Annotated in this window: 47 protein-coding genes; 24 read left to right on the top strand and 23 right to left on the bottom strand. The window is 44.9% G+C overall.

The genetic code is table 11. The features are described from left to right. Positions 1-282 precede the first annotated feature (282 nt). Complete coding sequence (locus L4C44_RS04530; RefSeq protein WP_146490125.1) at positions 283-663, top strand: NADH:ubiquinone oxidoreductase; 381 nt, start codon at positions 283-285, stop codon at positions 661-663. 136 nt (positions 664-799) lie between these two features. Here the strand turns inward: L4C44_RS04530 and L4C44_RS04525 are convergent, their stop codons facing one another. Further along, positions 800-1,144, bottom strand: coding sequence for a YajD family HNH nuclease (locus L4C44_RS04525; protein WP_017060876.1), 345 nt, complete (start codon positions 1,142-1,144; stop codon positions 800-802). Positions 1,145-1,428: 284 nt separating this feature from the next. On the opposite strand from L4C44_RS04525, the gene yghU reads away from it, so the two are divergent. From yghU to L4C44_RS04475, 10 genes are all read left to right on the top strand, one after another. Continuing rightward, a complete protein-coding gene (yghU, locus tag L4C44_RS04520) occupies positions 1,429-2,286 on the top strand; it encodes a glutathione-dependent disulfide-bond oxidoreductase (protein WP_428804477.1) in 858 nt (285 codons plus the stop codon). 225 nt (positions 2,287-2,511) lie between these two features. Further along, a complete protein-coding gene (locus L4C44_RS04515; RefSeq protein WP_428804476.1) occupies positions 2,512-3,738 on the top strand; it encodes an NAD(P)/FAD-dependent oxidoreductase in 1,227 nt (408 codons plus the stop codon). Between the two features lie 270 nt (positions 3,739-4,008). Continuing rightward, on the top strand, positions 4,009-5,145 hold the full coding sequence (locus tag L4C44_RS04510) for a hypothetical protein (protein ID WP_428804475.1): 1,137 nt from the start codon (positions 4,009-4,011) through the stop codon (positions 5,143-5,145). A gap of 16 nt (positions 5,146-5,161) precedes the next feature. After that, positions 5,162-6,067 (top strand): metal ABC transporter solute-binding protein, Zn/Mn family, encoded by a 906-nt coding sequence (locus L4C44_RS04505; protein WP_428804580.1) that lies wholly within the window; start codon positions 5,162-5,164, stop codon positions 6,065-6,067. Beyond that, complete coding sequence (locus L4C44_RS04500; protein ID WP_428804474.1) at positions 6,067-6,873, top strand: metal ABC transporter permease; 807 nt, start codon at positions 6,067-6,069, stop codon at positions 6,871-6,873. Before L4C44_RS04505 ends, L4C44_RS04500 begins: the two co-directional genes overlap by 1 nt. Positions 6,874-7,092: 219 nt before the next feature. Further along, a complete protein-coding gene (locus tag L4C44_RS04495) occupies positions 7,093-7,416 on the top strand; it encodes a DOPA 4,5-dioxygenase family protein (protein WP_017079771.1) in 324 nt (107 codons plus the stop codon). Between the two features lie 293 nt (positions 7,417-7,709). Continuing rightward, positions 7,710-8,597 carry an ABC transporter six-transmembrane domain-containing protein gene (locus tag L4C44_RS04490; RefSeq protein ID WP_428804473.1) on the top strand — a complete coding sequence of 296 codons (888 nt, stop codon included), beginning with the start codon at positions 7,710-7,712 and terminating at the stop codon, positions 8,595-8,597. Then, positions 8,587-9,762 (top strand): efflux RND transporter periplasmic adaptor subunit, encoded by a 1,176-nt coding sequence (locus tag L4C44_RS04485; RefSeq protein ID WP_428804472.1) that lies wholly within the window; start codon positions 8,587-8,589, stop codon positions 9,760-9,762. The genes L4C44_RS04490 and L4C44_RS04485 overlap by 11 nt, the downstream gene beginning before the upstream one ends. Further along, positions 9,759-12,932 (top strand): efflux RND transporter permease subunit, encoded by a 3,174-nt coding sequence (locus L4C44_RS04480; protein WP_428804471.1) that lies wholly within the window; start codon positions 9,759-9,761, stop codon positions 12,930-12,932. Before L4C44_RS04485 ends, L4C44_RS04480 begins: the two co-directional genes overlap by 4 nt. After that, positions 12,929-13,963 carry a helix-turn-helix transcriptional regulator gene (locus tag L4C44_RS04475; RefSeq protein WP_428804470.1) on the top strand — a complete coding sequence of 345 codons (1,035 nt, stop codon included), beginning with the start codon at positions 12,929-12,931 and terminating at the stop codon, positions 13,961-13,963. The genes L4C44_RS04480 and L4C44_RS04475 overlap by 4 nt, the downstream gene beginning before the upstream one ends. Positions 13,964-14,040: 77 nt before the next feature. Here L4C44_RS04475 and fruA read toward each other — a convergent pair whose 3' ends face one another. The 3 genes from fruA to fruB are packed head-to-tail and all read right to left on the bottom strand — an operon-like array spanning position 14,041 to position 17,922. Then, positions 14,041-15,786: a PTS fructose transporter subunit IIBC gene (gene fruA, locus L4C44_RS04470; RefSeq protein ID WP_128163939.1), complete on the bottom strand. Its 1,746-nt coding sequence runs from the start codon at positions 15,784-15,786 to the stop codon at positions 14,041-14,043. A gap of 15 nt (positions 15,787-15,801) precedes the next feature. Next, a complete protein-coding gene (gene pfkB / locus L4C44_RS04465) occupies positions 15,802-16,779 on the bottom strand; it encodes a 1-phosphofructokinase (protein WP_428804469.1) in 978 nt (325 codons plus the stop codon). 9 nt (positions 16,780-16,788) lie between these two features. Continuing rightward, the gene (fruB, locus tag L4C44_RS04460; RefSeq protein ID WP_136996423.1) at positions 16,789-17,922 is read right to left on the bottom strand and encodes a fused PTS fructose transporter subunit IIA/HPr protein; all 1,134 of its coding nucleotides are present in this window, start codon (positions 17,920-17,922) and stop codon (positions 16,789-16,791) included. A 384-nt stretch (positions 17,923-18,306) separates the two neighbouring features. Here fruB and cra point away from each other — a divergent pair, with 384 nt between their 5' ends. Continuing rightward, positions 18,307-19,311: a catabolite repressor/activator gene (gene cra / locus L4C44_RS04455; RefSeq protein WP_428804468.1), complete on the top strand. Its 1,005-nt coding sequence runs from the start codon at positions 18,307-18,309 to the stop codon at positions 19,309-19,311. A 50-nt stretch (positions 19,312-19,361) separates the two neighbouring features. Here cra and L4C44_RS04450 read toward each other — a convergent pair whose 3' ends face one another. The 4 genes from L4C44_RS04450 to nirB all read right to left on the bottom strand — a co-directional run bounded on the left by L4C44_RS04450 (position 19,362) and on the right by nirB (position 25,994). Continuing rightward, the gene (locus tag L4C44_RS04450) at positions 19,362-21,152 is read right to left on the bottom strand and encodes a bifunctional protein-serine/threonine kinase/phosphatase (RefSeq protein WP_428804467.1); all 1,791 of its coding nucleotides are present in this window, start codon (positions 21,150-21,152) and stop codon (positions 19,362-19,364) included. Between the two features lie 162 nt (positions 21,153-21,314). Then, entirely contained in the window at positions 21,315-22,784 is a 1,470-nt protein-coding gene (locus tag L4C44_RS04445; protein WP_428804466.1) for a NarK family nitrate/nitrite MFS transporter, read from the bottom strand. 142 nt (positions 22,785-22,926) lie between these two features. Then, the gene (nirD, locus tag L4C44_RS04440) at positions 22,927-23,271 is read right to left on the bottom strand and encodes a nitrite reductase small subunit NirD (protein WP_372385164.1); all 345 of its coding nucleotides are present in this window, start codon (positions 23,269-23,271) and stop codon (positions 22,927-22,929) included. Between the two features lie 140 nt (positions 23,272-23,411). Continuing rightward, a complete protein-coding gene (nirB, locus tag L4C44_RS04435; protein WP_428804465.1) occupies positions 23,412-25,994 on the bottom strand; it encodes a nitrite reductase large subunit NirB in 2,583 nt (860 codons plus the stop codon). A 472-nt stretch (positions 25,995-26,466) separates the two neighbouring features. Here nirB and L4C44_RS04430 point away from each other — a divergent pair, with 472 nt between their 5' ends. The 5 genes from L4C44_RS04430 (at position 26,467) to L4C44_RS04410 (ending at position 32,287) form a co-directional block, all read left to right on the top strand. Continuing rightward, a complete protein-coding gene (locus tag L4C44_RS04430) occupies positions 26,467-29,049 on the top strand; it encodes a molybdopterin oxidoreductase family protein (RefSeq protein WP_146490138.1) in 2,583 nt (860 codons plus the stop codon). 338 nt (positions 29,050-29,387) lie between these two features. Continuing rightward, a complete protein-coding gene (locus L4C44_RS04425; protein WP_428804464.1) occupies positions 29,388-30,086 on the top strand; it encodes a hypothetical protein in 699 nt (232 codons plus the stop codon). 163 nt (positions 30,087-30,249) lie between these two features. Next, on the top strand, positions 30,250-30,603 hold the full coding sequence (locus tag L4C44_RS04420; protein ID WP_146490142.1) for a DUF6404 family protein: 354 nt from the start codon (positions 30,250-30,252) through the stop codon (positions 30,601-30,603). 161 nt (positions 30,604-30,764) lie between these two features. Further along, the gene (locus L4C44_RS04415) at positions 30,765-31,253 is read left to right on the top strand and encodes a GNAT family N-acetyltransferase (protein WP_146490143.1); all 489 of its coding nucleotides are present in this window, start codon (positions 30,765-30,767) and stop codon (positions 31,251-31,253) included. Between the two features lie 152 nt (positions 31,254-31,405). Next, positions 31,406-32,287 (top strand): NAD-dependent epimerase/dehydratase family protein, encoded by an 882-nt coding sequence (locus L4C44_RS04410; protein ID WP_372385156.1) that lies wholly within the window; start codon positions 31,406-31,408, stop codon positions 32,285-32,287. Positions 32,288-32,359: 72 nt separating this feature from the next. On the opposite strand, the gene L4C44_RS04405 is transcribed toward L4C44_RS04410, so the two are convergent. Then, on the bottom strand, positions 32,360-32,644 hold the full coding sequence (locus L4C44_RS04405) for a type II toxin-antitoxin system TacA family antitoxin (RefSeq protein ID WP_372385155.1): 285 nt from the start codon (positions 32,642-32,644) through the stop codon (positions 32,360-32,362). A gap of 148 nt (positions 32,645-32,792) precedes the next feature. After that, positions 32,793-33,191 carry a hypothetical protein gene (locus L4C44_RS04400; protein WP_428804463.1) on the bottom strand — a complete coding sequence of 133 codons (399 nt, stop codon included), beginning with the start codon at positions 33,189-33,191 and terminating at the stop codon, positions 32,793-32,795. A gap of 194 nt (positions 33,192-33,385) precedes the next feature. On the opposite strand from L4C44_RS04400, the gene L4C44_RS04395 reads away from it, so the two are divergent. Further along, the gene (locus L4C44_RS04395; protein WP_428804462.1) at positions 33,386-33,865 is read left to right on the top strand and encodes an Sbal_3080 family lipoprotein; all 480 of its coding nucleotides are present in this window, start codon (positions 33,386-33,388) and stop codon (positions 33,863-33,865) included. A 180-nt stretch (positions 33,866-34,045) separates the two neighbouring features. On the opposite strand, the gene L4C44_RS04390 is transcribed toward L4C44_RS04395, so the two are convergent. Further along, entirely contained in the window at positions 34,046-34,894 is an 849-nt protein-coding gene (locus tag L4C44_RS04390; RefSeq protein ID WP_146490146.1) for a DMT family transporter, read from the bottom strand. 139 nt (positions 34,895-35,033) lie between these two features. Between L4C44_RS04390 and L4C44_RS04385 the strand changes: the two genes are divergently transcribed. Then, on the top strand, positions 35,034-35,933 hold the full coding sequence (locus L4C44_RS04385; RefSeq protein WP_146490147.1) for a LysR substrate-binding domain-containing protein: 900 nt from the start codon (positions 35,034-35,036) through the stop codon (positions 35,931-35,933). Between the two features lie 108 nt (positions 35,934-36,041). Here the strand turns inward: L4C44_RS04385 and L4C44_RS04380 are convergent, their stop codons facing one another. The 9 genes from L4C44_RS04380 to L4C44_RS04340 all read right to left on the bottom strand — a co-directional run bounded on the left by L4C44_RS04380 (position 36,042) and on the right by L4C44_RS04340 (position 47,451). Continuing rightward, the gene (locus L4C44_RS04380) at positions 36,042-37,610 is read right to left on the bottom strand and encodes an EAL domain-containing protein (protein WP_428804461.1); all 1,569 of its coding nucleotides are present in this window, start codon (positions 37,608-37,610) and stop codon (positions 36,042-36,044) included. A gap of 337 nt (positions 37,611-37,947) precedes the next feature. Next, positions 37,948-40,407 (bottom strand): CHASE3 domain-containing protein, encoded by a 2,460-nt coding sequence (locus L4C44_RS04375; RefSeq protein ID WP_428804460.1) that lies wholly within the window; start codon positions 40,405-40,407, stop codon positions 37,948-37,950. 233 nt (positions 40,408-40,640) lie between these two features. Continuing rightward, positions 40,641-41,642, bottom strand: a complete 1,002-nt coding sequence (locus L4C44_RS04370) for a substrate-binding domain-containing protein (protein ID WP_146490151.1) — start codon at positions 41,640-41,642, stop codon at positions 40,641-40,643. 95 nt (positions 41,643-41,737) lie between these two features. After that, positions 41,738-42,682, bottom strand: coding sequence for a ribokinase (gene rbsK, locus L4C44_RS04365; protein WP_428804459.1), 945 nt, complete (start codon positions 42,680-42,682; stop codon positions 41,738-41,740). A gap of 239 nt (positions 42,683-42,921) precedes the next feature. Beyond that, positions 42,922-43,800, bottom strand: a complete 879-nt coding sequence (rbsB, locus tag L4C44_RS04360) for a ribose ABC transporter substrate-binding protein RbsB (protein WP_428804458.1) — start codon at positions 43,798-43,800, stop codon at positions 42,922-42,924. Positions 43,801-43,927: 127 nt separating this feature from the next. Next, the gene (gene rbsC, locus L4C44_RS04355; protein WP_017082395.1) at positions 43,928-44,914 is read right to left on the bottom strand and encodes a ribose ABC transporter permease; all 987 of its coding nucleotides are present in this window, start codon (positions 44,912-44,914) and stop codon (positions 43,928-43,930) included. Next, complete coding sequence (rbsA, locus tag L4C44_RS04350) at positions 44,911-46,416, bottom strand: ribose ABC transporter ATP-binding protein RbsA (protein ID WP_086713745.1); 1,506 nt, start codon at positions 46,414-46,416, stop codon at positions 44,911-44,913. Before rbsA ends, rbsC begins: the two co-directional genes overlap by 4 nt. A 99-nt stretch (positions 46,417-46,515) precedes the next feature. Further along, positions 46,516-46,935, bottom strand: coding sequence for a D-ribose pyranase (gene rbsD / locus L4C44_RS04345; protein WP_146490154.1), 420 nt, complete (start codon positions 46,933-46,935; stop codon positions 46,516-46,518). A gap of 201 nt (positions 46,936-47,136) precedes the next feature. Then, entirely contained in the window at positions 47,137-47,451 is a 315-nt protein-coding gene (locus L4C44_RS04340) for a winged helix-turn-helix domain-containing protein (RefSeq protein WP_285954605.1), read from the bottom strand. Between the two features lie 405 nt (positions 47,452-47,856). On the opposite strand from L4C44_RS04340, the gene L4C44_RS04335 reads away from it, so the two are divergent. Beyond that, positions 47,857-48,453, top strand: coding sequence for a porin family protein (locus L4C44_RS04335; protein ID WP_428804457.1), 597 nt, complete (start codon positions 47,857-47,859; stop codon positions 48,451-48,453). Between the two features lie 115 nt (positions 48,454-48,568). On the opposite strand, the gene L4C44_RS04330 is transcribed toward L4C44_RS04335, so the two are convergent. Next, positions 48,569-49,612, bottom strand: a complete 1,044-nt coding sequence (locus tag L4C44_RS04330; RefSeq protein ID WP_428804456.1) for an endonuclease/exonuclease/phosphatase family protein — start codon at positions 49,610-49,612, stop codon at positions 48,569-48,571. Between the two features lie 394 nt (positions 49,613-50,006). On the opposite strand from L4C44_RS04330, the gene L4C44_RS04325 reads away from it, so the two are divergent. The 4 genes from L4C44_RS04325 to yejF are packed head-to-tail and all read left to right on the top strand — an operon-like array spanning position 50,007 to position 55,686. Then, entirely contained in the window at positions 50,007-51,902 is a 1,896-nt protein-coding gene (locus L4C44_RS04325) for an extracellular solute-binding protein (protein WP_428804455.1), read from the top strand. A 12-nt stretch (positions 51,903-51,914) separates the two neighbouring features. Beyond that, entirely contained in the window at positions 51,915-53,003 is a 1,089-nt protein-coding gene (locus L4C44_RS04320; protein ID WP_248366992.1) for a microcin C ABC transporter permease YejB, read from the top strand. Between the two features lie 31 nt (positions 53,004-53,034). After that, complete coding sequence (locus L4C44_RS04315) at positions 53,035-54,057, top strand: ABC transporter permease (protein ID WP_428804454.1); 1,023 nt, start codon at positions 53,035-53,037, stop codon at positions 54,055-54,057. 9 nt (positions 54,058-54,066) lie between these two features. Next, a complete protein-coding gene (gene yejF / locus L4C44_RS04310; protein WP_428804453.1) occupies positions 54,067-55,686 on the top strand; it encodes a microcin C ABC transporter ATP-binding protein YejF in 1,620 nt (539 codons plus the stop codon). Positions 55,687-55,782: 96 nt separating this feature from the next. Here yejF and L4C44_RS04305 read toward each other — a convergent pair whose 3' ends face one another. Beyond that, positions 55,783-56,976: a carbohydrate porin gene (locus L4C44_RS04305; protein WP_428804452.1), complete on the bottom strand. Its 1,194-nt coding sequence runs from the start codon at positions 56,974-56,976 to the stop codon at positions 55,783-55,785. A 31-nt stretch (positions 56,977-57,007) separates the two neighbouring features. Beyond that, entirely contained in the window at positions 57,008-57,547 is a 540-nt protein-coding gene (locus tag L4C44_RS04300; protein ID WP_428804451.1) for a hypothetical protein, read from the bottom strand. Between the last annotated feature and the right edge of the window lie 124 nt (positions 57,548-57,671).

Below are 57,671 nucleotides of genomic sequence, written 5' to 3'. Positions count from 1 at the left end.
GGATATCACAGAGTTGCAAATAATTTTAATTAATTTCTAAGGTTAAATTTGTGTAACAAAATAAATCGAATTAGTGCTTTTTTCATATGAGACAAGGAGTAACGGAGTTCTATTAGAAATGGGATGTTAACCAGTTGTTAATGGTGGTTTTTGTGGGTGCTTTTGCTTACATTTTGTTCGATCTGAGGGGTTGTGTTGTTGTGAAAAAGTGGGAAAATAGTACGTAAACTGAGATTCCAAAAATGAAAGGATGCGTTTCTAGTCTATTACGAGGCGAGTATTATGAAACTATTTTTAATTCTATTGATGTCGATTACTGGTGGTGTAGCAGCTGCTGATCATATTCATTCTTTCTTGTTCGGCTTCTACGTTGCGGCATTGGCTGTAGGCAGTTGTTACTGGCTTGCATTCCGCAGCACGCGTTTCCCACAGTTGGCATTAGTGCTATTGATGTGTGGCTTTTTTGCGAAGATTGCAGTGACGGTTATCGGTGTTTCTTGGGGTATCTCGAACGATATCATTCAATCGCCGTTCATTTTCTCATTGTCATACCTGTTCTTCTTAGTGGTTGTGTCTTATGTTTGGTTTGCATACCGCGATAAACTGACGATGAAAAAGCGCGCTAAACAGGTAGAAGAGTCTCGCAAACAAGCGGCAGCATAATTCGATTTGATTCTTAAAAAGCCTTCTTCGGAAGGCTTTTTTGATCCAGAGATAGTCTATATGGCTGCAGATAAAAGAAACCCCAGTATGGTGACATACTGGGGTTTCTTGTTTATTAATCCTTGATGAAGAACGTTTACTTCTTCATCATCTTAGCGAGATCGGCGAACGGGTTGTGTGTTGCTGACTGATGATCATCTAAACTCGCTTTTGCATCCACACCATAACGCTCATGATCGGTGTATTTTGAATGCTCATGATCGTGACAGTATAGGCACAGTAGCTCCCAGTTACTGCCATCTTCAGGGTTGTTTGTATGGTCGTGATCCACGTGGTGAACGGTAAGCTCTCGGAGGTTTGAGTAAACAAATTCACGCGCACATTTACCACAAACCCAAGGGTACAGTTTTAGTGCTTTTTCGCGGTAGCCTTTCTCTTGGCGAGCATACGCTGCACTCGAACCTGTGAAATCAGAAGACATTGCCAAATCCTTATCAATTGTAATATCCCGATTTTATCACAGCTTTCTTGAAGCTGTTGGTATGTCGTTCGTAAAATCATGGCTAAATGATGCGGTGGATTTATCGATATTAGATTGAAGTTTGAATACAGACTTACCTTCTACACACTAACGCTTAAGCGGGTTATGTCTTTCTGGAATAAGCCATGCTTAACAGTTTGAAAATAAATCGTATTCAGGGGTTTTAACCACAGGCATGTGACCTAATATCAGTTTGTGAGACCCTATATTAATAAGGAAATATCATGTCAGAACAATACACTCCGCCAAAAGTTTGGGTTAACGATACCGATGGTGGAAACAAATGGGCAAACATCAATAGTCCTGAATCTGGAGCTCGCTTTGATAAAGAGCTTCCTGTTGGTGACCATGCTTTCCAATTGTATTCTCTTGGCACACCTAACGGTCAGAAAGTCACTATCTTGCTTGAAGAGTTGTTAGCGGCGGGTGTTAAAGAAGCTGAATATGATGCGTACTTGATCAACATCGGTGAGGCTGATCAGTTCTCATCCGGCTTTGTTGGAGTGAATCCAAATTCTAAAATACCAGCGCTTGTCGACAAGTCGGGTGATGAAGACGTTAATGTTTTCGAATCGGCATCTATCTTGATGCATTTAGCTGAAAAATTTGGTCACTTCTTACCAAAAGAAGGGGCAGCAAGAACACAAACCATTAACTGGTTGTTCTGGGCACAAGGTTCAGCCCCATTCCTAGGTGGAGGCTTTGGCCATTTCTATGCTTACGCTGATGAAAAGCAAGAGTACCCAATTAACCGCTTTGCGATGGAAGCTAAGCGTCAGCTAGACGTGTTAGATAAACAACTCGCTAATAACACATTTGTGGCAGGTGAAGAGCTAAGCATCGCTGATATCGCGATTTGGCCATGGTATGGCAACCTTGTGCTTGGCAAAATCTACGATGCTGCTGAGTTCCTACAGGTTGAGTCTTACACCAACGTTGTGCGCTGGGCGAAGCAACTAGAAGCGCGTGAAGGCTTCCAACGAGGTCGAGTGGTTAACCGTTCATTTGGCGAAGAGTGGGAGCAAGTACCAGAGCGCCATTCTGCGGAAGACATTGATAAAGTTTTGAAACTAAAGCCGTAATATCGATATAGTTAGTTCTATATATCGTTAGATAGGAAGCGCCATGTATCGTTTTGTATATGGCGCTTTTTTTATCCTGCTACTTGGCAAATTGATTCAAATTTAAAGTTATTATTACAAATTAGTAAAAGTGATTTTATTTAAATTGGGATTATCATTAATTCTGTTATAAATATAATGCGCTCCATCAGAAAGATTTTGCCTTTTGGCATGGTGGGTAAGCGAATGTTGAAACAGAAAGAAAAAATTGTTGTGGTTGGTGGAGGTGCTGCTGGCCTTGAATTGGTTACGCGTTTAGGTCGTGACAAACGTTATGATGTGACACTCGTTGAGCCGTCGTCACATCACTACTGGAAACCGCGCTTGCACGAAATCGCAGCAGGAACATTCGACGAAGAGCTCGACGCTGTTAGCTACTTCCAGCATGCATCTTGTAATGGCTACACTTACGTTCAAGCTTCAATGAGTGGCTTAGAGCGTGCTAACAAAGTCATCCAGTTGAACCACTTTAGCGGTATGACTCAAGAGCTCGAATACGACTATCTCGTAATCGCTGTAGGTGCCATCAGCAATGACTTTAAAACAGAAGGCGTCAGTGAACACTGTTTATTCCTCGATTCAGCAGGGCAAGCACAGAAAGCTTGGCAGGAAATCAACCCTCTACTGAGATCAAGCAGTCAGCGTAAAATTTCAATTGTTGGCGCAGGTGCAACTGGTGTTGAGCTGGCGGCAGAGCTGGCAAAAGTAAGCGCCAAGCTACAGCGTTACCGTCAGGAAGGTAGCCTTGAAATCACCTTAATTGAAGCGGCAGAACGCGTGTTACCTGGTGGGCCAGAATGTATGTCGAAACGAGTTCATGAAGCTCTGGTAAAACAAGGCATTAACGTTAGAACTGGGACTCGAATTCAAAGAGCAGAAGAGGCGAAATTAGTCACTTCAGAAGAAGAGGTTATTTCAGCAGATCTGCAAGTATGGGCTGCTGGTATTAAATGTGCGGATTGGCTAAGTGAATTAGACGGTTTAGAAACGAATCGAATCAATCAATTAATCGTTGAGCAGACACTAAGAACGACCAACGATAGCGATATTTTTGTGATTGGTGATAGTGCAGAGTGTCCGCAACCGGATGGTTCTTTTGTTCCACCAAGAGCTCAAGCTGCGAATCAAGCCGCAGGTCACTTGGCTAAGCAGTTAAAGCGTTTAGCGAAAGGCAAGGCGTTACAACCATTTGTTTTCCACGATGGAGGCATGTTGGTAGCGGTTGGGCATGACTATGCAGTCGGTGCTCTCATGAATGACAAAGTGCTTTTGCGTGGCAGATTAGTGCGAAACCTTTACGACACAATTTTCCGTTTACATCAGCGAGTCTTGTTTAGTTGGGGTAGGGTGACAGCATTGGTTGTTCTGAAAAGGTTGAAATGCGCGTTGAATCCATACAGTAAAAAGATTTAGTCATAGCGTATTTGTTCTAGGAAGCAATACTCCTACTATTCACCCCTATAAAACGCCACGCTCAGAATTGAGTGTGGCGTTTTTTTTAGAGGTCGCTCTAGTTGCTCAATCGTGGCGAGTTTACTTTTCTATAGATATTGATTCTAAAGCACCCCCTAAAACAACAATTTAACTTCTCGTTAATGATCAAAATTTGTTTCTCAAGAATTAATTGTTATGTTATAACGTACCAACTAAATTCTTGGTGAGTATTATAAAAGGAAAAATACAGTGAATAAAAAATTGGTTTCTCTAGCGATTGGTAGCATTCTTTCTGCCCCTGTTTTTGCTGATACGCTGTCAAACCCGCAAATTGGCGTTGTACTTGATGGTTACTATCAGGACGGACAGCGTAATAATTCGGAACGTGATGAAGGGTTTGGCCTTGGTCATACCGAATTAAACATGTCGGCCAATATCGACGATAAGTTCTATGGCTCTTTAACGACCGTCATTGAAAGTCATGATGATGAAACGGAGTTGTTGCTTGAAGAAGCGTTCATTGAAACCTTAACAATGCCTTACGGCTTGAGTATCCGAGGTGGTCGTTTCCTATCAGATTTTGGTTACCTAAATAACCAACATATGCATACTGATAGTTTTGTTGAGCGTCCTGCGGCTTACCGCACATTCTTAGGCTCTCATTATTACGATGATGGTGTTCGTGCGAACATCGTTCTTCCTACAGATCTGTATGTGAAGTTTGGTGTTGAAGCGCTAAGTGGTAGCAAGATGTCTTCTGTTGATGATGGCTCTGACGTTGGTGTTTACACTACAACTCTTAAGCTGGGTGACGACTTTTCAGAGTCATCAAGCTGGCAGTTTGGTCTGAGCTACTTACGAAATGAAAACGGTAAAGTTCGTGAGTTTGGAGACCATGATCACGGGCATGACCATGACCACGATCATAGCCACGGCGCAGCGGTAACGGGCTCAAACTTATACGGTGCTGATTTTGTATGGAAGTGGGCTCCAAACGGTAACTACAAATACCAAAACTTCACGCTTGCAGCTGAGTACATGCTGTTGGATGGCATCGTTGATGACAAATACAAAAATGATGCGGAATCACCAGATACGCTAGCAGGCTATTATGTATCGGGTGTTTACCGATTCAGCCCAAGCTGGTCTGCTGGCCTGCGCTATGGTGAAGCGGAAAGCTATGATGGACACGCACATGGTGACCACATGCACTTTACTGCAATGAACGACAAAGAAGCGGATGCAATGATCGCTTGGGACTCATCTCATTTTGGTACAGTTAGAGCGCAATACTCTCGTGTTGAAAACCAAAGTAAAGAGACAGATAACGTATTTACCCTTCAGTATGTGATGACCTTTGGGGCGCACGGTGCTCATGCATTCTAGGAAATCTCTACTTACAATGGCAACAGGTGTTGCCATTGTATCCTCATCTATAATTGTATCTTCGCCTGCAATGGCGTTGAATATTTTCGTTTGTGAGCCTGAATGGCAAGCACTTGTTCACAGTCACGCTCCTGATGCCAACATCTACTCGGCGACTACGGCTAAACAAGACCCGCACTATGTACAAGCAAGACCGTCACTTATTGCCAAAATGCGTCAAGCAGATATGGCGATGTGCTCGGGGTCTGAATTAGAAGTAGGCTGGTTGCCAATGTTGCAAGTACGCAGTGGTAATCCTGCGGTTCAAGATAGCGCGCCAACCATGTTATACGCGAGCGATATGGTTGGTATGCTTGATACCCATGACCATGTCGATCGAAGCATGGGAGACATCCATGCTCATGGAAATCCACATGTTCAGTTTGCTGCTGAGTATATGATTCCTATCTCCAGAGAAGTCACCAAACGTTTACAACTGGTTGATCCTGACAATGCACATATCTACATGCGAAATGGCATGAAGTTTCGTGCCAACTGGCGTAATAAATTGGCAGAGTGGGAAACCAAAGCTGAGCCGTTACAAGGTAAAAAAGTAGTCGGTTATCATGCCACGTATCGCTACCTCTTTGACTGGCTAGATATGGCGCAAATTGCTGATTTAGAACCAAAGCCTGGGATATCACCGACTACGTCGCATTTGCAGTCATTGACCAAGTTGGATCCTGCTTCGTTTGATGCGATTGTGTATTCATCACATCAAGATAAGCGTCCTGCTAATTGGCTCAATCAACAAACCGGTAAACCTATGGTTCAGTTACCACTTTCAGTTTCAGAAGGACAGAGCTTAGACGAGATGTACGATCAAGTGATTGATGATCTGTTGGATACATTGGTCGATTCAGAAACACCTAAGAGCTCGTGATGTGGATGGAATATAGCTGGCTGGCACCTGCCGTATTGTGTGGTTTGATTGCATTAGTCGGTAACATCGTGCTTGGAGAGCAAGTCCTCAAACGCCAGATCATCTTTATTGATCTCGCTGTCGCGCAAGTGGCTGCCCTTGGCGCTGCTTTGAGTCAATATTGGTTGAGCCGATATGCACTGTTTAGCGGCTCTTGGTTTGCAGAGATGATTGGCCCGTGGGTCATGTCATTGTTGCTATGCGGATTAATTGCGTTAATGGAAAAGCGTTACAAACAACACTTAGAACCAATGATAGGAAGTTTGTTTGTGGTATCGGCTTCATTAGCGATATTACTGGTAAGCAAAGATCCTCATGGTGCCGATTTTATTCAAGGCATTCTCAACGGGCAGCTGTTGTGGTCTACCTGGGATGACGTTTGGCCATTGGCAATAATCACGGCCGCGATGTTGGTGTTAATTAGCGTAAAGCCTGAATTTATGCAGGGTAGTGGCTTTTATCTTATCTTTGCTATTTTGATGCCGATCACCGTAAAGCTGACTGGGATATATTTGGAGTTTGCGTTACTGGTGATTCCCGCGTCGTGTGCAGCTGCGTATAAAGGTGTTCAGTTCTTTATCGCGAGTATTGGGATTGGCACTGTCGGTATTTTATCGGGCTTAGCGGTGTCGGCTTATTATGACTTACCGAGTGGCGCCAGCATTGTCATTACGTTGTTTCTTGCAGGGGTAATATTTAATACGGTGTCATTATTTCTTCGATACCTGCGAATTAACCGAACTGAACATATATGTCGAACTGACTAGGCTACTCTTCTGATGACTGATGACTGATGACTGATGACATTGAGCTTGATAGCTCAAGGTATATAGTTTGTAAGCATATCGAAGGTAGAGCGAAAGACCGTGGGCATGAAACCGTTCATTTCTATAGAACAGGTGGTACTGGCATATTATATTTAGATTTAGCTATTGGAGGCTATTTAGGTATAAAATCGCGTCATCATAATTCTAAAGGATGGTGCCATGTACCACGGTCATATCTATTTCCCTCTGCGATTTGCAGAGCAAGCAGAAACACTGCGTCAAAAGATTCTATCTGAGCGTAAAGATGTATTAGAGACTTTCCCATTAATACAGCGCTTGGTTGGCCCGCATAAGATGCCGATGTTTGAGATTCATTTTGCGAACAAAGAGTCGGGCATTGTTGAGTGGTTGGAGCAAGAACGCGGTGATATGTCGGTGCTTATTCACCCGGTAACCGGTGGCGAAGAAACTTTGGATCACACAGTACGCGCGATTTGGCTTGGTCGTGAGCTGGGTGTCTTTGAAGAAACGCTGACTAGCTAATTTAATTCGCGCCCGACAGTACGTACCTAATCAACGTACTTAGTAAATATCGCTGCTGTCGGGCGTAGCTCTCAGATTCTTCTCCAAATAAAATATCCTCCTTCAATTATAAATCTTTCCTGCTGATCCTCAATTATGCTCTGCGATTCCTCAGTTAGCTAATACATCAAACACTCCATTTACTGGAGCCATTTCCCTTTGGGTTGCGTGTTATTTCTAATACAGCAATTTGGGACACTTTTTTCTATGTCGGATTGGTAATACTGACGCCATATTCATTTATGGGCTCAATAATGCTATTCAAACATCCCATCTCTCTGCTAACGATTATTCGGCTTAACCCATTAAAGGTCGCCGCGACTTGGTTAATGGTTCTGGCTGAAAACGTGATGCTTATTCTGCTTCCACTGTTTATTGGTTACGCCATCGACGGCGTCTTAAACCAAAGCTTCCAGCCTTTGATGATGCTGGCACTGATTCTCTTTGTACTGGTCATTCTAAGCGTGGTTCGTCGCTTCTACGACACCCGTTTGTATGGTGCTATTCGTGTAAAACTGGCAAATATCGTGGAGCGAAACCTGCGTGGCTTATCTGTATCAACCAAAGACGCTCGTCTCACCATGTCGCGTGAGCTGGTTGATTTCTTAGAAGACGATTTGCCTGCTTTGATGACGGCTGTGGTTCAGCTTGTTGCGACTGTGGTGATTCTCTCTACGTTTCATTTCTCATTGGCGCTTTGCATGTTGTTTTCTGGGCTGTCGATGCTTGCGATTTATGGTGTGTTTCACCGAACCTTTACTCGGCTAAACGGCCAATTTAACGACCAAGTTGAACAGCAGGTTCAACTGTTGAGCGGCGTTCGCTTATCTGCGCTTCGTTGGCACTTTGAGCGACTTAAACAGTGTGAAATCAAGCTTTCAGACACCGAGGCGATTGTTTACGGGCTGATCTTTACCGTGCTGTTTGGCGCAGTCGTGGGCAATTTGTGGATGGTGAGCCAGCTAATTCAGCCTACTGCAGGGCAAGTGTTCTCAATCGTTACCTATTCATTGGAGTTTGTTGAAACCGCAGTGATGTTGCCAATTACTCTGCAAACCCTTTCTCGTCTTACTGAGATCAGTCAGCGACTCAATCATACCTCTGTCCAACAGGCTACCAAGGAGATGCCTTATGAAGTTTAAAAAGCCACTTTCGGTATTAGTCGGTTGTGCGGCTATCTTTGCTGCCTTGATTGTTGTCGACGAATTGGAACCTGAGGCAGCGGAACCTGTGAAGAAACAAGCAGTACTGGCACCGGTTTCTGTATTGGAGGTGACACCTTCGCAGCACGAATCGACGTTAAGGGTACTTGGTTTAACCGCTGCTCGTTGGCCAATTCAACTTAAAGCGTCGAGTAGTGCGCAACTTAAGTGGCTGAATGAAAATATTGAACCGGGACAACTAGTGACTAAGGGCGATGTGTTGGCGAGGTTAGATACCAGCGCCGTTGATGCGAACTTGGCGCAAGCGTTAAGTGTGTTAAAGCAAGCTGAGTTGGAATTGAAACAGGCTAAACATGAACAAACTGTCGCTCTTAAAATGCTTAACCCAAAAACAAGTTCGTCCTTTGCGCGCAGGGAGCCTCAAGTGCTTGCCGCGAAAGCCAACCTGCAACAAGCCCAACAAGCTTATGTCAGTGCGAAGAAGCTCGTGGAAGAGTCAGTGATCACCGCGCCTTTTGATGCGGTCGTCATGAAGCGCCACATTAGCCCAAGAGAGTGGGTAGAGGTGGGGCAAGTGACCTTTGAGTTAGCCGCCAGTGATTCGATTGATATCGAGCTTCCGATTTCTGAAATGCATTGGCAACAAGTTCAAGCAGCCCTTACTGAGCCGAGTATCACAGTGGTGAACCGCTCTGGGGATCAGTGGTCTGCAAAGGTGCGCTATGTGTCGCCGCAAGTTGACTCGGTCACTCGCCAAAGACAAGTCGTGTTGTCGGTTGAGGCGCCTTATCAAAGCAAGCCAAGATTGTTTCCAAATCAACAGGTTCAGGCCGTGGTTAACCTCGGTCTACAAGATGACGTCTTAAGCGTACCTTTGAGTGCGATGACGCGAGACGGGTATGTGTGGACGTTGGACACAGAAGATCGCTTACGAAAAGAGTCGGTAACGCTTATTGGGCAAGGCAGCCAAGAGCTTGATATTCGCTTCAATGATCAAAGTGATAAGGCTCGCCGTGTGGTGCAATATCCGCTTTCTTCCATGCTTATCGGTAAACAAGTCGCGCCTAAATTCGATGAAGGTCGCTCTGAAGCCATGCTCGCTGGTAAATCTGATGCAGCACAGATGAAGGAATCAAACCAATGAGTTGGATGACAAAATGGTTCATTAATAACCCAGTCGCTGCCAATCTGTTGATGATGGCGATTGTTATTAGTGGTGTGTTGGCGTTTGGGCACCTGCGAGTGGAGTCGTTTCCACAAATCGCACCGTTATCAATCAGCATTACTGTGGCTTATCCTGGCGGTACTGCACAACAGATTGATGAGAGCGTGACGCAACGAATCGAAGAGTCGATCAGTGGCATTGCAGGTATCAAACAGATCACCAGTCAGTCGAGTGCTGGTGTGTCTCGGGTCGTGGTGCGTAAAACCAGCAGTACAGATTTAGACAAGCTGTTGGATGACATTCGTAACCAAGTAAACGCCATCAACGGCTTTCCCGTGCAAGCAGAAAGGCCGCAAGTGGTGCGTAACGAATTTACCAATTTAGCAGCCTTTGTGGTGGTGTCAGGTCCAAGAACCGATGACGAATTACAACCTATTGCCAAGCAACTTGAACAAGCGCTGAAGAAGAACCCTCAAATTTCAAAGGTTTCAAACTGGGGAACACGAACGCCTCAGTTGGTTATCGAGCCAGACCCTGACCAACTGAAAGCGTTAGGGCTTAGCTTGGAAGATCTCGCAAGTTTAGTTGAGCAGCGTTCGCTTGAGTCTCGTAGCGGCGAGCTTATCAGTAACAAAGGCCGAATGGTGATTCGTGGTGACGGTTATGCCGATGATTTGCAGAAGCTCAATCAGCTAGTCGTGATTTCGGGAAGTAACGGAAAAATACACTTGGGAGACATCGCCAAGCTAACTCGTGGCTACCAATACAGTGGTTCTATCGTGCGTAACAACGGCTCCAACGCTATTGCTTTATTGGTCAGTACTAGCCAAACCGATAACCTGCTTAAAGTCAGTGAAGCGATCAGCGAAACACTGGATGCGCAACGTGCGATTTTGCCGTCGGATATAGAGCTGAATACCATGGCTGATATGGCACCTTATATTGAAGAGCAGCTGTTTCGTTTGAGCGAAAATGCATGGCAAGGCCTGATAATTGTGCTGATCTTACTTGGGATATTTCTAGAGATTAGGCTCGCGTTTTGGGTCGCAATGGGGATTCCGATAGCACTCACTGGAACACTCGCCGCAATGCAGTGGTTTAACTACAGTATCAACGACATCACCTTGTTTGGCTTTATCTTGGTACTCGGTGTGTTGGTGGATGATGCTGTGGTTGTAGGTGAAGCGATACATGAAAAACGGACGGGAAATCCTAGTCATTCCGGCACTTCAAAGCTAAACGGCTCCTCTAATATAAACGGAAAGACAGCCGCTTGGCAGGGCGTGCATTCCGTGTCGGTGGCAACTGTATTTGGTGTGCTAACGACCATTGCTGCATTTTCTCCAATGCTATGGATTAACAATGAACTGGCTAAGGTGCTTGCTGGGTTTTCGGCCGTGGTGATCTTCGCTTTGATCTTCTCGCTGATTGAAAGCAAATTCATTCTACCTTCACACTTGGCTCAGCTCTCTGTGAAAAAGCCATCTACCAGTATTTTCGCCAAGGTTCAGAATGCGGCTCAAGGTGGCTTGCAGTGGTTCAATCTCAACATCTATAAGCCAGTATTGGAGTTTGCACTTGGCTACAAAGTGGCGTCTTTGCTTGGGTTTGTTGCGGTTATCTCATTGGCTTATGGCATGTGGTCGAATGGTGCTATTCGAAGTGCGCTGTTCCCTGAAATTCCAGGCCGTTACATCACAGCAGTGATTGAGTTAGAAGACGGTGCGCCGTTGCCACTGCAGCGCCAAGCTTTGCTGCAAGTAAAGCAAGCAATGACTCAGGTAGAAAATGGCTTGATGGAGGACTATCCATTACAAGAGAAGCCCGTGGTGAACCTGCTTGCATGGTCTGATGGCTATGGCGAAATAGAAGTCACTGCCGAACTTACCAATGAATCTTTAAGCTTATTGCCGGGTAACTTACTGCTGAAGCGATGGCGAGAAAGCACTGGGCAAATTGAAGGGGCTTACTCGACCAAATTCAGCGCAGCAGAGGAGCCTGCTGGTGGTACATTCTTAACGATCTCTTCCAACGATCGTGAATTGGCGTCTCGTGTCAGTGAACAACTAGCAGATACTTTAGCGTCCTTAAAAGGTGTTTCGGATGTTTACGATGATGGTCAGGATGGTTTACCACAAGTTCGCTTAGTGCTGAATCAATATGGTCAGCAGCTTGGCTTAACGCAAGCCACGCTAGCTCAACTTGCAGGCGAAGCATTTGGCGAAAGGGAAGTTCATCGTCTTTTAGAAAACGGACAAGAGACCAAAGTATTGCTGCAATACCCAAGGGATGAGCGCAGAACCTTAGCTCAGCTACAGCAAGCCATTATCATGTTGCCGAACGGTGGTAGCGTGATGATGGGTGATATTGCTGAGTTCCGTCACGAGCAAGAACCGCAAGCGGTTTATCGTCGAGACCGAGAGCAAGTGATTAACCTCTATTGGAAGCAAAACCGCGACCTACAATCACCAGAAAAAACACGTGAGCAACTTGAAGATACGATTGAGTCTCTGCACCTTCAATATCCAAGTGTAACCATTAAAGCGGGTGGTGAATTTGAAGAAATCGGGGAAGTGTCGGATGGCTTTAAATCCGCAATGATTCTGACTCTGCTGATGATCTACATCTTGTTGGCGGTGCCTTTGAAGTCTTACTGGCAACCAATGATTATCATGGCTGTCATCCCGTTTGGATTCGCAGGTGCGATTTTTGGTCACTACTTGATGGACTTGCCGATCAGCATTCTTTCAATGTTCGGTATGATGGCCATGACGGGGATCGTGATTAACGATTCGTTGGTGCTGATCACGCGTTTTAATGCTGAATATCGCCAAGGTGTGCCACTACAGAAGGCGTTAATAATTGCAGGCACCAGCCGGTTGAGAGCGATCTTCTTAACTACGATAACCACTGTGTGTGGCTTGCTGCCTTTACTAAGTGAAACGGCAGAACAAGCACAATACCTAAAGCCTGCAGCGGTATCCTTGGTATTTGGCGAACTGTTTGCCACTGCGGTAACGCTGATTCTGATACCTGTGTTGCTTGGTTTGTTTTGCCGCAAACCGCCTCAAGTTGAAGATCTAATCGAAAATGGAGCGGTCGAACAAGAACCACAGGTACAGACACAGCTCACTTTGGAGCGCTCGTGATTGATTTTATAAAGGACAAAGACGATAGTGAAGCCAAGCGATCGAATTCAATCAAGTCGACAGAGACGAGAGCTTCTATGCCTGAAAACAAAGACCGTATGACGCAACGGAGTAAACCTGACTATCACTCAGTGCCCGGTTTTAAATTGGTGCCTGAGATTGCGTTAGTGGAATCTTTACCTGAGCACCTTCAAAAACGCTTTAGCCATGCGCTTAACTTAATGCATGAAGAGTGGGGGGAGCGTCGCACTTGGGAAGAGATCGCGACCGAGAGCGCAATCTCGCCATACCATTTTCATCGCCAGTTTACTGAGCTGTTTAATGAAACGCCGGGGCAATACCTAAGCCGAGTACGTCTACAGATTGCCGTTAGTTTGTTGATCAATGACGAGCCATGGAGCGTGATTGAGATTGCTCAGTATTGTGGGTTCTCGTCGTCACAATCGTTAGGCAAGGCGCTCAAGCGTGAGCTGGGCGTGACGGCAAAGCACATTAGAGAAATGGGTTACAACGCGACCCCAAAAGAGACGGCCGATTTTATCCAAAGGTTGGCGCATCCAGGTGTGCAGTCTTCCATCGAAAAAGAGTTGGTTAAGTCGATGCCGACAGAGTTGGTTTGGTATCCAGAGCGCGGTATGCAGAAGCTCAAACTAGACGATCCAGACTGGGATACTGCGTTTGAAATGTATGGTCTGAAATCAACACAACTCATGGGCACAACACCAATTAAGCAGATGAGAAACAAGTGGGACGACATAGACGCTGAAATCGGTAACTGGCAAGTGGCTAAAGAGCGTTACGATATGACCATTCCAGAAGGATACTACTTGTGCAGCGATGTTTATCTGGTTTCCGATGTCGCCTACAGTACGGCTTTAGAAGCGCTGTTTAACGCGGTTAAGCAACAAGGCTTGCAGTTAGACGTAAATGGCTATTTGGTGGAGATGATTCGCCATATAGATAATGACGATGTGGAAGGGGTGACTTTCTCTTTTCAGTTGCCCATCTTAACGACCCAAGACAGCGAATAACAAAAAGGCTCCTCATATGAGGAGCCTTTGTTTAATGATAAGCCGCTTTATAGAAGGAGCTTAACAGAGTAGGGGGATTAAGCCTCTGCCGTTACTTTAGAGCTGCTCATCTTTTTAAGTGCTGCGTAGCCAAAGCCTGTTACTAGCGTACCTGCTGCAATCGCCACTAGGTACATAAGTACTGGAGAGATAGCGCCAGGAATCAGTAGTACGAATAGACCGCCGTGTGGAGCCATCAGTTGTGCACCAAACATCATTGATAGAGCGCCCGTTAGTGCACCACCTGCCATACATGCTGGGATAACACGCATTGGGTCTTTCGCTGCGAATGGAATCGCACCTTCAGAGATGAAACATAGGCCAAGAACGAATGATGCTTTACCTGCTTCACGCTCGCCTGCTTCAAACTTGTCTTTCACTAGGAAAGTCGCAAGGCCCATACCTAGAGCAGGAACCATACCTGCTGCCATGATAGCTGCCATTGGTGCGTAAGTTTGTGAAGCCAATAGACCAACACCGAATGTGTAAGCGGCTTTGTTTACTGGGCCACCAAGGTCGAAACACATCATTGCACCTAGAATCACACCTAGAAGAATCGCGTTAGACGTACCCATGTTGTTTAGGAAGTCTGTCATTGCGCTCATTACGCCAGAAACAGGACCACCTACGATGTAAACCATCACAAGGCCAGTGAACAAACTCGCGATAAACGGAATGATCAGGATTGGTTTAAGCGCTTCCATCGATTGTGGAAGTTGAACTTTGTCGGCAATGAACTTCGCAGAGTAACCCGCAATGAAACCAGCCGCGATACCACCTAGGAAGCCTGCGCCTGTTGAGCTAGCCAGCATACCGCCGATTAGACCAGGAGCTAGACCCGGACGGTCAGCAATCGAGAATGCAATAAAACCAGCAAGAACAGGAATCATCAGTGCGAATGCAGAACCACCACCGATAGTCATCAGTGCAGCTGCTAGTGTGCCTTCTTCTTTAAACGCTTCGATACCGAATACGAAAGAAAGAGCGATGATCAAACCACCCGCAACAACCACTGGAAGCATGTGAGATACACCTGTCATAAGGTGCTTGTACACGCCTTTTTTCTCATCAGCTGGTGCAGCTTGTGAAGAAGAAGCTGTGTGTTGGTATGGCTTAGCTTCAGCGAACGCTTTCTCAACTTCTTGTTGAGTCTTCTTAAGAGCTGGACCCGTTGTTGTTTTGTAAAGAGGCTTACCGTTGAAACGATCCAGTGGAACGTCGATGTCAGCTGCGATGATAACTAGGTCAGCGTCTGCGATTTCTTGGTCTGTTAGTTGGTTCTTAGCACCTACAGAGCCGCGAGTTTCCACTTTGATTTGGTGACCTAGGCGTTTGCCTTCTGCTTCAAGCGCCTCTGCTGCCATAAAGGTATGTGCAACACCCGTTGGACAAGCAGTAATCGCAACGATCTTTTTGCTACCTGTAGCTGGTGACGTACCCGTCACTTCAACAGTGCTCTCAACTTGAGAAGCGTCTAATACCGTTGCTTCTGCTACCGCTTTCTCTAGAAATGCTTTTGCATCTGCAGTGCACTCAGAGATAGCAGCTTGGTAAACCTTTTTGCCTACGAAACGTGTTTTATCTACGTTTGTGTTAGCTGCAATAACCACAACGTCGCTGCTGTCGATAGCGTCTTGTGATACTGGAGATTCAGGTAGTACGCTTGATTGGCATTCAATAGCGGCGTTCCAACCCAGTGCTTTTGTTGCTTGCTCTAACAAGCCTGCTGCGATGATGCTGTTTGCTACGCCACTTGGGCAAGCTGTGATAATGGTAATATTCATAATAAACCTTTTGTCCTATTTGCTTGTGTCTAACTGGCTAGTTGGAGCACTAAGCGCCTGTAATTGGATATTTTGTAGTACTGAATCCAGCTCTTGTTGGCTGGTGATGCCCACGCCTACCTGTGAAACTGCTAGAGCAGATAGGGCGGTTGCGAATTTAATAAGTTCTGGTTTTTGCATCTGTTGCATGTGACCCCAACACAGGCCCGCAACTAAGGTGTCGCCTGCGCCTACTGTGCTTACCACTTGCATACGCGGCGGTTGAGCATGTAACCATTCACCTTGGTTTAGCCACATCACGCCTTCAGCGCCAAGTGATACCACGATGTTATCGATGCCTTTTTCACTCAGGGCTTGGCCTGCGTGTTGGCATTGGTCACGTGTGGTCAGTTCTGCATTGAACAGCTGAGACAGCTCTTCGTCGTTTGGTTTAATCAACCAAGGCTGAGCATTGATACCGGCTTTTAGTGCGTCACGGCTGCTGTCGAACAAAACCTTTTTACCTAGGTCTCGTAAGCGTTGTACCCAAGAAGCGCAAAGCTCTGGCGATACGCCTTGTGGCAAACTGCCTGCAATCACGAAGTATTCGTGGTCTTTAGCCAGCTCTAGCAAGGTTTCTTCAAACGCTTTAACAGCGTCAGCATCAACAGGAACACCTGGGAAGTTGATGTCGCTAACTTGGCCAGAGTTCTCTACCAGTTTTACGTTGATGCGAGTTGCGCCATCAACACGGATAAAGCGGTCAGTTGCGCCCATCTGTTCAAACAGTTGGCAGAAGGCTTCTTCGTTATTGCGACCAAGGAAGCCAGTCACGGTTACTTTAGCGCCAAGCTCTGAAAGTACTTTTGCTACGTTTACGCCTTTGCCTGCTGCATGCAGTGAGCCTTTGTTCACTAGGCTAACTGAACCTACATTTAGTGCGTCGATAGCACCTGTCAGGTCTAGGGCAGGGTTAAGCGTAACGGTAACGGCTTTGATTTGTTTATCAGACATATCGATTCCTTAACCTTCGCCAAGGCCTGAAGCGATAGCTTTGCCAATCGATTCAAGTGCTTGTGCTGCATCATCACCTTCAGCAACAAACTGAAGCTGGTGACCGTGTTTAACGCCAAGTGCGATGACTTTCATCAAGCTCTTCGCGTTCACTTCTTTTCCGTCGCCATCTAGGTTTGAAACGCGGATAGTTGATTCGAATTTCTTCGCTTCAGCAACCAACATTGCACCCGGGCGAGCGTGTAGGCCGTGTGCATTCTTGATTTTGAATACTGCGCAGTTGTCATCGTCTTGAGACGCTGTAGAAACCGCTTCACCTTTTAGAAGGCCAATTACTTGTGCAATATCAGCCGTTAACAGTTGTTGCTGTTTACCTTCGAAAACCATCTTGCTTAGGTTTGCCAGAATAGATTGGTGCGCGCTGTTACAAGCGGCGAAAGCGACTAATGCTTTCACTGGTGTGCCTTCGTACTCACAGTGGTTTGCTGTTGAAACAAACGATACACCAGTGCGAGTTACGCCTTTATCGCTGCCCAACAACCACAGGCCTTGGCCTAGGTGAGTCGGTGTTTTTGTTACTAGGTCAGCAACGAATGCGTTGTCTGTGCAACCTGTGTTCTTAAGTAGGCCGCCCGCAACTGCAGACATTTGAACCATGTCGCTTGCAGGGAATAGTAGCTGAACTAAAGAAGCGTCTAGGTCGGCTTCTAGCTGAACTTCGCCATTAAGTAGGGCGATGATTTCGTCTTCTGATTTCGCTTGCTTTAATTTCTCTTCAACGCCGTCTGCCGCTAGAACCTTTGTTAGTTGCTTAAGGATGCCTAAGTGCTCGTCAGATTTCGCTGCAATACCAATTGCTACGTAAACACGGTTGCCGTCTGCCCAATCAATGCCTTCTGGGAAGTGGTGAACGGCTACGCCTGTCTCTTTTACTAGGCCACGCGTGTCAGTGGTACCGTGAGGAATCGCGATGCCGTTACCTAGGAACGTTGAGTTCTGGTTTTCACGGTTCAGCATTCCTTCAACGTAGCCAGAGTCAACTAAGCCTTTCGCGGTTAGGTCGCCAGCAATGTTCTGGATAGCTTTGAATTTGTCATCGGCCGTTTGACCAAGAGTGATGTCAGATTTTGATAATTTAAGCATGGTGCCTCTTTAGCGTATCGCTTGAGAATTTGTGTATCGCTACGATTCAGTCTAGAGCAAATGTTAGTGAGCTTTACTCGTTGCTTGCTCTTTGTTTTATCCTAGCTGAATCGGTTCAGCATTCAGTGTAAAAAAATTCAGCAAAGCCGATTTTGGTTTTCAAAATAGTTTTGCTGCTTGTCGTAATTTCAGTTTCGTTAATAACGAGAAGTTGAATCACGGCAAATGACGCTCAATCCATTCAAAAGGATGATTGAAGTCACTTTTCAGATTTTGCTGAATCCTTTCAGCTTTTATACTGAATCGATTCAGCATATAATTCAACTAATCCAAGGATCAGAAGATTGGTTATATGATCCTACGCACAAAATACAGGTCACCCATATGACACTAGATGAGATTGCCAAACTAGCCGGTGTGTCGAAAACCACAGCCAGTTATGTGATTAATGGCAAGGCGCAGAAATACAGAATCAGTGAGAAGACTCAGCAGAAAGTCATGGCAGTTGTCGAAGAGTATAACTACCGTCCAGACCATGCTGCTTCGTCGCTGCGTGCTGGTAATAGCCGTTCATTTGGTTTGATTATTCCTGATCTGGAAAACAGCAGTTACGCGCGTTTAGCAAAATTGATAGAGCAGAACTCACGTAAAGTGGGTTATCAAATCCTGATCGGTTGCTCTGATGACGATGCAGAAACCGAACGTAAAGTAGCAGAAGCGTTGGTGAGCCGTCGTATTGATGCCTTGCTGGTGGCAAGCTCAATGCCAGACGCCAACGAGTTCTACTTGAAGCTGCAAAGCTCGGGCACGCCAGTGATTGCAATTGACCGTCCGTTAGACGATGAACACTTTGCCTGCGTGATCAGTGAAGATTTCGAAGCCGCGTTTGAACTGACGCATTCGATTCTTGATGACAGCATTCATAGTGTTGGTTTGATAGGTGCACTGCCTGATTTAAATATCTCACGCGAACGTCAGTTAGGTTTTGAAGCCGCAAATAAAGCGCATACTCAACAAACAAGGCTGACAGAAAACAAGCCGATGGTTGTGGGTTATGGTGAGCACTTTGATCGTGAATCCGGTCGAGAAGTGTTTGAAGAGTGGATTGCTAAAGGCACAGTGCCCGATGCGATTGTGACTATGTCTTACACCTTGTTAGAAGGTGTACTGGATGTGATGGTTGAAAAGCCAGAGCTGATCAATCAAGTGAAACTAGCAACCTTTGGTGATAACCGATTATTGGATTTTTTGCCTTTCAAAGTCCATTCACTTCCGCAGCAATTCGAAGTGATTGCCGATAGTGCTTTTGCTTTGGCATTAAATGCGTCGGCTAAGCGTTACCAAGCTGGTATTGAGCTAGTGCCGAGAAGCTTAGTTAGACGAGGCTAACTCGAGCTTTACAGTTAGCTAGAAGCCTCGCGTTTAGCTCGAACTTGGATTTAACTCGTACTCAGTAATAAGCCCATTTCTACAATGGCAACAATGCCGAGCAACAAGGCCAACACTTTCCAAAACTGGATTGGGTTTCGGTTTATTAAAGGTTGCTTGGCTTTGCTTTTTACCAAGCTTTGGTTCGGTGTGTAAAGGTCAGCGACAAAATCCCCCAACACTTGATGACGTTCGCTTGGCGATTCCGCACTGGCTTTTTGTAACACCAAATCCACCCAACTTGGTAAGTCAGACCGCTTTTGTGTGATGGGCTGATATTCCCATCGATGGTGACGAGATTGATTAAGCGATTGTGCCGTCATCTCAGAGTAGGGCAATGTACCCGTGAGCATCTCATAGCCGATCACTGCGATAGAGAACAAATCTGAACTTGTGGTCGCCGTATTGTGCTTGATGGTTTCTGGAGCAATATAATTGACCGCGCCTAATGGCGTGTCGTCCTTGTCGGTGAGCTCTCCCTCTTCAAGGCCTCTCACCAGCACCGCACCAAGGTCGATGATTTTAATCTCACCATCACGTTGAATCATGATGTTCTCGGGCTTTAAGTCTCGGTGCACCATGTCAGCGCGTTGTAATACTCGAATACCTTGCGTGATCTTTTCTAAGATTTCGCGCACTTCGTTTAGTGACGGTTTTGGATTATCGTACATCCATTGTCTTAGCGTGATGCCTTCGACCCATTCGCAGATTTGATATAAGAATTGCGAATGCTCTGGTGTCGGATAAACCTTCATGACGCGTTTGTTGTTGAGCAAGATGCCAGCCCATTGTTCGTTGAAGAAGGTTCTAAGTTGAGCAGGGCTATCGTGGTATTGAACGGAAGGGACTTTTAGCACGAACTCGGTTTGTGTCTCTTTCTGCATAACACGATACACATGGCTTCTTGAGCCTGCATACAACACCTCAAGTACCATAAAGTTGTCGATACTTTGCCCGAGTTTTAAAGCGGGTGGGATGGCACGTTTAGCCAGTTTTTCATGGAATTCAATCAGCGAAGGCTTAGGTAGGTGGTTAACTTGCACAATCAAGCAGCTTACGTTGTCTGAACTGTTGTAGCTTAAAGCGGTATTACAGATCGTTTGTGCAGCGTGTTCGAAATCAACGCCGGGTTTGTCGATATGTTCCTTGAATGTGTTGGGCGAGACAAACTCATGCACACCATCCGATGTGAGGATGAAGCAATCATTCTTCTTGATTGGCAAGGCTTGATAGTCAACGTTGAGCTGATTATCCATACCTAAAGCTCGCGTCAGGTAATGCTTCTGCCCCATGGTTTTACGAGTATGGTCTCGAGTAAGTTGGCGCAGTTCACCATCTCTTAATAGGTAAATTCGACTGTCACCCACATGGAATATATGCGCGGTGTTCGATTTCAATATCACGCTGCTAAAGGTGGAAACGAGCGCATTGTGGTTAACTTGTTGTGCGGGATGAATATTAGAAACAGAAGTGTTGAACAGCCAAGAGTTGAGCGAGGTTAGGACTTTTTGCGCTGAACGCTGAATGCTCCAGCTATTGGGCGTGGCGTAATAGTCGTCGATAAACTGCATCACGCTAGTGTGACTAGCTTTTTGGCCGTGCTCACTGCAACTTGCGCCGTCGGCTATACAAGCAACACTGCCTTTTAGCTCTTGCTCTGCACGAGTCTTAGGGTGCTTTACAATGATGGCGTCTTGGTTTTCATCACGTACGCCTTTATTGGAATAACCACCAAACTTAAGCATAAGCTGATTATTGGATTCAGGCGTGATGACTTGCCCTTGGCTGAATGAAATCGTCATAACTGGTCTGCTTCTTAACTGTCTTCTTCTTAACTGGCCGTTTTCTCATCTGCTTGAGAGCACATCTGAGAAAGAACAAAAGCTCTAGTGAACGTAGAGCTTCTGAACGAAGCACCAAAGCGGTGATACCAACCTTGGTGCTTCTCCCGATTCAATGAGTGGTTAGCTCGATACGTTAATTAAGGTCACGCTACCGTCGTCATTCACTTCAGCAATTTGACCGTTAGGCTCTTCCATGAACATCAGAGTAACGAAGCCTAGTACCGCTGTTCCTGCAATCACTAAGAAGAAGGTTTGGTAACTTACGAACGAAAGTACCGTTAGGTAAACTACCGCACCCACGTTACCGTAAGCCCCGGTCATACCTGCAATTTGGCCTGTCATACGACGTTTAATCAGTGGCACTGTTGCAAACACCGCACCTTCACCCGCTTGCACGAAGAAAGAACACGCCATTGCCGCAACAACTGCTAACCATACTGGCCATGTGCTGTCGACTTGACCCATTGCAAAGTAACCCACAGCAAGACCAATCGTAAGAATAAGCAGTGTTGGTTTACGACCAAACTTATCTGAAATCCAACCGCCACCTGGGCGAGACATTAGGTTCATAAAGGCATAAGCCGATGCAACCATACCTGCAAGAACCGGCGTTAATTCAAAGGTTTCAGAGAAGAACAGTGGCAGCATAGAAACAACAGCCAGTTCAGAACCAAATGTCGCGAAATACAACACGTTCAACACAGCAACTTGCTTGAATTTGTATCTGTGAATTTCTGGTACTTCTTCTTTGAATACGTTCTTATTTACCTTCCAAACTTGCGACACTTCGTACACGTAAAGTGCGGCTAAACCTGCATACACTGAATATACCGCCATGTCAGACAACATGTTGATGTTGCTTGGTGATAGCTTCCATGTCAGTAGCGCTAAAGCGGCATACATCGGGATCTTCATAATGAGTAGGAAGAAAAAGTCACCCTTTGATGTCACTTCCATTGCCGTTACTTGAGCTGGCTTGAAGTAAGTCGAACCTTTTGGTGTATCCGATACATTTTTGTAGAAGATAAACGAGAACGCTAAGCTCATAAGGCCAGTAATACCGACCGCATAACGCCAGCCGTCTTCGCCACCAAATGCTAGAGCGAGAGTTGGAAGTGTAAATGCTGCCGCTGCTGAACCGAAGTTACCCCAGCCGCCGTAAATACCTTCAGCCGTACCCAGTTCATTGTGTGGGAACCACTCAGACACAAGACGAATACCGACCACGAAGCCTGCACCGATGAAGCCTAATAGGAAACGTGCAATCGCCGCTTGAATGAAAGAGTCTGCCATAGCAAACATAAAACAAGGGATTGAACAGATCGCGAGTAGCGAAGAGTAGACCAATCTAGGGCCGTATCGGTCGGTTAACATACCAATCGCGACACGCGCTGGAATGGTTAAGGCAACGTTGAGAATAAGGAGTGTTTTGATCTCTTCAGTGGAAAGGCCAAGCGACGTTTTTACCATTTGCAGTAGTGGAGCAAAGTTGAACCACACTACAAAGGTGATAAAAAAGGCCATCCAACTTAGGTGTAAGGTTTTCATCTTACCCGTAAATGAAAGCAGCGAAAATTTTGTGTTATCCATGGTTTAAATCCTTTAAATCTGGAAAATTACCCGGTTTTAGCTCGTGCGTTACTTCCGAAATTCGAACGCATTCATGTGGCTAAACCCTATGCCGAAATTGCTCACGCCTATAAAGCGTTTACATGATGATGTCGGCGTTTAGTTAACTGGCGATAGCAAGCGGTGCGAGAACCTGTACTTGCTCTCCTTGCTTGCGAACTTCAAATTTCACGAGCTTGAGATCGGGTTGTTCAAGGCACGCGCCAGTTTCTAAGTGGTAATGCTGCTTATATAAGGGCGAGGCTACGTAAGGCTCACCGCTTAATGAACCAATTATACCACGTGACATAACATTCGCCTTGCCGATAGGGTCGTAATTAGAGAGCCCATAAAGCGTGTCGCTGCGCTTGCAGTAAAAAATAGCCACTTGGTTATCGTCTACTTTGGCGCAAATTCCACCATTTGGGGTTAACTCCCGGGTGCTGCATACGGTTGTCCAATTTTCCATGACTTTCTCCTAGTCAAAACATAAAGCTAATAATCAATTTAATTAGGGTGATAGCCGACAGCAGTTTTCTTGGGCTGCGCCACTGTCGACTATCGATATTGGGTTTCGTTGTTACTGATTCACTCACACGTCCATTCGGCTTATGAAACTTCCGTGACTTCGATTTGGTCTGCTTTAGTCAGCTTTGTATCGCGTTTTGTATTCGAAGAATCACTCAAACTTGGCTTTGGAAAGCGTTGCTCTCGTTCTTTGATGAATGACAGGCTAGTGTCCATTTCTTCGCTGTTGATGTAGTGCTGGAAGCGTTTCATCTTTTCAGGGTTTTCGATGGTCGTTTTCCATTCACACTGGTATTTTTCGATGTTGAGGGCGATATCGGCTTCAAGTTCTTCAGCAACGTTGAGCTTGTCTTCAATCACGACTTGTTTGAGGTATTCGATGCCGCCTTCAAGGTTTTCCATCCATACCGATGTACGCTGTAGGCGATCCGCGGTACGTGTGTAGAACATCAGAATGCGGTCGATGTATTGCAGCAGAGTGGTTTCATCAAGGTCGGTAGCAAAAAGGTCACCATGGCGAGGACGCATACCGCCGTTACCACAGATGTAGAGGTTCCAGCCTTTGTCGGTAGCGATAATGCCAAAGTCTTTCGATTGAGCTTCTGCACATTCACGAGTACAGCCAGAAACCGCAAACTTGATCTTGTGTGGCGAGCGTAAGCCTTTGTAGCGGTTCTCGAGTCTAATCGCTAAGCCAACACTGTCGTCGACACCGTATCGACACCAAGTGCTACCGACACACGATTTCACGGTACGTACTGATTTACCGTAGGCATGGCCAGTTTCAAAACCTGCATCGATCAGCTTTTTCCAGATGATTGGCAGTTCGTTAAGTTGCGCGCCAAACAAGTCGACACGTTGACCACCTGTGATTTTGGTATACAGGTCGAACTCTTTTGCGACTTCGCCAAGCACGATTAACTTATCTGGTGTGATTTCACCGCCAGCAATACGTGGTACCACAGAGTAGGTGCCATCTTTTTGCATGTTACCGAGGTAGATGTCGTTGGTGTCTTGCAGTTCGATGTGTTGATCTTCGAGGATGTAATCGTTCCAGTAAGAAGCCAAAATTGAACCGACTGCTGGCTTACATACGGTACAACCTAGTCCGTTTCCGTGAGAATCTAACAGCTCATCAAAGGTCTTAATTTTGTTGACGCGGATGATGTCAGTGAGTTCTTGGCGAGAATAAGCAAAGTGCTCACAAATATCGTTAGAGACTTCAACACCTAGGTTACTTAGCTCACTATCCAGAACCTGTTTAGCAAGAGCAGAACAACCGCCACAACCGGTTGAGGCGTTGGTGGTTTCTTTCAGTGCTGCCATGGTGGTGCAGCCAGCAGATACCGCGTCTTTAATGTCGCCTTTGGTCACATCAAAACATGAACAGATCACAGCGCTGTCTGGCAGAGCTTCAACACCCATTGCCGAACCTGAATCATCCGCCAAGTTAGGTAAAATCAGTACCGATGGGTTTTCAGGAAGGGGCATATCGTTTTGCTTGATTTGCAGTAGCGAGCCATAGGCTTCTGCGTCACCAACCAATACTGCACCGACAATCTTTGTACCGTCAGCTGAGATGATCAGGCGCTTATAAACTTGTTCGATTTCATCGTTATAGGTATACGACTGAGCGCCTTCCGTCTTGCCGTGTACTTCACCAATACTGGCTACGTCTACACCCAGTAGCTTGAGCTTGGTGCTCATGTCTGCGCCAGTGAATTCAGACTCGTCAGTGCCGTCAGAGACAATATGCGAAGCCGCGATTTTTGCCATGGAATAACCAGGGGCTACTAAGCCGAAGATCTTGTTGTCCCAAAGCGCACATTCACCAATGGCGTAGACGTTATCGATGTTGGTCTGACAGTGGTTGTTGATGACAATACCGCCACGTTCGCCAATCTCGACATCAGAGCTTCTTGCAAGCTCATCTTGAGGGCGAATACCTGCCGAGAACACGATCATATCGGTTTCTAAATGGGTGCCATCCGCGAAGTTCATGCGGTAGCGAGAGGTTTCGCCTGCCACAATTTCAGAGGTTGCTTTCTCGGTATGAACTTGCACACCAAGGTCTTCAATTTTTCTGCGCAGTAGGGCGCCGCCACCGTCATCTAATTGAACGGCCATTAGGCGAGGCGCGAATTCAACCACATGGGTTTCTAAGCCAAGGTTTTTGACTGCGTTTGCGGCTTCTAAGCCAAGCAGACCCCCACCAATGACCACGCCTGATTTGCTGCTCTTGCTTGAAAGCTCGATGGCGTCTAAGTCTTCGATAGTACGATAAACGTGACAGTGTTCTTGGTCGTTACCGGGAATAGGAGGAACAAAAGGAAAAGAGCCCGTCGCCAAGATTAGCTTGTCGTAACTTTCAACATGACCACTCTCAGTGATGACTTGTTGATTGGCTGTGTCTAGCTTGGCGACTTTCTGGTTCAACAAGTAGTTCACGCCGTTGCTTTGGTAATACTCTTCACTGGTTAATGACAAGTCATCAGCGGTTTTACCATTAAAGTAGGCGGTGAGCTGAACACGGTCGTACGCTAGCCTTGGCTCTTCGCTAAAAGTAATTACATCAAACTCATCACTGTCTGATTGCAGGATGTTGTCGATAAATTTGTGTCCAACCATGCCGTTACCAACAACGACGATTTTCTTCTTGCTCATAATCCATTCCTTATTCTCGGCATCACCATCACTAGCATCTAATTTCTAGTCGTTAGCAGATGAATACCGGGTTGAGATTCCACTCAATTCATAATCATTAAGAAAAACAAAAATGTTTTTTCTAAGTCTTGGTTTTTAGTGGAGCAAGGAGGGTGCCAGATTGCGAGTTGTTCATTTAAATAAAATTTAATCTATATATTTCAGATATTTAAAAATTTAAGGTGGCACGTAATTACCCCTAAAGTGGTATGTAAAATTTTTGTTAGATTTATATAAATGAGCGTTTGTGGTGCAACTTTCCGCAAGATGGTGCAAAAATTAAGTTTCTATCTTGGTTAAGTTCGATTTTGTTCAGCGTTGATATTTTATCTTTAATTAAGTTGTTGTTTTTAATTGGAAATATTTCAATTTGGTCGACTGGTATTAAGTGGCGTGCTATTTGCTTGGTTTGAGTTATTACAATTATGGATAATTGAGCGAGAAACGGATGACCGATTCAAACAGCGGCTGGATAAAATCAACCTGTGCTTATTGTGGTGTAGGGTGTGGAATAGAAGCGAGACCGACATCGTTAGGAAAACTAGAAGTACGTGGTGATAAAGATCATCCATCAAACTATGGAAAACTATGCACTAAAGGGATTGCGCTTGGTGATACCGTCACGCCTTTAGGACGCCTAACACAGCCTGCTCATATTCAGAATGAGCAAAAACAAGAGCTGGATTGGAACAGTGCCACTCAGTTGGTCGCAGACAAATTCAATCAAACCATCGAAGAATTTGGGGCCGATTCGGTTGCGTTCTATGTTTCTGGTCAGCTGCTTACCGAAGACTATTATGTTGCCAATAAACTGATGAAAGGCTTCATCGGCAGTGGCAACATCGACAGTAACTCTCGCCTTTGCATGGCTTCAACCGTGGTCGGGCATAAGCGAGCATTTGGCGCAGACACAGTACCTGTCTGTTATGAAGATCTCGAGCAAGCCGATCTAGTCGTGATTACAGGCTCCAACCTAGCATGGTGTCACCCGGTACTTTTCCAAAGGCTAAGAGCCGCGAAACAAGCCAACCCTGCATTGAAAGTGATCGTCATCGACCCGCGTTACACCGACACCTGTGAAATTGCTGATATACACTTGGCATTGGAGTCAGGCTCAGACGTGGCGCTGTTCAATGGTTTGCTAGCGTACTTAGATGACAACGACAAACTCGATGCTGATTACATTGAAAAACACACCCAAGGTTTTACTGAAGCGATACGAACAGCCACAGATTACCGTTATACCGAATCAGGCTGGGGCAAAAAAAGCGTTCCTGAACTGACGGGGCTTAGCGAGCAACAACTCGAACAGTTCTACCAGTTGTTCGCATCTAACGAGAAAGTACTTACCATCTACTCTCAAGGCGTAAACCAATCCACCCAAGGGTGCGACAAGGTAAACGCCATTATTAACTGCCATTTAGCGACCGGGAAAATCGGTAAGCCGGGCATGGGTCCATTCTCTGTCACAGGCCAACCGAACGCGATGGGTGGGCGTGAAGTAGGCGGTTTAGCCAATACCTTAGCGGCACACTTTGAATTTGGTGATCCGCAATCACACCAAACCGTGAGCGAATTTTGGCAGACCGACAGCTTAGCCACTCATGCAGGGTTGAAAGCGATCGACCTGTTTGATGCCATGAATGAGGGCAAGATAAAAGCTGTGTGGATCATGGCAACCAATCCAGTGGTGAGTTTGCCTGACAGCGAGAAAATCAAAACCGCATTAGAGATGTGTCCGTTTGTGGTGGTGTCGGACTGCATTGCCGATACGGAAACCACACGTTTGGCTGATGTGGTGTTGCCTGCGCAGGGGTGGAGTGAAAAGTCCGGCACTGTGACTAACTCTGAGCGTCGAATCTCACGTCAGCGCCGTATATTACCGAGCCCTGGAGAAGCCAAACCGGATTGGTGGATCTTAAAAGAAGTCGCGCAAAAAATGGGATTCAATGAACAGTTTGATTACCGCCACGAAGGCGAGATCTTCAAAGAGTATAGCGAGATGACAGCGCTCGGCAATGAAACGGGCAAAGCGCGCGATTTGTGCTTAATTGGATTAACCAAACTGGATGAAAAAGGCTATGGCGAGCTGACTCCACAGCAGTGGCCAGTACTTGAGTATCAACCAGAGATCATTGAACAGCGCATGTTTACCAATGGCGAGTTCTTTACTGAATCTGGCAAGGCGCAGTTTATTGCGGTTGAACACGATAAGCCGATTGCTGATACCAGTGTCGAATTTCCACTCATCATGAACACAGGGCGAATCCGAGATCAATGGCACACCATGAGCCGAACTGGCTTGGCTGCTGGCTTAGGTGAGCATACACCCGAACCTTTTGTTGCCATGCACCCAGACACGGTCGCTGCACTTGGTTTAGATGAGTTTGGGCTAGATGCCTTCAATCACACCACTATTAATCCAGTAGTGAAAGTGCGCAGTGCACAAGGCGAATGCCAAGCTCGATTAGTGGTGACCAAAGAGATGCGCCGAGAACAAGTCTTCATGCCAATTCACTGGAATGCCCCAACCGCCAAAGATAGCAAACCATGTGACCTGATTTTGCCTCATACCGATGCCGCATCAGGCCAGCCAGAATTCAAACACACACCTGTTGTGGTAGAGCCGTGTGGTTATCGCAGTGAAGCCGCACTGGTCAGCGACAAAGTGATGGATTGCAGCGGCTTTGATTACTGGGTACGTCAAAGAGTAGAGGGCGGTTTTCTGTATCGTATATCTTCATCTAAGAACCCAATGGAGTTGGTGATTCAGCTTGCCAACACCCTTGATGCCTTACCAGAACCAAACACGGATGCGATTAAATCACTCCATTACCACGGCAATAAATCGTTCAAGAATTATGGTTCTGCCAAGCTGGATCAATTTGGTGTGAAGCAAGCCTTTGTGGTGAACTGCAAGCTCGACCATCAAAGCATCGACTGGCTGGTGGAGTGCTTAACCCGAGAAGCCGATGAAGAGTTCGAAGCCGAGTTTTTGAGTACATTGGCGAAGTAGTTACTACCTCTCACTCACCATAACTATAGCAAAAACGCCGACAATCATGTCGGCGTTTGTGTTTGAAAACACGGTTTCCAAGATACACCCTTCATAGCCTGAACTGCGGTTTACTCATACATTGGGCGTTTTTCTGCATTTTTCCGAAACTATATGGAAAATATCTGCTTTTCGTCATGTTTGATACGAAGATAAGTAGGTAAGATGATGTTATTAAATGAGTTATTGGGCTTGGCCTGAACGGTTTAGATTACTAGACAGAATTGTTTCAGAGACAAAATGCAGAATTATTCTGTCTAATATAGCTGTTAGTACACTATGAAAAGGTTCAGTATTTGATGGATTTATCGTTAGTTTTTAGCCATGCTTTGGCGTTTTTAATTGGAGCATTGTCACTTTATTTTACCGCTTACACCAAAGCCAAGGGGGTAAACAAAGCTCTCAAAGAGGACATTGAGTCATTGGAAACCTTGAAGCAACAGATCGTTGCCAAGCACACTAATGAGCTAGAAAGTATTAAAAAACAACACCAACTCGATATAGAAAAGCGCAAATTCAAATACGAAGATAAACGAGCTCAGTTTTCTAAGTACTTTAGATTGATCGATGAGTTTAACTCGAAGTGCAATTCAGTATTTGTGGAACGCTTTCCTCAAATGAACCAGCGTCTGTTAGCTGGGCAAATTTCTGGGTGTCAGGACACTGCAAACAAGAGCCTACTAGATTTTAATCATGAAATTATGCTCTTGTTTAATGAATTAAATGAAGAGCAAATTAAGGTTAATACCGAGTCAAACAGTATACGATTAATCGCCTCTCCAGAGGTAGATGCTCTTCTTGATAGTTTTTCAGAAAAAATAAAACAGTCATATGAAGACTCTGTTGCAATGCTTAAATTTATGGGGACTCCCGAATTTATTCTCGACAAAAGTTTAGTTAAGCCACTTCAGGAGCAACTTGTTTCAAGTGGTGCCCAAGTGCTAAGGGCACGTGAGGCGTTAAAACAGCAAATGAAGTTTGAATTAGACGAAATATAGTGTACTAACAAAGCGTTTAAGACGGATTCCCAACGCTCGGCATTTTTAGTTTGCTTTGAATTTAGTGTTTACGGCACAATACTTTAGGTGCAGTGGTCTGCGTTGCTCACCACTTAACGCGGCGTTAGGTTTTTCCGCGGTCAAATTGAATTGAGGGGATATCATGGATTATCAAACGAAGCTCCAATTTGCACATAAAGAGCTCAATGATAAAGGTGTTTGGAAGTCGAATTACAATCCACCAATAGCCAAGTTACTATGCAAAATGGGACTTAACTTCCCGCCGCCTTATTATCAGACCTTCATGGACAACTGGATTATTTCAGCCATCATGTTCGCTCCTGTTTGGGGTGTTTTAAATTGGTTTGTGGTTTGGAGTAAAGCAGATAAGCCAGTTCTCGAAGCTGTCTATATGTCTCTGATTGGTGGTGTTTTGTTTGGGCTAATTATGGCGACATTTTACTTTGTTAGACGAAAGCAATTGAATCTGTCGGAGTGGAGTTCTTTGGGAGAATAGCCCCAAAATCTAACAAGTATTTAAGAAGGATTCGCAACGCTTGGCGAATTTCGTTTAAATTCAGCTTTAGTGTTTAAGGTGGCTTGTCGAGGCTATGGCGTCGCTCACCTCTTAAGACGGCGTTATGTTGCGGATTGAATTTATCCTATTGGAAGGAATGTATGGTTGTACTGAGGGAAATGCGTCAAGAAGAGTATCCTGATTATTGTCAGTACTTTATTGACGATTATAGTCGAGAAATTGCTCAAAACTATGGGCACTCAATGGAGCTTGCCATTGAGTTGGCAAAAAAAGATCTTCATCGTTGTTTTCCGAACGGGTTGGAGGGGAAAGAGCATTCGTTGCTTTGTATCGAAAGCGAATTGAATGGACAACAGTGCTTAGTTGGATATTTATGGCATTCCGTTAATGTTACTGACAAGTCTACTTTTATATACGACTTTTACGTGTCGAGTGAATATAGAGGTTGTGGTTATGGAACAGCGGCGATATCTGAATTAGAAAAACAGTTGCAAGAATGCGGTGTTGAACAAATTAAGTTGAGGGTTGCTTATCATAATGAACGAGCCCTCAAACTATACCAAGCTGTAGGTTTTGCCATTACGGGCTTCAACATGTCTAAAAAAATAGGTGATATAGCCTCAACATAACAAACTGTTTAAGAGTGATTCGCAACGCGTGGCATTTTTACTATGCGTTGCGTTTAGTGTTTAAGGTGGTATGCGGTGGCATCGGTATTGCGTTGCTCACACCTTAATCCGGCGTTAGCTGCTTTGAGGTTAATCATTAGTAAGGTGTCGTAATGAGAATATTGGTAACAGGCTCTGCGGGTAGGGTCGGGCGTGCAATTTATATTAAATTAATGCGAACACATGACGTAGTCGGCATTGATAAAACACCTTGCTCAACAGCCGATTATATTGGTGATATCCGTGATAGCGCTCTGATTGATGGGGTTCTTGAAAATATTGATGTCATCGTTCATACAGCAGCTCTTCATGCTCCTCATGTTGGTTTAGTACCTGATTCAGAGTTTACATCTATCAACGTAGATGCGACTGAGAAATTGGCTTTGGCTGGCGTAAAAGCAGGTGTTAAGCACTTTATTTTTACCAGTACAACCGCGTTATACGGCTATGCCTCGACACCTAAAAGTATTGCAGGTTGGATTGATGAGGAAGTTACCCCAAAACCCAAGTCGATTTATCATAAAAGTAAAATTGCGGCTGAAACTAAGCTAGAAGAAATTTCAAATCTGTTTCAGCTTCCAGTGACTGTGTTGCAAATGTCGAGATGCTTTCCTGAGCCTGCGGATTTAATGGCTATATTTCGCCTGACTCGTGGTATTGATGCTCGCGATGTAGCAAATGCTCATTTATGTGCTGTGGAAAAACGCTTAAGCGGTTTTAATCGTTTTATAATCTCAGGTGCAACGCCTTTTCATTTTTCTGATTGTGAAGCTCTATATAATGAAGCTGGAGCTGTTATCACACATAAGTGCCCAGAAATCGCGCTAGCATTTCAACAAAGAAGCTGGCAATTACCTCAAAGCTTAGATCGCGTATATGATTCGTCGTCCGCACGTGAGAAATTAGGTTGGTCTCCTATACATGGTTTTGAAAGTATTTTAGAAATGCTAGATACTGAAACCGCTGAAGTATTACCAGTTTTGAAACTCAGCTAATAAAGCTTTTAAGACAGATTCGTAACGCGTGGCATTTTGGCGATGCGTTGGTTTTAGTGATTAAAGTGGCTTTTAGAGGCTTTTGTATAGCGTTACGCTCTCGTATCGTTCAGAAGCTGCTTTTAGTTTTGAGTTCTGTGTTGCAGGACGGTCTAAAGCATCCATTAGCAACATAGCATCAGCTTGGCTCAGTTTTAAAGTTTGTTCACGTTCGATGACTTGTTTCGCTTTTTCAACTGCAGCGCTTAGTACAAATGAGTCAATACTAGACATGCCGGCGATCGCGGCTGCTTTAGTTAGTAAATCTTGTGTATCGACATCAACTCTAGCGGTGATGCGAGGCAAGGTAGTAGCCATAATGTTATCTCCTGTTGTGTCAAAGTGTCACATGGGTGTTATGGTCTTAAAGTGTGCAATAAGCAATTCTGTGTCACTTTGGCACTCAAGCCAACAAACGTTTAAGAATCAAGACAACCAAACAGGGCGCCAACAGGCGCCCTTTGTGTTAGTTGGAAACGCTGTAAGTGTCGTAGTCGCGCAGTAAGAAGAGTGCGACACAGGCAGCGAGCATTGGCCAAGAGGCAAAGAAAAGTAGGTTATTGAATGGGTCCATGTATTTAGCGAAAGAAGCGAAGGTGGAACCTGCATGCAAGACCAAAACCGCACCGTAGGTGTACTTCTTCCACATGCCAACCACGAATGCGCCTAAAAAGCCGAGCTGCGCGACACCCAGCGCCATCATCGCGTTGTCCGAGATGTCGATGCCATAAAAACCAGACAGTACTTTTGTCGCGTGTTCAGGGACAAGGATCTTATCTAAGCCCCAGAACAAGAAGACGATAAAAATGCCGACTCTCAGCAGCAATAGGCTTGTCGCCAATTTGGTTTGAAGTGTCTTTTCCATGATATTCCTTTTGTGTATTCAAGATGCGATGACGTTAAATGTTCATCAAAGGAGACCTATGGCTATTGTGTTTTCTTTCGCGGTTTTTCAGTGACTTATGTAACAAGGAATGTCTGATTAACCTTTGTTTATATAATATGTCATTTTTTTGATGTGGTATCATTCATGTAGTTAATTATTAATGGATATATAACGTGAAAAAATACCTACTATTATCGCTTTCGGTTTTAATTTTGGCTGGTTGTGGAGCCCCTCGTTACACAGGAAGCGCGATTCCAGAACCTACGACTGAAGTGGATGTTGTTATTGTTAAAGATGCCGAAACACGTGAAGGGTTTTTAAATACCATGGAAACATGGCTGCAAGATAATGATTATACCTACACCGTCGTACCAGATAAGTCGCAGCACGATCTTGATAAGCTAACATTGGAGTATGAAGGCCATTGGGGCTGGGACTTAGCGTTGTTCTTAAAGCAAGCGGAGATCAATGCCTATCAGAACGGGCAAAGAGTCGGTGAAGTAGAGTTTAAAGTTCCATATACGGCTAACCCGAATAAGTTCGGCAATGGATCTAAGCGTATTGGTTTTATGATGGATACGGTATTTGGTAAGAAAACCGCTGAAGAAGCGACAAAAGCGGCCAATTCATCAGATTCAAAAGCGACGAACTAGTCTAATTGGCTTACTAGTTAACCCCTTTATTCTCTTTAAGCTCTGCTCGAAGAGACGAAGATGTGAAGTCGTTGCTTTTACAGTTACGGCTTCACATCGCTCATATTAATTAAAGATCTTGTCTGAAGTGATACCTTACTCATTTGGCTTAGTATTCAGGTCTGGTATCAATAAACTTTGTTAGCTTTGCTTCTTTTCATTTCGAGCCAGCCAGATGAGCGGCAGTATGATCATCGCAGTGCCAATCGCCATTGCAATATCAGGCATTTCACCAAACCAGACCAACCCAACTCCCACCGCTCCGAGTAAGCCGCTGTATTCAGCACTGGCGATTTTATTGCTTTCTGCCGAGCGGTAAGTGACGACACATATCGCCGCGTAGATGAGGATAAAGCTGCTTGAACCTGCGGCAGTGATAAGCGGTGACCAATCCCATTCACGGCCTTCCCAAATGGCGAGCCCAAGTGATGCAGGAACGCCTGCTAAATTGGTTAACAACAACGTTTGTGCCACGGTTTGATGCTTCGGAAGTTTGCGAATTAACAAGTTATTACTGGCAATAGTTAACGCCACGATAAGCGCTGCAATGGCCGCCCAATCGATCTCTGTCGGGCGAATGATGACCAGAACGCCCATAAAGCCGAATATTCCAGCAGCAACTGAGTAGCGGTTGAGTTGCTCTTTGAAAAATACCAAGGCTAACGGCAGCATCATCAAAGGTGCGGCGTAGAAAATCGCGTTGGCGGTGGCCAATGGCATGGCATTGATGGCAAACACCATAAAGATTGCCCCCAGTAACCATATGTGCGCGCGCAGGGCATGCCATTTCAGCCCGTCGGTGAAACTCTTTTTACTCACGCCAAAACAAAAAGGCAGAAGGATTAACACGGCAGTTAGCTGTCTGAAGAAGACAAATTGAAACACAGCAATGTCTTCACCCAAGGTTTTAATTAAGGCATCAGAGAAAACCGCAATGAGATTGCCGACAATGAGTAAACTCATTGCCATTCCAACAGACATTGTAGGCATGAAGAAGCTCCTATCATTGACTGACGCGTGTTCAGTGTGAGTTAAAAAGAAAGTGAATAAATGTGATGGCGTAATCTTAATGCATAAAATCGTTTCATATATAATGATATAAATTCACTTAGTATGAGTTGAGCTAATAATGAAATTACCCCCTTTGAGATCAATACAATGTTTCGAATCGGTCGCTCGTTTTAATAGCTTTTCTCAAGCGGCTATAGCGCTTCATGTTACTCAAAGTGCGGTGAGTCATCAGGTTCGCTTGCTTGAGGAATACTTAGGTGAAACCTTGTTTGTGCGTCAGGGAAGGCGTTTATCGCTCACCCCGATAGGAGAGCGTTACTATGAAGAGGTGTCCCATTCATTGCAGAATATCGCGCAAGCCAGCTACCAGATCCGCGAAGGTGACAGTGGCAAAATTCGGATTGCAATGTACAGTTCTCTGGCGGTGAAATGGTTGGTGCCTAGGCTCGAAAACTTACGCCAGCAGCATCCAGAAATTGATTTAACGTTAAGTATGGTGGCCGATGAGCCTGAGTTTTCGGATCAAGTAGCCGACTGCTTTATCACTGCCTACCCGCCAAAGAAAAACTACGTTAGTGACTTCCTATACAAAGAGCAGCTCTATCCGTTCTGTAGCCAAAAGGTGTGGCAGAGAATCGAAGATAAACCTTTGCCAGAGGCACTATGGGATCAGCAGTTACTTTCAGTAAGTTCAATCTTTAAGGACGGCGGTGAAGCGAAAGATTGGATTCAGTGGTGTGAACGTGGTGGTTTCAGCTTGCCAAAGGATGTGAAAATTAGCCAATTCAGCCACATGGTACTGGCCGCCGAGGCCGTGAAATACCATCAAGGTATTGCGTTCCTGAACGACTACTTTCTTAACGACCAAGATCTTCAACAAAACTTGGTTCGTATCCCAATGCACGATTTGCCGACTGGCGACAATATGTATTTTGTCTACAAAAAGTCGAGAGCTAAGCAGTTTGAAATCAAGACTCTAGGCCATTGGCTTAAACAGCAATGCTTTGATTATGAGTAAACAGTGAAACGTAGCGTTGAAAGAAACCGCTCACGTTCATACACATGCGTGGTATCTAGATACCACGCATGTATTTTAGGGGCGTGAACAAGGTTCTTATACTTATTTCTATTCTGGTGTTGAGGTGGACAAGATTTGATCGCTATAGTTCGTGGTCATGTGCTGCTGTCTGAGTAAGCTGACGGTCAGGTTTATCGGCATTGGCTTATAAAAATAGAAGCCTTGAATATAATCGACGCCCAGTTTAGACAAGATGTTCACTTGGGATTCGTACTCGACACCTTCAACGATAACTTGCATGCCCAGAGTTTGAGAAAGTTGCAGCATGGATTCAAGCAAAGGGATACCAAGGCTGGACTCGTCTGAAATGTTTTTCACGAATACACGATCAATTTTGAGAATGCTGAACGGGAATTGCCTAACAAAGTCTAACCCTGCGTAACCAGTACCAAAGTCATCAATCGCGACTCTTACGCCCATGTTCGATAGTTTGGTTAGGTTGTCTCTAATTTTGACCATGTCGGCATCAGAACATTCACCATCCTCTGTTACTTCAAATACCACCTGTTTGAGAATCTCAGGGTGTCTTTTAAATATGCTAAGCACATTGTTAGAGAAGTTACTGTTAGACACGACGTTTCGGCTGATGTTGACGCTAATGTACTTTGACTCAAATACATCTTGATTGTTTTTCAATGTTATTAATACTTTGCGTAATACGAAGTAGGTCAGTTCTTCAATCAAGCCTAAGCTTTCAGCAAGCGGTATGAAAATGGCAGGGGAGACGTTACCTTCAATGGGGTCGTTCCATCGTAATAGTGACTCACAGCCGACGATCTCGTTGGTGTTTTGGTTAACGATGGGTTGCATGTGTACATGTAGGTGTTTGTTTTTTAGCGCGCTTGAAAGTGAATACTCTAAGCTACGCTGGCTCTGCTTTTTGTGTTTAGCAGAGAGCAGGCAGATAGTGGTGATTCCCGCCATGAGAAATCCAAACCATGAAAAGCTCATGAGGAAGTGTATGTAGTACTGGTGTCCGATGTAGGAGGTAATGGCCAACGGGTAGGCATCTGATTGTATGCGTACTTCTGCGAAATATGAGCCGGGATCGGTAGGGTGGATATCTCTTTTAATCACTTCAACCTTAGAGTTTATACCATGGCTACTCAGGCTCGATTCTACAAGGTCGTAGATGAAGTGTGGCGGTATCATAAGGCTCACCCCGGCTTCTTCTTTGTTCGAGAAAATGAGCATGATGGATTGTACTTTAGTAATCGCTGCACTCGAGTAAGACAGAGTGGTTAAATTTGGATCTTCATTGAGCCTTTCTCGAATGGTGCTATATAAGCGAAACGACACATCACCATCCGTGGTTGAGCAATAAAAGCGGTTGTATTCATTGAATACGGCGGCTTCTTTTACCCAATCGGCATTGAATACATTTTGACGAAGCTCGGTCACGATGGTATCGCAAGATAGATCGGGTGTGATCCCTAAGAGAAAACGGTCAAACCTCACCTGGATTTCTTCAAGCCTTGTTTCCACTAGCTGTGAAGACTCTTCGGTTAACGCATTGTAGTGAGACGGTGTAAAAGGTATGAGTAATGCCATCGACAAAATGAAAGAAATGGCAAAGTAGAATGTGGTCTTGGCAAAATGTTGGTACTTAATATCCATAGTTGGAAAAGCGTTACCGATTGGATGAGCATTCGATTTAATTTATAAATTTAACGATTATGTAGCAAGAGTAATAATAAATATTGTGAATGCACGCATGTGTTATTTATTGAAATAGAGCATTTTCTGCTCTTACTTTATAAATCAGAATGTTATACACCTCTAGAAAGTTTAGTAGGGCGCTGTGTTGCTAGAGCCTAAGTTTATGAAGTAGATGAGATGCAGCAAATCACCGCTTTGTTAGACCATTAAATCGTTAGAATGAAGATTTAACGGTATAAGATCGAAAAACGCAAGGTGATTAAGCCTTGCGTTTTAGTTTGAGAGCGAAGCGTTCTTAAGCTTGATCATTCATTTGATTCAGATGCTCGACTGAATTCGCGGTTTTCATCCGCTGTGCTTGGTGGATATTGACCATAAGTCGGTTAAGCAACTTTTGCAGCCGTTCAATATCAGGCTGTTGTTGGTTTTTTGCCTGTATTTCTAGCTCCAGCGCTTGCTTAGAAAGCGTATCGAGTCCTAAGTTTAGCGACATGCCTTTAATGGAGTGTAGGGTGCGACAAAGTGGCTCCAACTCCTTCGCTAGATAGTATTCAATCAGCTGATCAACAGATTGTTCAAATTCTATGATGGTTGAGTCGATAAGCAAGCTGAACCCTTCCGCATCATCTTTCAGAAGGTGTATTATTTCTGAGCGACTGATTTCTTCTTCCGTTAATCTTAACGTTTCAATTGGCTTGCGGCGCAGTTCGACGATATTCTCGTTAGTACTTGAACCTTCTATTGTTGCTTGTTTAGGTAGTCGATCCGAAAACTGTTGTAGGGCGTCGAAAAAACTCTCTTGCTGTAGGGGCTTAGTAAGAACATGGTCGACGCCAGCCAGAATAAAGTTGTCATGAGCTTCACGGAATACATCTGCCGTGTAGGCGAATATCAAGGTGTCTAGCTTTAGTTGCTCGCGGATGTATTGAGTTGTTTCGACCCCATTCATTTCAGGCATGTGATTGTCCATCAAGATAAGATCATATTTATTGGTTTTGAGGCGTTCAATTGCAAGTTTTCCGTTTTCTGAAAGGTCGACATGATGGCCGAGCTTTTCGCAGAAACCTTGTGCAACGATCGCGTTAATACGATTGTCTTCGACCAGTAAAATGCTCAACGAGCTGCAAGTCAGCTTCTCCGTATTGATTACTGGTGTTGCGACATCACCAGTTTTCCCTTCTTGCCATGCGATAGACAAGGAGACTTGAAATTTTGTTCCGAGACCGACAGCACTGGTTAATGTGATTTCTCCGTTCATGAGGTTGACTAGGTTCTTGACGATTGCGAGGCCAAGCCCTGTTCCGCCAAATTTCCTTGTTGTCGAAGTGTCGGCTTGTTCGAACGAATGGAATACCTGCTCGTGCTTATCTTTCGGGATACCAACCCCGGTGTCTGTTACGGTGAGGATTAGTTGGTTGTTGGGGCGATTAAGGTCAGCTTGAATGGATACATGACCTTCTTTAGTGAATTTGGTCGCATTGCCGCCCAAGTTGAACATGATTTGGCGTAGCCTTGCACAGTCTCCGACGAGTTGGATGTTTTTCGGTATGTTATTTTCGATCAACAGGCGAATGCCTTTTTCATCGGCTAAAGGTTTTAGTGCGCTGCATACAGGCTGCATGACTTGAACAAAATTAAAGGGCGCCACCTCTAGTTCAAGCTTGTTTTCTTCGACTTTAGAGAAGTCGAGAATGTCGTTGAGTATGGTCATTAAGTGATGGCCAGAATCAAGAATGATATTAATGTTTTCTTTGGTTTCTGGCTCTTTAGTTTGGGCCGCTATGATCTGAGAGATGCCAAGTACGCCATTCATTGGTGTGCGAATCTCATGGCTCATGGTCGATAAAAACTCGCCTTTTGCTTTTACTGCCGCTTCAGCTTTGGCGCGTTCCGCGATGAGTTCTTGGTTTTTTGCTCGCATTTCATTGTCGTTTTTTACTAGGTTTGTCGCCATTTTTTTGAAGCTATGCGTGAGGTGGGCAATTTCGTCTTGGGTGTCCGAATTCGAGTTTGTCTTGAGCGTGGCAGCGCCTTGCTTTAACTGGCCAGCGGCAACCTGGTTGGCGGCTTCGAGTAGTATGTCTATTCTTCTTTTTATACGGTTTGAAGACCAAGCGGCCACAATCAGAGATACGAATACCGAAAAGAGAGTTCCGACTAATAGAACGTAATCGGTTTGCTGAGCAGAGTTATCAGATTTTGTAACTCGAATGCTGATCAGCTGTTGCTCTACCTCAATGAACTGAGCTATCTCCAAGCGAATTTGATCCATAAGCTGCTTACCGGTTTGCAGTAGAGTGATATCGATAACACTCTGCAGGTCTGCTGGACCTCTATTAACTAGCTCACGTTGCCAGGCCTCTTTGTCTCCCGATTCAATTAGCCATTTATTGTGGGTGGTATCAATTGTGTCCAGAAGTTTGACTTGTTCTGGGTTATCACTGACCTGCTCGCTAAGAATCTGAATCTTTTTAGGCCAAACGTCCAGTGCTAGGTAATAAGGTTCTAGGAATACAGGGTCGCCGGTGATCAGGTAGCCACGTTGGCCAGTTTCCATATCTACCGCTAGGTTAAGTAACTCCTGCGCTCTAGCAATAGCTTTGTGGGTGTGAACCACCCAGTGGTTGTCCTCAACCATTGATTGCGTGTTTTCATGAACAGAAAACGAAACAGTCACGATCAAAGTAATAGGAACGCAAAAGCTGACGAATAGCTTTTTTTGAAGGGAAATATTGTCGAACCAGCCCAAAATCATAAAACAACGCTCTCCATGTCGATGTTATTTATTGATAGTGTAGGAGAGAATTAGTTGCTGAGTGTGCAAATGCATACGCATTGGTGTTTAATTTGTTTATTAACTATGTTTGAGTCAATCAACGGTTCTGGCGTTAATTAAGAGTATTCAGAGGGGAGTGATTCGTACGGTCTTCCAAAGAAAAAAGCCAGCCGACTTGGCTAGCTTTCAAGAATATTGAGCTCGGTCGCGCGTTAAATTGCTTTCACGCTGCTTCGTTCTACGAGAGTAGGCTCTAACTCGACGACCTGTGGGTAAGCGTCTGGAGTTTCGAGTCGGTTTAATAGCGTGTCTACAGCCGCTTTACCCAAACGATGTTTTGGCTGGTGGACAGTGCTTAAAGCCGGTGTCATATATTTAGACAGGTGGATGTCATCGTAGCCAATAATAGACAGATCATTCGGAATCGATGTGCCATCTTGCGCCGCCGCATGAATCACGCCCATTGCCATCATGTCGTTGCTAACAAACAGTGCGCTAGGCATTCCACCACGCGCTTTCAATGTTTGGTAAGAATCAAAGCCGCCATCACATTCGAAGTTCGATTCTACAATCCAATTAGGGTTGATCTCTAAATTTGCTTCTTCCATCGCTTGCTTGAAGCCTTGATAACGAGACGAAGCTTGGTTGCGGTGCAGTGGGCCTGTGATACAACCAATCTGAGAATGGCCATTATCGATTAGATGCTTCGTTGCCATGTAGCCACCTTGATGCGAGTTATCTTGGATCTTGTCGCTGGCAAACAGCATAGGGCCCCAGTCCATAACCACAACTGGCAGTTCTGGATAACGTTCAAACACATCGATATGTTCACCTTCAAGGGTTGAACACATCAGCATTAAGCCATCGACACGCTTTTGCAGCAAAGTATCAATAGACGATTTCATGCGCTCGCTGTCGCCTTCGGTGTTACATAAGATGAGGTTGTAGCCTTTTTCGTAGCAACGACGCTCAACACCTTTCACCACTTCGCCAAAGAATGGGTTGGTAGAGGTAGTAACCAGCATACCCAAGGTTTTGGTTTGCTTCATTTTCAAGCTACGAGCCAATGCTGAAGGCGCGTAGTTCAACTCTTTAGCCGCATTGTTAACACGCTCAGCTATCTCTTCACTGACAAAACGTGACTTGTTGATCACATGGCTCACGGTAGAAGTCGAAACCTTAGCGAGCCGAGCGATGTCTTTCATTGTTGCCATAAAAAATCCTTGTGGGAGTAACTTGCCACGTTGCGCGATATTCTGCCTGAAAACAGGGGCTTATGCTTACTTATTTATAGTTTGAGAGCTAATTACTAAGCCGATAAACGTTCTGCTAAAAACGCGTCTGTTTCAGCTCGGCTTGGAATCGACGTTTGAGCGCCAAAGCGAGTCACAGAAATTGCAGCCGCTGCATGAGCAAACTTAATAGCGCGCTCTAGCGGCATGTCTTCAAGCAAACCGGTAACTAATGCGCCGTTAAAGGTGTCACCTGCAGCGGTGGTGTCAGTCGCTTCAACACGGAAGCCTGCGATCAACTCGCCTTCACCTGCTTCATTCTCTTGACCTTGATGACTTACCCAAACACCTTTAGCGCCAAGTGTGATCATCACAGTCTCGATACCTTTAGCATGCAAAGCCAAAGACGCTTGGTGAGCAGATGCGCTGTCGGTTACGGTAATGCCCGTCAGTACTTCCGCTTCGGTTTCGTTTGGCGTAATTACATCAACACAAGCAAGCAGTGAATCTGACAAAGGGCGAGCAGGTGCAGGGTTTAGAATTACGTGAGTTCCGCTCTCTTTTGCGGTTTTCGCTGCGTACTCAATGCCTTCAATTGGCGTTTCAAGTTGAGTCAGCAGGTATTTAGCACCACGAATCTTATCTAGGTGTGGTTCGATTTGCTTGCAAGTCAGCTTGTCATTCGCTTCTGCAGAAAGACAAATGCTGTTTTCACCGGTTGCTGATACTTGGATCATCGCGATGCCAGTTGGTGTGTTGTCTGCAACGATAACACCGTCGATGTTGATGCCGTCTTTAGCAAAGTCTTGACGGATGTTGATGCCAAATGGGTCGTCACCAACACAGGCGATAAAACCGATATCTGCGTTTAAGCGCGCAGCCGCGACCGCTTGGTTTGCGCCTTTACCGCCAGGAATGACCTGATAGTTACCGCCAATCAAGGTTTCACCCGGGCGAGGGAAAGAAGGAACTTGTAGTACGTGGTCTGCGTTAACGCTACCTAAAACAATCAGTTGAGTCATGATACGAGCCTTATGATATATCGTATTTGAAAATGCATGGGTCTTTCTCATTACGTTAATTCACATTACGTTAATTCTCGTTACGTAAATCGCTCGCCTTGTTAGACGGCGTATGAGAAACAGCGATGCACTGTCGGTATTTTTGTTTTTGGTCTTGAGCCAGCGAGCTAATGAGCAGGGAGATAGGGGACTCCCTGCTTAAATTAGATTCCAGCGCTAAACTGAGTGATTAAATAGAGTTACTTAGCGATGATTTTTAGAGGTACTGGTACGTACTCGTCTACTGTTTCGCCTTTAAGCACTTTGTCTGCCATCTCGATACCTAGAGAGCCGATTAGGTCTGGCTGTTGTGCAACGGTTGCGCCAAGTAGGCCACGGTTAACTGCTGCGATACCGTCTTCAGTGCCATCGAAGCCTACGATCATTACTTCTTTACCTGAAGCTTGTACTGCGCGAAGTGCACCTAGAGCCATTTCATCGTTCTGAGCGAATACTGCTTCAACGTCTGGGTTCGCTGCAAGTAGGTTTTCCATTACGTTCAGACCTTTAGTACGGTCGAAGTCAGCTGGTTGGCTTGCAAGAAGCTCAAGGCCGCTGCCGTTTACCGCGTTCATGAAGCCTTCACCACGTTCACGAGCCGCAGAAGTACCAGCAATACCTTCAAGTTGGATAACTTTCGCTTTCTCGCCTACTTTTTCCATGATGAAGTGGCCTGCCATTTCACCACCGATAACGTTATCAGAAGCAATGTGGCTCACTACGTCACCACGGCTTGCGCCACGGTCTAGCGTTAGTACTGGGATGTTAGAGCGGTTAGCCATGCGAATCGCGTTAGACACAGCATCTGAATCTGTTGGGTTAATCAGGATTGCCTTAACACCACGAATGGTTAGATCTTCAATGTTCGAAAGCTCTTTACTTGGGTCGTTTTGAGAATCAAGAACGATAAGCTTGTAGCCTAGCTCTTCAGCTTTCGCTTCTGCGCCATCTTTCATGGTTACGAAGAATGGGTTGTTCAATGTAGACAGAACGATTGCCATTGTATCTTGCGCCTGTGCAGACACAGATACTGTTGTAGAAAGAAGAGCAGCAGAAATAAGAGTCGCTAATTTTTTCATGGTGTAAGTCCTTTGTGTAGGGTGAGCTAGGAGGTGAGTCCTAGCTCGTAGTTACATTATTTATAGATTCTAATATTTAAAGGTAAAGCAGGGTGTTACTTGTATTAACCTAGAGTGTGAATAGGTTTTATTTGTTTTTGTTGTCGACCAATACCGCCAGAAGAATAACCACTGCTTTTGCAATCATCTGGTAGTAAGAAGATACGTCTAATAGGTTTAGGGCGTTGTTTAGGAAGCCGATAATCAATGCACCAATCAATGTGCCCATGATGCGGCCACGACCACCCGCTAAGCTTGTGCCGCCAAGAACCACGGCTGCGATAGCGTCTAGCTCATAACCCATACCTGCGGTTGGTTGAGCTGATGACAAACGCGATGCCACGATGATGCCTGCGACTGCTGCTAACAGACCACAGATTGCGTAAACGCCGATTTTTACTTTGTCTACGTCGATGCCTGATAGGCGAGTTGCTGATTCGTTGCCACCAAGAGCGTATACGTAGCGACCAAAGCGTGTGTGGTTAAGTAGGTACCATACTGCTGCGAATACCACGACCATGATCCATACTGGAACTGGGATGCCCATTGCATAGCCGGTACCGAACCAAGCGAATGCGTCTGCTGTGTCTGTGAAGCCAGTTGAGATAGGACGACCATCTGTGTAAACCATGGTTACGCCGCGCAGTAGCGTCATGGTCACAAGCGTTGCGATGAAGGCTTGAACCTTACCCTTGGCAATAATTACACCACTGATAGCTCCCAATGCTGCACCTGCTACAAGAGCGGTTGGCACTGCGATCATCACAGGGATTTCCATACCAATCATGCTGGCTGCGAATGCACCACAAAGCGCAAGTACAGAACCAACACTCAAGTCGATACCCGCGGTTAGGATAACCAGCGTCATACCCACAGCGATGATCGCGTTAACCGAAGTTTGGCGCAGAATGTTCAGGATGTTGTCGACAGTAAAGAAGTTCGGGTTTAAGAAAGAAACGACAACAATCAGGAAGATCAAAGCAATCAATGACTTTTGATCAATCAGCCACTCTTTGCTGATTAACGGTTTTTTCTTTGGAGCTTCAGTTGTTTTGCTCATGGTTTTAGTACTCATGCTGCGTCCTCGTTGATCTTTTTACCGACCGCACACGCCAGTAATAATTCTTGGTTTGCTTCTTTAGCATCAAATTCACCGCTTACACGGCCTTCATGCATCACCATGATGCGGTCACTCATTCCTAACACTTCTGGCATTTCAGATGAGACCAAAATAATGCTCATGCCATCGGCTTTAAATTTATTAATGAGTTGGTAAATCTCTTTCTTGGCACCGACATCAACACCACGCGTTGGCTCGTCGAGAATCAGTACTTTTGGTTTGGTCATCAATCCCTTAGCGATAGCCACTTTCTGTTGGTTACCACCAGAAAGGTTGCCAATAATTTGCTCGCGAGTTGGGGTTTTGATGTTGAATAGCTTGATGAAGTCATCAACCGCAATCACTTCGTCTTTATGTTGGATTTGACCGCTTTTAGTCAGCAGATCAAGCGAACATAGCGACATGTTTTCTTTTACTGAAAGGCCGAGAACTAAGCCATCGCCTTTACGATCTTCAGAGATGTAAGCAATGCCATTGGCCAAGCCATCTCTCGGGCTGACAGGGTTAATGGTTTTGTTTTCTAGGTTGATGACGCCGCGCTCACTTGGAAGTGCACCGTAAATCACTTTCATCAGTTCGGTACGACCTGCGCCCATTAGGCCTGATACACCTAAGATTTCACCGCGTTTTAGCGTAAAACTCACATCATGAACACCAGAGCCGGTCAAGCCGATGACCTCAAGGCAGGTTTCACCGTGGCTTTGTCCGATACGTGGATATTGTTCGTCTAGCTTACGGCCAACCATCATTTCAATCAGGCCATCTTCGTCGGTGTCTTTTACTTCACACTGACCGATGAACTTACCGTCACGAAGTACGGTGATGTCGTCACAAATCTCAAAGATCTCTTTCAAACGGTGAGAGATGTAAACAATGCCACAGCCTTCAGAACGCAATTCGTTAATGACCTTAAACAGAGATTCAGTTTCGGTATCGGTTAGCGCATCGGTCGGCTCATCCATGATGATGACCTTAGACTCAAACGATAGGGCTTTCGCGATCTCTACCATTTGTTGCTCACCAAGGCTCAGTTGCCCTAAAGGTGTTTTCGAACTGTGTTTCACATTTAGGCGTTTCAGTAGCTTGTCGGCTTCTTGATACATCTCGTTCCACAAGATGCGACCCATGGTGCTCGTGATCTCACGACCTAAGAAGATGTTCTCGGCGATGGTTAACTCAGGGATTAGATTCAGTTCTTGGTGAATGATGCTAATGCCAGCTTGTTGAGAATCACGCGGCCCTTTAAATGCTGCAGGTTTTCCTTGGTAGGCGATAGTGCCGCCGTCCAAGTGATAGATACCCGTAAGCACTTTCATTAGTGTTGATTTACCCGCACCGTTTTCACCCATTAACGCCATTACGCGTCCTGGATAAACGTTGAGGCTTGCCTTATCCAGTGCTTTAACACCAGGGAAGGCTTTCTCAATTGAGCTAAGTTCTAAAATGGCTTGAGTCATGTCGGTTCCTTTACTCGGGGCCAGTTGTATTTGATTGTTCTGTATATGTATTGCTTTGGTTCAGTGATGACACTGAGCTGTCGTTGCGTTTTGCTTAAGTTAAAAGGTTACGCCAGCTTGGAAAATAACATTCGCGTAAGGCGTGCATTCACCTGTACGAATCACTGCACGGCTATCATGGGTGCGCTGTTTAAATTCTTCATGAGTGATGTAAGTAATCGAAAGCGATTTGCCACAACGTACTTCTTCTGTCTTGATTAAATCAATCAGTGATGCGTGATGTTCTGGGCTTACTTTCGCAAACTCTTCTGCAATCACAACGCCTTCAATTTGAGATTCATCTAATAGGGTTTTTACTGTTTGTTGAAAGCTCGGTACACCATGAGTCAGTGCAAGATCAATGCGAGTTACGTGGTCTGGAATCGGCAGGCCCGCGTCACAAATCGTGATTTCATCTGTGTGGCCAAGCGTCGCCACTAGGTAAGAGAGTTCAGAGTTTATTAGAGTACTTTTTTTCATATCACGACCTATCAAAAAATAACGCTTAATGGGTTGAGAACAACTCAAGAAAAAGCCATCGAAACGTTTCGATAGTGATAATAGTGTCTGATTTATCATTTGCACGTTTGATTGTTTTAGAGTGTGATAACGATCATCGAAACGTTTCGATGGGGCGTTTTTTGGTGATCTCAGTCAACGCCATTGATTGCATAAATTTGGCTACGTGGGTTCAATTGATAGCACATAGCCAAACTTACTGATGGTTATTATCTGGACATTTGGTGTTCTCAATCGCGCGAAGACATTGCGTAGGTTATAAACCACATTAGCCAGAGCATGAGGTGACGAGAGATGCCCGTCCCAACACACATCAACAATATGCTCTCTTGAAACCGGCCTTCCAATATTTTCTATCAGCAAACAGAGCACTGCCAAAAGGTGAGGGCGCAACGTTATTTTGTTTCCCTGTGAGTTAGTGATAGTTCGAGCGTCGATATCAAGGGTTAAGCCGTTGAGGTTTATGGTGTGGGTCATCGTGTTTCTGTTCGTCTTCTTTTGAATGGTGGAGATTGATTGGGTAGTTCGTTAGGTGTGCTAGTGATTCAAAGCGCGCGGATTATGCGAAATAACACCACTCTTGAAAGTAAGCGTTCGTAAGTCTGCGCGAATAAAATCTAAAAATGAGACGGTTTGAAAATTGATTGCCAGGTTTCCTCTAGAAAGGGTGTGTTTTTATTTCTTTATTATTCAGTTGTTTATTTGGTTATTACTGATTGTGTTGTTTGAAATGACAAAGTGATTACATTTTTATTTATTTTTTTGTTTTCTGTGAGCTTAACCTGCTTGCGAATTCGACGGGGTGTCGGGTAACTCTAACAAGATTGTGCTGCACAGGAAGGCGTAACAATCTTGATTTGCACTAAGTAAGGTCAAGCAGTAATGAACAACAAATTAATTCTAAGCATCGCGATGATGTCAGCATTTGCAGCAAACAATGTAATGGCAGCAGACAGTGGTTTCTACCTAGGCGGCGCAATCGGTACATCTGGTATTGATGATGGCGGGCTTTATAACGACTTTTCAGCACCAATGACTGTTGATGCTGAAGACCCGACATATAAGATCATTGCTGGATACCAATTTAATCGTATCATCGCATTAGAGGCGCAATACACGAACTATGGTGACGTCGTTGCAAAAAATGCATTAAACCAATCTACTTACACTTGGTCTCCAACTGCGTTTTCGATCAGTGCTAATTTAGGTTACACATTTGATAATGGAGTCCGCCCTTTTGGCATTATCGGCTTATCGTCAATTGATTTAGATCAATCTCTACCGTTGCTAGATGATGATAGTGGTGAAGGAGTTCGCTATGGTTTTGGCGTTGAGTACACACCTAGGCACATTGGCAACGTTAGCTTTAAGCTAGGTTATGAAGCGGATGCGTTTGTTGTTGAGACCGATTCGCCTTTTGATAATGATAAGGATATTGTGATTGATTCATACTACGCAGCGGTTGCTTACCGTTTCTAAACTTTAGATTTCATCTAGTAAGTATATGAATTTTTTAACACCGAAGTAGCAATGCTTCGGTGTTTTATATCGAGACTTGGGATACATCCGCTTAAAACGAAACGTAATCCGACAGTTAAGTTTCGCGGATATGAGCAGTGACAGAGACGACGGCATGATCAGTACTGAATTGGTCGTGTTCAAAGCTTGGATTGATCAGGTGATGGTCTAACACTGTGTAGCTCGAGATCTCCATCAAGCTTGATGAGTTCTGGCAATCAAACTCGTTCGACATCAAAATGTAATCTAGTACAGACCCTGAAGCACCGTAGTAATGGGTTGGTTTACGCTGCTCAAGCAAGTCTTCCTCATGCAGTTGATGGTAAAGATCCCAACTGTCTTTTAAGCGAAAGTGGGACAGCCAATGCTTACTGTTTTCGTCTCTGTTGATTGAGTAACTCAACAGCCCTTTAAATTCATCATTAAACAGAGGCTTATTAAAGTCACCCATCAATACGACTGGTTGATCGGTTTGGTAGCGTTGATTGGTGATGTATTGATGCAATATCTGAGCTTCTAGACCGCGTTGGACACTTGATAGCCAAGAGCCAAGTTGTTCTTGGTGGAAGCGAATGAGCGTGTCACTTTGTGGTTTTTCACCTTGCTGGGCGTTGTCTGCATCGACAGATTCTGCCTTTGGTTCTGTTGGACGTTGTGATTTGAAGTGCACGACATAACAGTCGGTTGAACCTAAGTGAGGCAGAGTAATGGTCGCGTGAACAGGTGTTCTGTTGAATGAGAATTTGTTGCCAAGGTTGAATGCTGTCAGTAGTTTCGAATCTGGCGTAACAGGCTGCACGTTTTCAATTGGATAGCGCGATGCAATACCAACGACAGGAGAGGTGTACAGGTAATCATCTTCAACATGTGCGCTATCGACCACTGCAAAGTGAGGGTAACCCAGATCATTCATCAATTGTTCTAAAGATTGCGGGCTAAATATCTCTTGGAAGCCAATCACATCACAATCTAATGAACGAATCGCTTCAGCCATCCAATGTTGCTTCTTTTGCCATTCTTCGAAGCTGTAGATGTTCTCAAAATCATAATAAGCATTCGGTGGCTCTAGATAGTTCAAAAGGTTGAACGTTGCGAATGTTATTTGGTTTGGTTTGTTCAAAGTGTCATTCCATTTAGACCTAGGCAGCAAGGATACTCCAGTAAAGTATAGTTTGTTGATTATTTAGAACCTAAATTTCACTTTAGAAGTGAATTAAAGAGAATTTAAGCCGTGGAGGCTTGTGTCATTCACGCTAGACTAATATTAGTGCTTCTGCCTTCCCCCGTACTTTCCAACGCCACTAAACTAATCAACGTAATCAAAGCTAACTGCAACCTATAACTTCGAGCGGTGACGAGTAATTTGTAAATAAACCGTCAGAGATGGAGTGCTGATGGTTTTATTAGTTATTACATGATGTTAGATTTGAACCTATACTTGTTTTAACGGTGTGCATTCAAAGCCGGTTAATCAAGTTGAATATCAAATTCATAACATTTGAAGGGAGAGTCAAATGGGAACAGATTTCCGAAGCAAAGCCTCGCAGCGCACTCAGTTTTTTAGGTCTAATTTGAAGTCATATGCAGTCATGCTGCCGCTTATTGCTCTATATCCCTCCGTTACACACGCTTCTGATACCGAATCAACACCTGCTGTCACCGTAATTGAAACCACTCAATTGGTTGGTTTTGGTGAAGCAAAATATCCAGCCGACTTCACTCACTTTGATTATGTTAATCCTGATGCGCCAAAGCAGGGCAAAGTGACTTATGGCAGCATCGGTACTTACGATAGCTTTAATCGATTCGGTTCTCGCGGCGTTGCTGCAAGTTATACCGGAGAGATCTACGATACCTTGATGTTTTCTCCGAGCGACGAGATTGATGCTTATTATCCATTGATCGCTTCAAAGGTTCGCTACGCCAGTGATTTCACTTGGATGGAAATTGATATCAACCCAAAAGCGAGATTCAATGATGGCGAGCCTATTACGGCTCATGATGTGGCATTCACCTTTAATAAGTTTTCAACCGAGGGTGTTCCTCAATACCGTGTGTATTACAAAGAAATTAAGTCAGTCACCGCAGTTTCTGATTTAGTGGTTCGCATTGAGATGGAGAAGCCAAACCGCGAGAAGTTGTTTAGCTTTGCCCAAAGTACCCGCGTATTACCAGAGCATTATTGGAAAGACAGAAAACTGTCTGAGCCCCTAAGTGAGCCGCCTGTGGGAAGTGGCCCATATAAGATCATCAGTTACAAGTCTGGGCAAAGTGTCACTTACGGCCTCGATGAAAACTACTGGGCTGCCGATCTACCCGTTAACGTTGGTCGTAATAACTTCAAGCAAGTGCAATACGATTACTACCGTGACGACACCGTAATGCTGGAAGCCTTCAAAGCAGGGGAGTTCGATCTTCGAACTGAGAACTCGGCTAAGTTTTGGGCTAACTCTTATACAGGCGCGAACTTCGACAAAGGCTATATCATCAAAGAAGAGATCAACCATGAGAAGCCTGAAACGACTCAAGGTTTTGTCTTCAACATTCAATCCCCTGTGTTTTCAGATCCAAAGGTACGCGAAGCATTAACCTACGCGATGGACTTTGAGTGGATGAACAAGAACATGTTCTACGGTCAATACAAACGTACTCGTAGTTATTTCCAAAACACCGACTACGAAGCGAAAGGTTTACCAAGCGAAGCTGAAGTAGAGTTGCTGTCTCAATACAAAGATCAGATTCCACCGAGAGTTTTCACAGAAGAATTCCAACCTCCAGTTACCGATGGTAGCGGCCGTATTCGTAGCCAAATGCGTACTGCTTTCAAACTATTGAAGGAAGCGGGTTGGGTTCTGAAAGACAAAGTCATGACCAACGAAAAGACTGGCAAGCCGATGTCTTTCGAGTTGTTGATTTACAGTCCGACCACGGAGCGTATTGCAACGCCAGTTCAAAAGAACCTGAAGCGTATGGGTATTGAGATGAAGATCCGCACTGTCGATACTACGCAATACATCAAGCGTCTTCGTGATCGTGATTTCGATATGGTTTCGTCGTCATTTTCTGCAAACCCTTATCCTAGCCCGAACTTAATGATTGTTTGGAACTCTAACTACATTGATTCTACTTACAATACGGCAGGTGTGATGGATCCTGTGGTTGATGCGTTAACAGAACAAATCGCACGTAACCAGCAGAACCCTGAAAAGCTACTTACGCTAGGCCGCTCTCTTGATCGTGTGTTGCAGTGGAATTTCTACAATATCCCGCAATGGCACGTTGGCGAATACCGCGTAGCGATGTGGGACAAGTTTGAGCGTCCAGATGTATTACCTAAATATGATTTAGGTATCGATACATGGTGGATTTCAGAAGAGAAGGCAGCTCTGCTTCCTGAAAAACGTCGCTAGGAGTTAGTTAGCATGGCCGCGTATATATTTCGGCGTTTACTGTTGGTGATCCCCACGCTGTGGGCGATCATCACTATCAACTTTTTCATTATTCAGATCGCGCCAGGTGGTCCGGTAGAGCAAGCTGTTGCCCAATTAGAAGGGCATAACTCTGGCATCATGGAGCGTTTTTCCGGTGGTGGACAAGAAGTTGATTTAAGCGAAAGTGACCAAGCATCTGCCAGTGGCTATAAAGGCTCTCGAGGGCTTGATCCGGAAGTGGTTGAAGAGATCAAAAAGCAGTTTGGTTTTGATAAGCCGATTCATATTCGCTACTTCGATATGTTGAAAAACTACGCGACCTTTAACTTTGGTGAAAGCCTGTTTAAGGGCGGCAACGTGATTGATTTGATCATTGAGCGTTTACCTGTCTCCATCTCCTTAGGGTTGTGGAGTACGTTAATCATCTATGTGATTTCGATACCCTTAGGCATCATGAAAGCGATACATCACGGCTCGCGCTTTGATATTTGGTCTAGCGCTGTGGTGATTGTTGGTTATGCGGTGCCGGGCTTCTTGTTTGCGATCATCCTGATTATTTTGTTTGCGAGTGGTAACTACTTCAGTTGGTTCCCATTACGTGGCTTGGTGTCGAGTAACTTCGACCAGCTTAACTGGTATCAGCAAATTGGCGACTACTTCTGGCACTTAGCGTTGCCTATTTTCGCTATGGTCATCGGCGGCTTCGCCACGCTCAGCATGCTGACCAAAAACTCCTTCCTTGATGAAATCAATAAGCAATATGTGGTGACCGCGCGAGCGAAAGGTTTGGACGAGAGCAGCATTCTCTACAAGCACGTTTTCCGTAACGCGATGTTGATCATTATTGCCGGATTCCCAAGCGCATTTATTAGTATTTTCTTCACGGGTTCTATGTTGATTGAAGTGATGTTTTCACTCGAAGGCATTGGTCTGCTTGGTTTTGAATCGACTATTCAACGCGACTATCCCGTGGTGTTCAGCTCTCTCTATATCATGACCTTGCTTGGCTTGGTGCTGAGCATTATCTCCGACCTGACGTATACCTGGGTTGATCCTCGAATTGATTTTGAAGCGCGTTAGTGGCGAACGAATAACAAGGTATTGATAATAAATGTTTAACAACCCTTTAGCTGAAGCTCGTTGGTTACGTTTTAAAGCAAACAAGCGTGGTTTTATCTCCCTTTGGATATTTACCATCTTGTTCGGATTGAGCCTGTTCGCGGAAATCATTGCCAACGATAAACCATTATTGGTTTCGTATGATAATCAGTGGTTTGTGCCCGTCATCAATGAATACGCCGAGACGGAATTTGCTGGTGAGTTTGAAACCGAAGCCGACTACAAAGACCCGTATGTTATCGAACTCATTGAAGACAGTGGTTATATCGTGTGGCCAATCATTCCCTTTAGCTACGACACGATAAATTTCGATATTTCAGGCGCTGTGCCTTCGGAACCTGATTCAGTCAACTGGCTAGGAACCGATGATAAAGGGCGAGATGTATTAGCTCGCATCATTTATGGGTTCCGTATCTCCGTTTTGTTTGGTTTTATTCTGACGATTGTGTCGAGCGTGATAGGTGTGGTTGTCGGTGCAACACAAGGGTACTACGGTGGTTGGGTGGACTTGTTCGGGCAGCGCTTCATTGAAGTCTGGTCTGGCATGCCGACTCTATTCTTGCTGATTATCCTTTCCAGTTTTATTGAACCTAACTTCTGGTGGTTGCTCGGAATTATGGTGCTCTTCAGTTGGATGAGTTTGGTGGGTATTGTTCGAGCCGAGTTCTTACGCTGTCGAAACTTTGATTATGTAAGAGCCGCGCAAGCCATGGGTGTTGATGATAAACGCATTATGCTTCGTCACATGTTACCTAACGCGATGGTTGCATCGTTAACTATGATGCCGTTTATCCTTTCTGGCTCGGTGACCACATTAACCTCATTAGATTTCTTGGGCTTTGGTCTTCCAGCGGGTTCGCCTTCGTTAGGTGAGCTATTAGCGCAAGGTAAAGCGAACTTACAAGCGCCTTGGCTTGGTATCTCTGCTTTCGTCGTGCTTTCACTGATGCTTACGTTACTTGTCTTCGTTGGTGAAGCGGTACGTGATGCCTTCGACCCACATCAACAGAAGTAAGGATAGGTTATGACTTCAAATACAACGCCTGCTTCTCCAGTTTTGACCATAGATAAACTGTCTGTAGGTTTCGGGCGAAAAAACTCGATAGAACAAGTGACGCAAGATGTCTCTTTAGAAATATACAAAGGTGAAACGCTCGCGCTGGTAGGCGAGAGTGGTTCCGGTAAATCGGTCACGGCTAATTCGATTTTAAAGCTGTTACCAAAAGGTTCATCTTATTACTTAAACGGTAAGATCAATTTCTCTGGCACCGATATTCTGAGTTGTTCTGAAAGACAGTTGCGCGGGATTCGTGGCGGGCGCATCGGCATGATCTTCCAAGAACCCATGGTTTCGCTTAATCCACTTCATCGAGTCGGTAAGCAGTTGGTTGAAACTCTTTCTATTCACCGAGGTATGCGAACCAATAAAGCGCAAGCCTTGGCGATAGAGTGGCTTTCAAAGGTGGGTATCCGCTACCCAGAGCAAAAGATTTCAGCTTACCCGCATGAGTTATCCGGTGGTGAGCGTCAGCGTGTAATGATAGCGATGGCACTGATCAATGAGCCAGAGCTGCTTATTGCTGATGAGCCCACAACAGCATTGGATGTATCGGTACAAGCACAGATCCTCGACCTGCTGAAAGACCTGCAACAAGAGTTGGGTATGGCGATGCTCTTTATCACTCATGACTTGAGTATTGTTCGAAAAATTGCCGATAGAGTAGCGGTAATGAAAGATGGTCGTTTAGTTGAAAGTAACGATTGCCAAACATTGTTCAACGCACCAACTCACCCTTACACTCAAAAACTTATTAACTCTGATCCTAAAGGCTTACCTGTTCCTGTATCACCAGATAGCAAGCCTCTACTCAATGTTGACCAACTTCGTGTTTGGTTCCCGATCACGGGCGGCTTGTTCAAGCGTACGATTTCACACGTCAAAGCCGTTACCGATATGGAGTTTACCTTGAAAAAGGGGCACTCAATCGGTCTAGTAGGTGAGAGTGGTTCTGGTAAATCGACAACTGGCATGGCGATACTGAAGCTGGTGGATAGCGAAGGGTCGATTACCTACGCGAATGAACAAATTCAAGGTTTAAATCGACAACAAATGTTGCCGTTTCGAAGCCGTATGCAAGTTGTATTTCAAGATCCGTTTTCTGCGCTGAACCCAAGGATGTCAGTCGCTCAGGTGATTGGTGAGGGCTTGTTAGTGCATCAACAATTGGATGAGCATGAACTCGACCAACGCATCTGTGAAGTAATGAAAGAGGTCGACCTCGATCCTGAGACTCGCCATCGTTATCCGAACGAGTTTTCTGGCGGTCAAAGGCAACGTATTGCTATTGCTCGTGCTTTGATTCTTAAGCCAGAGTTTATCTTGTTAGATGAACCTACGTCCTCACTAGATAGAACCGTTCAAGCTCAAGTTCTGGATTTGCTGAAGTCACTTCAAGAAAAGTACGGTCTGACCTATCTATTCATCAGCCATGATTTGAATGTCGTGAAATCACTGTGTCATTACACCATCGTAATGAAAGCCGGTGAGGTGATTGAGAAGGGGAATACAGAGACTTTGTTTGGTAATCCGCAACATGACTACACTAAACAGTTGGTGTCTTTATCTGAGGTTGGAGCGCATTAATCGATGAGTTTCGATTCAATATGAAAATCAAAAAAAGAGCCTGATCATTGATGATCAGGCTCTTTTTATTTAAAGCGTATTAGTACTTGCGTGGTACTAGAAAACGATATTCGTTCTTAGGCCAAACAACGCGACTTTACTTTGAGTGCTGACTGCGGGTGTTACGTATTGCGCATCTGCGGTAAAGGTTAACCATGGCGTCGCTTGGAACGCGTAGTAGATCTCAAAACCTTGCTCGTCTTTTAATTCTGCTCCGAGTGGCAAATCGCTAATGCTGTTTTGTAACGCATTAGACAAGTTGTAGTAATAGTAGCCCGCGCCCCATTGATCTTGTGGTCTGTCGAAGAAGAAAGCGTTGCCTCCAAATCCGCCAACAAACGTTCCATCTATGATATTTGGATTACCGTCTGCCGCTGCTGCTCTTAGATAGACTGCGATAGTATCGTTATTGCTCTCGTAGATATTGTGTGTTGCTTGAGCTCGAATGTTGTACTTATATTTTGCGGTTTCACCCAAAGACGAGTAATCCACTCCTTCTTCAGTGCTGTATGTACCAGATATACCAAACGTAGAACTTCTACCGAACAGTTTGAATGAGTGAGTTGCACCTAATGAAAAGTTTACACCATCATCAAACCAATCGTTGAAGCCAAGGTTTTCATCGTACCTGTCTCTTGGATCGTAAATCATCGCGGTGATGCGAGTATCACCTATGGTGTGGTTCATGATGCCACCAATAAAGGATGGGGGAGTCACACCGCTAGGTGGCGCAGCAAAAGCAAGGTTCATGAACCCGTGACGAGTTGCACCACCGTAAAATGGCGCATTTCGTAGTAGCTCAAACGCGTCTATCTTGCCAGCTAGGAGGTTGGTGTTGTCATCAAACTTGTGTGTGTAATACAAGGATGAGAAGAAAGGGCTGCTGCTGTCTGAGTAATGGGCTGAATTAGGTACTGACAGACTGGAGAAGCCAAAGTCGTTCGCATCGCCGTTTAGATAGATCAACTGCGTGCGAAAGGTGCCGTTATTCCATAGGCCAGCATTTTCAGTATCAAGCGCTGCAAACAGATCAAAACGGTGCGTGAATTCATTTGAATTTGATGGTGAGCCAGAAACCGCCGATTGGTAAACGTTGGTGTATTCAGCATCGAGAGAGAGTCCGCTGTCTTTAATACGACTGCGTTCACCTCCCCAATCACCAGTTAATGTATCTGAATATGGCTGGCTTGCATTAGCTAAAGACGATAAAAATAATGGAGCTAAAAAAAAGGGTAATGATAAATATTTCATAATTAAATCTTATTGTTAGAACGTAATCTGGCTAGGCGCATTGAGATAGATAAGCAGGACTGTTCAGCATGTTGGCCGCTCGTGAATGGCGTTGATGTTTAAACAGTGCACTCAAAGCATCAAACGCTTCGGAAATGGACAGGTAACCTTGCTGGTAAGCGAAAGACACCGAACTCGCTTTACCGTCGTTGAGGTCGTGTCTTGAGATCGCAATGCCATGGTTTTGCGCGAGTAAGAACAATGCATCAGCGTTAAGAGGCTGAGGGTCCGCGTTCTGCTGGTGACGCAACTTGTTGACGAGTGAGTGAATACGCTCGATACATTGGCTAAGTCGGTGATAGCGAGAGGTGTTGACCGTTGTCGCAATATGCTGGCAAACCTTTACCAATGCCTCCATTTGATCTGTTTTCGCTGAAGACGAAACCATCTTTTCAATAACTGCATTTAGATCGGCAAGATATTGCGTTCTAAGCTGGGGTAATACCGTCACTTCATCATCCTTAATGTATCCGCGTAGCTCCTTGCCAAGTGACTCTAGATAACCCATATCCAATTCCCAAATGGTAGACATAGTATTGACCTGAGTTGTAATTGACCGGGTCATGTTATCTATTTTGGTGATGATAAAACTAATTTTGAAGTTTTTATGTTTTAATTAACCTATTGTATTTATTGGTTTTTCATTGAATTTCATC

Source organism: Vibrio satsumensis (assembly GCF_050337435.1).
Classification (GTDB): Bacteria; Pseudomonadota; Gammaproteobacteria; order Enterobacterales; family Vibrionaceae; genus Vibrio; species Vibrio satsumensis.
The sequence above is the reverse complement of the archived record's forward strand: the minus strand, read 5'-3'. Positions and strand labels throughout refer to the sequence as shown.

Bases quoted from the DNA above. Each gene is read 5' to 3' on its own strand.
- L4C44_RS04385 (WP_146490147.1), top strand. From the start codon at position 35,034: ATGAAATTACCCCCTTTGAGATCAATACAATGTTTCGAATCGGTCGCT.
- L4C44_RS04415 (WP_146490143.1), top strand. From the start codon at position 30,765: ATGGTTGTACTGAGGGAAATGCGTCAAGAAGAGTATCCTGATTATTGT.
- L4C44_RS04490 (WP_428804473.1), top strand. From the start codon at position 7,710: ATGCTATTCAAACATCCCATCTCTCTGCTAACGATTATTCGGCTTAAC.
- L4C44_RS04450 (WP_428804467.1), bottom strand. From the start codon at position 21,152: ATGACGATTTCATTCAGCCAAGGGCAAGTCATCACGCCTGAATCCAAT.
- fruB (WP_136996423.1), bottom strand. From the start codon at position 17,922: ATGCTTAAATTATCAAAATCTGACATCACTCTTGGTCAAACGGCCGAT.
- L4C44_RS04525 (WP_017060876.1), bottom strand. From the start codon at position 1,144: ATGTCTTCTGATTTCACAGGTTCGAGTGCAGCGTATGCTCGCCAAGAG.
- L4C44_RS04515 (WP_428804476.1), top strand. From the start codon at position 2,512: ATGTTGAAACAGAAAGAAAAAATTGTTGTGGTTGGTGGAGGTGCTGCT.
- nirD (WP_372385164.1), bottom strand. From the start codon at position 23,271: ATGGAAAATTGGACAACCGTATGCAGCACCCGGGAGTTAACCCCAAAT.
- L4C44_RS04340 (WP_285954605.1), bottom strand. From the start codon at position 47,451: ATGACCCACACCATAAACCTCAACGGCTTAACCCTTGATATCGACGCT.
- L4C44_RS04390 (WP_146490146.1), bottom strand. From the start codon at position 34,894: ATGCCTACAATGTCTGTTGGAATGGCAATGAGTTTACTCATTGTCGGC.
- fruA (WP_128163939.1), bottom strand. From the start codon at position 15,786: ATGAATATTACCATTATCACAGCTTGCCCAAGTGGCGTAGCAAACAGC.
- L4C44_RS04445 (WP_428804466.1), bottom strand. From the start codon at position 22,784: ATGGATAACACAAAATTTTCGCTGCTTTCATTTACGGGTAAGATGAAA.
- L4C44_RS04370 (WP_146490151.1), bottom strand. From the start codon at position 41,642: ATGGCAACAATGAAAGACATCGCTCGGCTCGCTAAGGTTTCGACTTCT.
- L4C44_RS04495 (WP_017079771.1), top strand. From the start codon at position 7,093: ATGTACCACGGTCATATCTATTTCCCTCTGCGATTTGCAGAGCAAGCA.
- L4C44_RS04425 (WP_428804464.1), top strand. From the start codon at position 29,388: ATGGATTTATCGTTAGTTTTTAGCCATGCTTTGGCGTTTTTAATTGGA.
- rbsC (WP_017082395.1), bottom strand. From the start codon at position 44,914: ATGAGTACTAAAACCATGAGCAAAACAACTGAAGCTCCAAAGAAAAAA.
- L4C44_RS04300 (WP_428804451.1), bottom strand. From the start codon at position 57,547: ATGTCTACCATTTGGGAATTGGATATGGGTTATCTAGAGTCACTTGGC.
- L4C44_RS04320 (WP_248366992.1), top strand. From the start codon at position 51,915: ATGGCCGCGTATATATTTCGGCGTTTACTGTTGGTGATCCCCACGCTG.
- L4C44_RS04375 (WP_428804460.1), bottom strand. From the start codon at position 40,407: ATGATTTTGGGCTGGTTCGACAATATTTCCCTTCAAAAAAAGCTATTC.
- pfkB (WP_428804469.1), bottom strand. From the start codon at position 16,779: ATGTCTGATAAACAAATCAAAGCCGTTACCGTTACGCTTAACCCTGCC.
- L4C44_RS04315 (WP_428804454.1), top strand. From the start codon at position 53,035: ATGTTTAACAACCCTTTAGCTGAAGCTCGTTGGTTACGTTTTAAAGCA.
- rbsB (WP_428804458.1), bottom strand. From the start codon at position 43,800: ATGAAAAAATTAGCGACTCTTATTTCTGCTGCTCTTCTTTCTACAACA.
- L4C44_RS04325 (WP_428804455.1), top strand. From the start codon at position 50,007: ATGGGAACAGATTTCCGAAGCAAAGCCTCGCAGCGCACTCAGTTTTTT.
- yghU (WP_428804477.1), top strand. From the start codon at position 1,429: ATGTCAGAACAATACACTCCGCCAAAAGTTTGGGTTAACGATACCGAT.
- L4C44_RS04335 (WP_428804457.1), top strand. From the start codon at position 47,857: ATGAACAACAAATTAATTCTAAGCATCGCGATGATGTCAGCATTTGCA.
- yejF (WP_428804453.1), top strand. From the start codon at position 54,067: ATGACTTCAAATACAACGCCTGCTTCTCCAGTTTTGACCATAGATAAA.
- L4C44_RS04405 (WP_372385155.1), bottom strand. From the start codon at position 32,644: ATGGCTACTACCTTGCCTCGCATCACCGCTAGAGTTGATGTCGATACA.
- L4C44_RS04480 (WP_428804471.1), top strand. From the start codon at position 9,759: ATGAGTTGGATGACAAAATGGTTCATTAATAACCCAGTCGCTGCCAAT.
- L4C44_RS04500 (WP_428804474.1), top strand. From the start codon at position 6,067: ATGTGGATGGAATATAGCTGGCTGGCACCTGCCGTATTGTGTGGTTTG.
- L4C44_RS04410 (WP_372385156.1), top strand. From the start codon at position 31,406: ATGAGAATATTGGTAACAGGCTCTGCGGGTAGGGTCGGGCGTGCAATT.
- L4C44_RS04485 (WP_428804472.1), top strand. From the start codon at position 8,587: ATGAAGTTTAAAAAGCCACTTTCGGTATTAGTCGGTTGTGCGGCTATC.
- L4C44_RS04380 (WP_428804461.1), bottom strand. From the start codon at position 37,610: ATGGATATTAAGTACCAACATTTTGCCAAGACCACATTCTACTTTGCC.
- cra (WP_428804468.1), top strand. From the start codon at position 18,307: ATGACACTAGATGAGATTGCCAAACTAGCCGGTGTGTCGAAAACCACA.
- nirB (WP_428804465.1), bottom strand. From the start codon at position 25,994: ATGAGCAAGAAGAAAATCGTCGTTGTTGGTAACGGCATGGTTGGACAC.
- rbsD (WP_146490154.1), bottom strand. From the start codon at position 46,935: ATGAAAAAAAGTACTCTAATAAACTCTGAACTCTCTTACCTAGTGGCG.
- rbsA (WP_086713745.1), bottom strand. From the start codon at position 46,416: ATGACTCAAGCCATTTTAGAACTTAGCTCAATTGAGAAAGCCTTCCCT.
- L4C44_RS04530 (WP_146490125.1), top strand. From the start codon at position 283: ATGAAACTATTTTTAATTCTATTGATGTCGATTACTGGTGGTGTAGCA.
- L4C44_RS04400 (WP_428804463.1), bottom strand. From the start codon at position 33,191: ATGGAAAAGACACTTCAAACCAAATTGGCGACAAGCCTATTGCTGCTG.
- L4C44_RS04305 (WP_428804452.1), bottom strand. From the start codon at position 56,976: ATGAAATATTTATCATTACCCTTTTTTTTAGCTCCATTATTTTTATCG.
- L4C44_RS04505 (WP_428804580.1), top strand. From the start codon at position 5,162: ATGGCAACAGGTGTTGCCATTGTATCCTCATCTATAATTGTATCTTCG.
- L4C44_RS04420 (WP_146490142.1), top strand. From the start codon at position 30,250: ATGGATTATCAAACGAAGCTCCAATTTGCACATAAAGAGCTCAATGAT.
- rbsK (WP_428804459.1), bottom strand. From the start codon at position 42,682: ATGACTCAACTGATTGTTTTAGGTAGCGTTAACGCAGACCACGTACTA.